Genomic DNA, 55,390 nt, shown 5'->3' on the forward strand with positions numbered 1-55,390 from the left:
GAAGGAGATCGGCGAACGCCTCGGCGTCTCCCAGATGCACGTCTCCCGGCTGATCTCGCGCCTGCTGACCCGCCTGCGCGAAGGCATGCTCACCACCCGGTGAGCGGCGGCCGTCAGGCCTCCAGCCGCTCCCGCAGCGTCGCCGCGAACTCCTCGGCACGCGCCAGCTTCGTCCGCAGCTCCGCCACTCGCCGGCGGGCGGCCTCCTCGAAGCGGCGCACCCGGCCGAGGAGTTCGTCGCGTTCGGCGGCCGAGGCGTCCCCGGCGTCGAGCCGGTCGGTGGCCGCCAGCAGCTCGCGCATCTCGTCCAGGGTGAAACCGAGCGGCTTCATGCGGCGGATCACCATCAGCCGGGACACGTCCGACTCGGTGTAGAGCCGGAACCCGCCCTGGGAACGGGCCGAGGGGACCACGAGGCCGGTCTCCTCGTAGTGCCGGATGGTGCGCAGGGAGAGCTCGGTGCGGGTGGCCACCTCACCGATCTGCATGTGCTTGCCGTTCACCCCTGCGCTCCTGGTGCTGCTCGTGGTCGCCGCCGCGTCCCCGGCGGCCAGACGATCCCTACTCTAACGTTAGGGTAGAGTTGCGCGGGCAGTGAGGGTCGGCCGAGGCCGTCCCCCGCTCGTGTGTGCGCAGGTCCACACCGGCCACTGCCGTGCCGGGGCCGGTGCCGTCCCCGGCGAAGACGTCCGGACCCCGCTGGTCCGCCGCCCTCGCACTCCTTCCGTGCGCCCCGTGCCGCCGCGGGGGTGTGCCCGAGCACGACAGGTAGCCGCTTCCTTGTCCTCTTCCGTACTGTCTCCCGCCGCGCGGCTGCGCGGTCTGCGCCCGGACTGGCTGCGCGACCCGAAGGTCTGGCGCACCGAGGTGCTGGCCGGCCTGGTCGTGGCGCTCGCACTGATCCCGGAGGCGATCTCGTTCTCCGTCATCGCCGGTGTCGACCCCGCGATCGGCCTGTTCGCGTCCTTCACCATGGCGGTCACCATCGCCGTGGTGGGCGGCCGGCGGGCGATGATCTCCGCCGCCACCGGTGCCGTGGCGCTGGTCATCGCCCCCCTGAACCGCGAGCACGGCCTCGGGTACCTCGTCGCCGCGGTGATGCTGGCGGGTGTCTTCCAGATCGTCCTGGGAGTGCTCGGCGTGGCGAAGCTGATGCGGTTCGTGCCGCGCTCGGTGATGGTCGGCTTCGTCAACTCCCTCGCCGTCCTCATCTTCATGGCGCAGGTCCCGGAGATGACCGGGGTGCCGTGGCCGGTGTATCCGCTGATCGGCGCCGGCCTGACGCTGATGGTGTTCTTCCCCAGGGTCATCAGGGTGATCCCGGCACCGCTGGTCTCCATCGTCGTCCTCACCGTCGTCACGGTCGCGGCCGGCATCGCGGTGCCCACCGTCGGCGACAAGGGCGAGCTGCCGTCCGCCCTGCCGGTGCCGGGTCTGCCCGACGTGCCCTTCACCCTCGACACCCTGACCACGGTCGCGCCCTACGCCTTCGCCATGGCCCTGGTCGGCCTGATGGAGTCGCTGATGACGGCCCAGCTGGTCGACGACATCACCGACACCCGCTCCTCCAAGACGCGGGAGTCCGTCGGGCAGGGCATCGCCAACATCGTCACCGGGTTCTTCGGCGGCATGGGCGGCTGCGCCATGATCGGCCAGACGATGATCAACGTGAAGGTGTCCGGTGCGCGGACCCGGCTGTCCACCTTCCTCGCCGGCTCGTTCCTGATGGTGCTGTGCATCGTCTTCGGCCCGGTGGTCTCCGACATTCCCATGGCGGCGCTGGTCGCCGTGATGGTCATGGTGTCGTTCACGACCTTCGACTGGCACTCCGTCGCACCGAAGACGCTACGGCGCATGCCCGCCGGTGAGATCACCGTCATGGTGGTCACCGTCGGGGTCGTGGTGGCCACGCACAATCTCGCCATCGGTGTCGTCACCGGCTCCGTGACCGCCATGGTCGTCTTCGCCAGGCGGGTCGCCCATCGGGCGGAGGTCACCTCCGTCACGGACCCCGACGGCTCGACGGCGGTCTACCGGGTCACGGGCGAGCTGTTCTTCGCCTCGTCCAACGACCTCGTCCACCGCTTCGACTACGCCGGCGACCCCGACCGGATCGTCGTCGACCTGTCCGCCGCGCACGTCTGGGACGCCTCGTCGGTCGCGGCCCTGGACGCGATCACCGGCAAGTACGCGCAGCGCGGCAAGACCGTGGAGATCACCGGGCTGAACGAGTCCAGCGCCCACCTCCACGGCAGGCTCAGCGGCGAGCTCACCGGCAGCCACTGAGCGCTCCGCGGGTTCGGCGGTCGCCGTGCCGGGGGTGGGGTACGGCGGTGGAGCGGCCGCGGGCCGGTGGGGGCTGGTCGCGCAGTTCCCCGCACCCCTGGGTGGGTTTCTGGGAGGCGGGCTTCAGGCTGCTGTGGGTTTTTTGCGGCGGCGTCCTGTGGTGGCCAGGGCCTCGACGAGTTCGCTGCGGGTCATCTTCGAGCGTCCGGGGACGTCCTGCTCGGTGGCCCGCCGGTAGAGCTCCGCCTTGCTCAGCTCGCGCAGCTCCGCCCGCTTCGGCGCCGCCCTGCCGGAGGGTGCGGACGCCTTCTTCCGTTCGGCCGGTGGGGGTGCCTCTCCCCCGCCCCCGGCGTCCTCGGCGGAGGCGGAGGCACGTGGCCGCTCGGCACCGCGCTTCGCGCGGTCCAGGCTGCCCTGGAGGACGTCCATGAGGTCGACCACGTCGGTGGCCGTGGGCGGCTCCTCGGCGAGGGCGACCTCCTTGCCCTCGGCCTTCGCCCGCACCAGGTCGCGCACCTTCTCCTGGTACGTGTCGTGGTAGCGGCCGGGCTCCCAGGGGCCGCTGAGCGCGTCGACCAGCTGCAGCGCCATGTCCAGCTCCTTGCCCCGGTCCACCCGGCCCGACGGCAGCTCGGGCAGTTCCTTGACCGGGTCGCGGACCTCGTCGGCCCAGTGCAGGGTCTGGAGCACCAGGACGTCGTTCTCCGCCCGCAGCGCGGTCAGGTACTGCTTGTTGCGCATCACGAAGGTGGCGACGCCCGCCTTGTTCGCCTCCGCCAGGGCGGTCCGGAGCAGCTGGTACACCTTGAGGTACTCCTTGCCGCGGGGGGCGACGTAGTAGGTGCGGTCGAACCAGACCGGCTCGATCTCGTCGAGGTCGACGAAGTCGGTGATGTCGACGGTCTGGGAGCGGCCCGGTGCGATCTCGTCCAGCTCGCCGGGCTCCACGACCACGTACTCGCCCTCGGCGAGCTCGTATCCCTTGACGATGTCGCCGGTGCCGACTTCCTCGCCCGTGCGCTGGTTGACCCGCCGGTTGCGGATCCGGTCGGAGGTGCCGCGCTGCAGCTGGTTGAAGTGCACCGTGTGGTCCTGCGTCGCCGAGAACAGCCCGACGGGCACGGTGACCAGCCCGAATGTGATCACGCCTGTCCAGATCGCCCGTGCCATGGCCGTCCGCTCCGTCCGTCCCGCCGCGCCGCCTGTGCCTTCCGCGCCTTCCACGCTGGCACCGCTCGCGCGGCGCCGCGCGCCGGGCGGGGCACCCAGGGCAACGGCGGACGGTGCGGGGCCGCTCGCGCGGACTGCCCGAACAGCCGGTAGCCCGCGCGGATTCACCGCCGCCGGTATTCCCTGGGTGGGGACGGCACCGTCCGCGCGTCGCGGCGGTCCGGCCCGTCGACGCCCCGAACGAGCCGAACGAAGGGTCACCGCCCATGAGCCACCACCTGAAGGCGATCACGCGTGAGGAGCATCTGCGCTTCGTCGCGGCCCGGCCGTCCGTGAGTCCTCTCCAGTGCCCCTCGTGGGGAGAGGTGAAGCCGGACTGGGAGGCGGAGAGCCTGGGCTGGTTCGACGACGGCGGGAACCTGGTCGGGGCCGCACTGGTACTGCTGCGCCCGCTGCCGAGGCTGCGGCGTCACCTGGCCTACCTTCCCGAGGGCCCGGTCATCGACTGGAACGCGGCGGAGCTGGACCGGTGGCTGGAGCCGATGCTCGCCCATCTGAAGCAGCGGGGCGCGTTCTCCGTGAAGATGGGCCCGCCGGTGGTGGCCCGGCGCTGGAGCGCCGAGACCGTCAAGGCGGCCATCGCCGACCCCGGGGCCCGGCGGCTGCGGGACGTGAAGGCCACCGTGGAGGAGCCCGGCGCCCGCGAGATCGCCGAGCGGCTGCGCCGGACGGGGTGGCGGCAGGCCGAGACCGGCGGCGAGGACGGCTTCGCCGCCGGGCAGCCGCGCCACGTGTGTCAGGTGCCGCTCGCGGGGCGGTCGCTGGAGCAGATCCGGAACGGCCTCAACCAGCAGTGGCGCCGCAACATCAAGAAGGCGGAGAAGGCCGGCGTCAAGGTCGTCCAGGGAGACCACGACGATCTGCGCGTCTTCCACGAGCTCTACGTCGAGACGGCCGAGCGGGACGGGTTCGTCCCGCGCCCGCTCGCCTACTTCCGGCGGATGTGGACCGCGCTGACCGCCGAGGACCCGGACCGGATGCGTCTCTACCTCGCCCACCACGACGGTGAGGTGCTCGCCGCGGCCACCATGCTGACGGTCGGCGACCACGTCTGGTACTCCTACGGCGCCTCCTCCGCCCGCCGGCGCGAGGTCCAGCCCAGCACCGCCCTCCAGTGGCGCATGATGTGCGACGCCCACGAACGCGGCGCACGGGTCTACGACTTCCGCGGCATCACCGACACCCTGGACGAGGACGACCACCTGCTGGGGCTGCTGCGGTTCAAGGTCGGTGCCGGCGGTGAGGCCGTCGAGTACCTCGGCGAGTGGGACCGCCCGCTCAACAGGGTGCTGCACAAGGCGTTCCAGCTGTACATGTCCCGGCGTTGACGGGCCGGGACCTCGGTCAGCCGGCCGGCTTCTCCCAGACCGAGACGTGCCGACGGCTCTCGTGGGTGAAGGGCGACCTGTCCCAGTCCTCCCACCGGTCCCGCAGCCGCAGTCCCGCGAGCCTCGCCATCAGGTCGAGCTCGGAGGGCCAGACGTAGCGGAACGGGACGGACGTGTGCTCGGCACGGCCGTCGACGAGGGTGACATAGTTCGAACTCATCGCCTGGGTCACGGTGTCGTACGTGTCGAACGCCCATTCGGTGTCGTCGATGCGGAACGGCACCGCGGTCTGCCCCGGCGGCAGCCGGCGCAGCTCCGGCACGCCCACCTCGATGACGAAGCTTCCCCCGGGTTCGAGGTGGCCGGCGGCATTGCGGAAGCAGTCGACCTGGGCGTCCTGCGTGGTCAGGTTGTTGATGGTGTTGAAGACGAGGTAGACCAGCGTGAACGTGCCCGGCACCCGGGTCGTCGCGAAGTCGCCGATGGTCGCCCCGACGGCGTCGCCGCCCGGCTTGGCACGCAGCCGGGCGGTCATGGCGCGGGACATGTCGATGCCGTGGACCGGAACGCCCCGTCGGGCCAGCGGCAGCGCGATCCTGCCGGTGCCGATGCCCAGTTCGAGCGCCCGTCCCTCCCCCGCCAGGCCGGCCAGCAGGTCGACCACCGGGTCCACCGCGTCCGGCCTCGACATGTCCGCCGCCGACTCGTCGTACCGTGCGGCGACGCTTTCCCCGAAGTACCCGTCCGTATCAGGCATGCCGGGACCGTACCTCCGGTCGGGCCGCGGGCGCCTGTGCTTTTCCGCCGCGCGTCAGGACGGCGTACAGGAGGGCGGAGACGGCCATGCCGACGGGAAGGGCGAGGTCGATGCCGCCGAGGGCCCGGGCGACGGGGCCGGTGTAGAGGGTGTTGACGCACAGGGCGGCGGCGACGACGCCTCCCACCAGGGCCAGGGCCCCGGCCGGGCGGACCCCGGCGGTGTACCAGAAGGGGCCGCCGGCCGACTCGTCCATCAGGGCGGGGCCGTCGTAGCGGTTGCGGCGCAGCAGGATGTCGGTGGCGTAGACGGCCGTGGCGGGGCCGAGGAGGACGACGGTGAGCTGGAGGACGTTGCTGACGGTGTCGAGGAAGTCGGAGACGAGGAGGCCGTAGAGGGTGAGGGAGACGGCGGCCGTGCCGTCCGCGAGGACGCTGCGGGTACGGGGGATGCGCAGGCCGACGGCCTGGAGGGCGAGACCCGCACTGTAGGCGGTCAGGGCGTTGATGGCGATGGTGCCGAGGACGAGGGCGAGCAGGAAGACCGGCTCGTACCAGCCGGGCAGGATCGTGCTCAGCCCGGCCTGCGGGTCGGTCATGTCGACCGCGGTCGCCGCGAAGGCGCCGAGGGAGCAGACGACGATGCTGGGGAGGATGCCGCCGAGTGCGGTCCAGCCGATGACCGACCTGGCGGACGTCGTACGGGGCAGGTAGCGGGAGAAGTCGGCGCTGGTGGTGTAGGAGAGCGGGCCGGAACCGACGAGGGTGACCCCGGCGATGAGCACCGTCCACAGATCGAAGCCGGTGAGCGGCTCGGCCGGCAGGTAGGAGAAGTCGGTGTCCCCGAACACGTAGAGGGCGACGACCGCGAACGCGGCGGTGAGCACGAGGGTGATCGGGAGGTACAGCTTCATGATCATGGCGTGGCCGTAGACGCCGATGGCCAGGGTGAGCGCGGCGATGACGACGACGACGGCGACCTTGACGCCGGTGCCGGCGGTGACGCCGGTCTTCTCCACGAGGGCGAAGGCGGCGGTCGCGGCGGCGGCCAGGTTGAGGGCGAAGTAGCAGACGGAGATCAGCCAGCCGACGACGGCGTTGTTCACGCGGTTGCCGCGCACCCCGTAGATCGCGCGTGTGATCACCTCGCTCGGTGCGCCGGCGGCCGGGCCCGATATCGACAGCAGACCGGTGAAGAACCAGAACAGGTTGCCCACGACGATGACCGCGAGGGCCTGCCACAGCGTCAGGCCCATGAGGATCAGGGCGCCGCCGATGACGAGGCTCAGATAGTTGACGTTCGCCGCGGCCCAGACGGAGAACAACTGCCGCGGATGGCCGTGGCGTTCGGCGTCGGGGATGTGGTCGATGCCGTGGGCCTCGACACGGCCGGCCCGTTCCGACCCGGGCACCCCCTCCTCCTGGCGTGGGACGGGGGTGCCGGACTGCGGGTCGGGAATCGTGGACGCCATAGGGCTCCTCCGGGTGCTGGTAACCCACCTGCTTGCTTGTTGGTCGCACACTCAATAGCATCGATTCCATGCCGTCAAGCGTTCCGAACAAGCGAATCCGCAAAACTCCTGCCGCCAGACGTGCGGAAATCGTTGCCGCGGCCTCCGCGGTCGCCCTGACCGAGGGGCTCGAGTGCATCACCCTGCGGCGGATCGCCGAGGAGCTCGACGTCCGCCCGGGACTGATCAGCCACTACTTCCCGGCGGTCGAGGATCTGGTGGCCGAGGCCTACGGCGACGCCGTCGGGGCCGAGCTGGAGGAACTCCTTCCGGCCGACCGGGCCGGCGCCACGGCGACGCGGCATCTGGCGCGCTTCTTCGCGCGGACGGGCGGGGAGGCGTTCGACGACATCAGCCGGCTCTGGCTCAACGCCCGGCACCTCAGCCGCTACCGGCCCACGCTGCGCGCCCGGGTCGCCGCGCAGGAGGCGGCCTGGCGGCACCGGCTCGAGACGCTGATCCGCGAGGGCGTCGGGCTGGGCGAGTTCCGCACCGAGGACCCGGCCGTGGCGGCCATCCAGATCCTGGTCGTCCTCGACGGCCTCGGCATGCTCGTCAACAGCGGCGACGCCGGCGACGACCCGCCCGCGGTGCTGCGCATGCCCGCCACCACGGCGGAACGCGAACTCGGCCTGCCCGTCGGCACGCTGGCACCCACCGACGCCAACTGACCCGCACTCAAGGAGTCTTCGTGCGCACCTCACTCATCCTGCTCTCGGCCCGTCTGCTGGACCCGGTCACCGGCGGGTTCCTGCCCCAGACCGCGCTGGCCGCCGCCGGCGGACGTATCACCGCGCTCGGCGACGACCGCGAGGTCCGCGCCCTCGCGGACGCCTCGACGACGGTCATCGACCTCCAGAGCGCCGTGGTGACACCCGGCCTGGTCGACGGGCACATCCACCCCGTCAGCGGCGCCGAGATGACCCACGGCCTCGACCTGTCGGGCTGCGACGACCTGGAGCAGGTCCGCGAGGTGCTGGCGGGCGCGGTGCGCGACCTCGCTCCCGGCGCCTGGCTCCAGGGCTGGGGCCTCGACCCCAACGTCTTCGCGGGGCGCCCCGTCGACGTGGCGCCCTTCGACGCCGTGCTCGACGGCGTGCCCGCGTTCCTGCTGCTGTTCGACGCGCACTCCGCGCTGGCCAGCCGGCGCGCGCTGGAACTCGCCGGGGTGGACGGGCCGCGCGCCTTCGCCCAGGCGACGGCCGAGGTGGTGTGCGACGCGGACGGCCGGCCCACCGGGCTGCTGCTCGAGGACGCGGCCTGCGACCTCGTGGAACGCCTGCTGCCCCGGCCCACGCGCGAGGAGCGCCGCGACCGGCTCGCCGACGCCCTGGGCGCCATGGCCGCCACCGGTCTGACCGGCGGCCACGTCATGGACGCCAACGGCGACAGCCTCGCGCTCTTCGCCGAGCTGGACGCGGCCGGACGGCTGCCGGTGCGCCTGCGGGTGGCGCCCTGGTGCCAGCCCGGCACGGACGCCGAGGGCGTGCGTGCGCTGATCGAGGGACAGGGCACCGGCGGCAGGCTCTGGCGGACCGCGGGCGTCAAGATCTTCATGGACGGGACCGTGGACAACGGCACCGCCTGGCTGGAGCAGCCGGACTGCCACGGCGAGTCCCGGGAGGCCTTCTGGCCGGACCCGCAGGAGTACACCCACATCGTCGGCGAGCTGCACCGGGCCGGCGTGCCCACGGCCACCCACGCCATCGGGGACGCGGCGGTACGTCACGTCCTCGACGCCGTGGAGAAGGCCGGGGCGGGCGGCGGACACGGGGTACGGCACCGGGTCGAGCACATCGAGACCGTGCCGGACGACACCGTGCGCCGGTTCGCCGAGCTCGGGGTGGTCGCCTCGATGCAGCCCACCCACTGCTGCGACTTCACCCGGGCCGACCACACGGACAACTGGTCGCGCCGCCTGGGCGAGGAGCGCGCCTCGCGCGCCTGGCGCTGCCGCGACCTGCACGACGCCGGTGCCGTCGTCGTCCTCGGCTCCGACTGGCCCATCGCCCCCTACCCACCGCTGGGCGTGATGGCGGGCGCCCGCCACCGCCGGCCCACCCGCGCCCTCGACCGGGACCCGCACGGCCCGGAGCAGGCGCTCACGGCGCTGGAGGCGCTGCGGGGCATGACCGTCAACGCGGCCTACGCGGCGGGCGAGGAACACGAGGCCGGCCGGATCGCCGTGGGTCACCGCGCCGACCTGACCGTCCTGGCCGCCGATCCGCTGACCGTCGCGGCCACCGAGCTGGCCGACGTGCCCGTGCTGCTGACCGTCCTGGACGGCGCCCCGACCCATCGGGCCGCCGGTCTCTGACACCGCCCGATGGTTGGATCCCGGTGCGGTGCGGGCAAGGGGCTGGTGTCCGGGAGAGGTGAGCGGGAGGTGGGCGGTTGTCACGGCTGCTGGTGGTGCAGAACGGCCGGAGCGGCGGGCCGGGCCGGTTCGGTGACTGGCTGACCGCGGAGGGGTCGGCGCTGGACGTGGTGCACGCCTACGCCGGGGCGCCGCTCCCCCGGCGCCTGGACCACTCGGGCGTCGTCGTCCTGGGCGGCGGCCACCTGCCCGACGACGACCTGGGCGCCCCCTGGCTCGCGCCCACGCGCGCGCTGGTCGCCGAGGCACTGGAGCGGGACACCCCCGTGTTCGGCATCTGTCTCGGCGGCCAGCTCCTCGCGCACGTCGCGGGTGGCACGGTGCGGGGGCGGCACGGCGAGCCGGAGTTCGGCAGCACGCCGCTGAGCCTGCGCCCCGAGGCCCGGGGCGACCCGCTGTTCGGGGAACTGCCGGACCGGGTGAGCGCGATCGAGCACCATGTGGACGCCGTGACCGCCCTGCCGCCGGGGGCGTGCTGGCTGATGGAGAGCGAGCGTTGCCCGTACCAGGCGTTCCGGATCGGCGACCGGGCCTGGGGTGTGCAGTTCCACCCGGAGGCGGACGCGGGCCGGGTGCGTGCGTGGGCCCCGGAGCGGATCCGGGCCCTGGGCCTGGACCCCGCGGAGCTGTCCCGCCGCGCGGAACACGACGACCCGGCGGCGACGCCGGTCTGGCACGAGGTCGCCCGTCGCTTCGCCGCCGTCGTCGGGGATTGAGCGGCGTCCTCGGCCACGGGACGGGGCCCGCGGGGACGACCGTCCGGGGGCGGACGCGGGCCGGGTGCGGGCGGCGACGAGGCGCCCGGGGCCCCGTCCGGGTCGCGGGGCGGCGGGGGCGGCCGTAGACAGGAGGGAGGAGCACGGGCAGCGAGCACATCGCACGCGGCGCCACGGACCGGACGCAGCCGGCCGCGGCGGTCGTGGACGTCCGAGTGGAGGCCGAGGACATGCAGCGCAAGGGCGGGCGCCGGCGGAGCGCCGGCGAGCAGGACGTGGAGGCGGTTCTCGACGAGCTGTACACCACGCCGCCGTCCGACTTCGTCTCCCGGCGCGAGGAACGGGCCGCCGCCGCGAGAACCGCCGGACACGCACAGGACGCCCGCCGCATCCGTGCCGCACGCCGGCCCACTCGCGCGGCCTGGGCGGCCAACCTCCTGCTGCGGTCCCGGCCCGAGGAGAGCCGGCGGTTCCTGGAACTGGGCCGGGAGCTGCGCGAGGCACATCGCACCCTGGACGCCTCCGGTCTCAAGGAGCTCTCCGCGCAGCGCCGGAGCATCGTCACCGCGCTGTCCCGGCAGGCGGCCCAGCTCGCCGGCGAAGCGGGGCACCGGCTGTCCGAGACGGCGCAGCGGGAGGTCGAGTCGACGCTGCGCGCGGTCCTCGCCGACCCTGACGCGGCCGGCCGATGGGCGGAGGGACGCCTGGAGAGCCCACTCACCCCGCCGTCGGAGTTTCCCGCCGGCCTCGCGGCCACCACCGCGGCGGATCCGGCACCGGCACGGCAGCCGTCCCGGCCGGCGGCGGAACGTGCCCCGGCCGGAACGCGGGCCGACGACGAGCTCGCCGAGCGGCGGCGCAGACGGCAAGAAGAACTCACCCGGGCCCGGGAGGCCGCCGAGGCCGCCGAGCGCCGTGCCGATGAGCGCCGTGCGGCACGCGCGGACGCCGAGGAGGCCCTGCGGCGGGCCCATGACGACCATGACCGGGCACGCCGGCAGGTGCTCACCGTCGAGCAGCAACTGCGGTACGCACGCGAAGAGTTGAAGCGCACCGAGCGCGAACGGCGAGAGGCACGGGAGCGGGACCGGGCGGCCGGTGACGCGCTGGCCGCGGCCGAGCGGGAGGCACGGGAGGCGGCGCGGCACATGGAGCAGTCGGCGGCCCGCGTCCGGTAGTCATGCCGGACCGTTCGCAGCGGGACATCGTGTCTCTGCGTCCCGAACACCCGCGCTACCGGCCGGCACCGGGCGACGCCCGAGTGCCACCGAAGGCGTTGATGTGCCGATGACGCGTACCACGACACAGGCATGACGTGGTATACCGAGCCGGGAGCAAACAGACGAACAACAGGCGCCGTCGTCCGTACCATTCGGGTGTCGACGAGTCGGCAGCAGTACCGAACACTCCGCTGCCCGGCGCCGATCGGGCATGGCCCTCATGTCCCCCGACTTAAGTCCCGCCGTCCTCCCGTGCCTTCACGGCCGCGAATCGAGGAGAGTCAACACCATGTCCGAGAGCACACCGCAGACCGCCACCGAACTCGCGTCGCAGTACAGCCTTCAGGTGGCGAGCGACCTGGAGCGCAACGTCAAGGAACAGGAGCGCATCAGCGGGGAGATCACCGACCTGCAGCAGCAACTGGCGGCGCTGCAGCACGACCACGCCCTGCTGGTGAACATGCAGCAGGCGCTCGGTGCCACCACACCACCGGCCCCGTCGGTGACCGACACGGCGCAGGTGCCCGCACCCCGTGACAGTGCCGCCGCCGAGACGGCCGCCGCGGGCAGGCGCACGCGGGGCGGGAAGGCCGGTACCGCGCCCAAGCGCGCCGGGGCCGCGAAGCCCACGACGAAGCCCGCCGCCAAGCCCGCCCCCAAGTCCGCCGCCAAGTCCGGTGCGAAGTCGCCCGCGAAGACGGGCGCCAGGACGGACACCAAGCCGGCCGCGAAGACGGTCAGGAAGGCGGCGGCGAAGAAGTCACCGGCGCCGTCCACCTCCTCCACGGCCGCCGTCCCGTCCTCGTCGCCCTCGTCGGCTTCGTCGTCCGCCAAGCCGGCCCAGCCCACGCTGGTCGAACTGGTTCGCAAGCACCTGAGCGAGCAGAAGGAGCCGCGCTCCGCCGCCGAGGTCACCACGGCGCTCGGTCAGGCCCACTCCGACCGCACCATCAAGACCACGGTCGTGCGCACCACGCTCGAAGGGCTCGTCGCCAGGAACCAGGCCCAGCGCACCAAGCAGGGCACCTCCGTCTACTACACCGCCTCCGAAGCACCGGAGCCGAAGCAGGACGACGCCGGGGCGCAGTCGGGGTCCGACCGCGCCGACGACTGACCCGGCTCCCCGGGAACCACGGCCGCGCCGGAGCACCGCACCGCCCGGGCGGGCCGGACGGCGCACCGCGCCCGCTCCGGCGGTGCTGCGGCGCGCGACCGGGGCGAAACGGGGTGAGGATCGGTGGATGGTCGTCGTCCTGCCGGTGCTCTTCGCTCTCGTCGCCGCGTTCAGCAACGCCCTGGCCACCGTGTTGCAGCGGCGGGCAGCGCTCAGCGTGCCCCAGTCCCAGGGGTTCCGTCCGGGCCTCGTCCTCGACCTGTTGCGGCGGCCGGTCTGGCTCGGCGGCATGCTGGCCGTCGTCGTCGCCGGGGTGGGGCAGGCGGCGGCCCTGGCGACGGGGCCGATGTCACTCGTCCAGCCGTTGTTCGTGCTGGAACTTCCGCTGGCGCTGCTGCTGGCCTCGATGATGACCGGCCACCGCCTCCCCGACGTCATGTGGCTCGCCGTGGGCGGCGTGGTCGTCGGCCTGGGGCTGGCGCTGGCGTCGGCCGCGCCGGGCGGCGGCAGCAACGACGTCTCCATGGACCGCTGGGTGCCCGCGCTCGGGGCCTGTGCCGGGGCGGCCTTCCTGCTGGCGGCGGCCGGGCTGAAGCGGCCCGTCGGCAAGGCCCGCGCCGGGTGCCTGGGCGCGGCCACCGCGGTCTGCTACGCCCTGACCGCCGGGTTGATGAAGGACTCCATGCGGGTCCTGGACACCGACGGCCTGGTCGGCTTCCTGACCGTGTGGCAGACGTACGCCTTCGCCGCGGCCGGTGTGTGCGCCGTGCTCCTGCTGGAGCACGCCATGCAGGGCGGTCCGCTGGTCGCCTCCCAGCCGGCCCTCACCCTCGGCGACGCGACGGTGAGCCTGCTGCTCGGCGTGGTCCTCTACCAGGAGGACATCCGCACCGACTGGTGGGTGCTGCCCCAGCTGGCGGGCGTCGCCCTGATCGTCGTCGGCGTCCTCACCCTGGCCCGTCGCGGGGTGGATCTGCGCACCGAACAGTGAGTGCCGGATCGGGCGGTCCCTTCGGGCCGAGGGCACGGGTGAGGTCTCGAGCCCGCGGATCACCGGCAGAACCCGTACGCCTGTTCCAGCCAACGGCGCAGCGCCACGTGGACACTGCCGGGGAGTTCGCTGAGCTGTGCGATGGCCGCACGGTCCCCGGCGGAGGGTGCGATGCCCGCCGCGGTCAGGAGGGCGAGCAGGTCCAGGCGGCGCAGGTCGACGGGGTCGATGCGACAGGGGACGCGTTCGGCCGGGTCGGGCGGCTGGAGCAGGAAGTCGCCGTCGGTCTCGCGGGTGCGCGAGCGCGTCGGGTCGGCGGCAGTCGGGGCAGTCATCGTGTGCATACCGCGGTCCTCCACTGGGTGGTCGCCGTTCTCGACGGCATGAGACATCCGGGCGGCGGTGTCGGTTGCGGGCCGCCGCGACGACCACACGGTGGATGCAATCGGCGCCTTATCGCACGAACCGCCTCGGGCCCGGGCACTGCTCCGTACGAGTGGTGCGCCGGTGGACACGGTCGTACGGTCGGTACGGGGAAGAGCGGAGACAGGCGACCCCGAGACGGCCGGGAGCAGACATGGGCAGGAACCCGATGAGGGCAGCGGTCACGATCTGTGCCGCCGCCGCGCTGGCACTACCCCTGGGCGCCGCTTCGGCCGCCCCGTCGGCGGAGCGGTCCGTGACACAGCAGGTCCAGGACCCGGTGCTCGTCGACTGCTCGATGCGGGGCGAGGTGCGGCCCGCGGCCTACGTGCTGGCCTGCGGGGACGGCAACAGCCGCCTGACCTCGCTGGACTGGACCCGCTGGGACGCCACCGCTGCCGTCGGGCGGGGGCTCAACGCGGTCAACGACTGCGATCCCTACTGCGCGGCCGGCACGTTCCGCTCGTACCCGGTGACCGTACGGCTCGACCAGCCGCAGGCCCGTGCCCAGGACCCGGGTGAGCAGCACTTCACGCGGATCACGCTGACCTACACCGATGGCAGGCCGGACGGGTCCCCGCGCGTGGTGACGTACCCCCTGCCGGGCTGACGGCAGGGGGGTGGCCGGGGAGCACGGGCCGGCGGGTCAGCCGTTCCAGGACCAGTCGGCGACCTCGGGCAGGTCGACGCCGTGTTCGCGGATCCAGTCGCGGTGGCGCAGCCGGGTGTCCTCCATGCGCTGCCGCACGGCCGCCGCGCGCACCGCGAGGCCCGGCACCCGGTCGATGACGTCCATGACCAGGCGGTAGCGGTCCAGGTCGTTGCCGAGGACCATGTCGAAGGGCGTGGTGGTGGTGCCGATCTCCTTGTAGCCGCGCACGTGCAGGTGCGCGTGGCCGGAGCGGCGGTAGGCGAGGCGGTGGATGAGCCACGGGTACCCGTGGTAGGCGAAGACGACGGGCTTGTCGGCGGTGAACAGGCCGTCGTACTCGAAGTCGCTCATGCCGTGCGGGTGTTCCCCGCTCGGCATGAGCCGGGCGATGTCGACGACGTTGACCACGCGCACCGCCAGGCCGGGCAGGTGGCGGCGGATGAGCTGAGCGGCCGCCAGCACCTCCTGCGTGGGGACGTCGCCCGCGCAGGCGAGCACCACATCGGGTTCGCGGGTGCCGTCCTCGGTGCCGGCCCACTCCCAGACGCCGGCGCCGCGGGCACAGTGGACGCGGGCCTGCTCCATGGTCAGCCAGTCGAAGCAGGGCTGCTTGCCGGCGACGATCACGTTGACGTAGTCGCGGCTGCGCAGGGCGTGGTCGGCGACGGAGAGCAGGGTGTTGGCGTCCGGCGGCAGGTAGACCCGTACGGCTTCGGGGCTCTTGTTGAGGATGTGGTCGACGAAGCCGGGGTCCTGGTGGGAGAAGCCGTTGTGGTCCTGGCGCCACACATGGGAGGTGAGCAGGTAGTTGAGGGACGCGATCGGGGCGCGCCAGGGCAGGCGGCGGGTGACGCGCAGCCACTTGACGTGCTGGTTGACCATCGAGTCGACGATGTGGACGAAGGCCTCGTAGCAGGAGAACAGCCCGTGCCGGCCGGTGAGGAGGTAGCCCTCCAGCCAGCCCTGGCAGGTGTGTTCGGACAGGATCTCCATCACCCGGCCGTGCCGGTCGAGGTCCTCGTCGACGGGCAGGGTCTGTTCCTGCCATGCCTTTCCGCTGGCGGTGTAGACGGCCTGCAGGCGGTTGGACGCGGTCTCGTCGGGGCCGACGAGGCGGAAGTCGCGCCGGCCGGCGGTGGCGGCCATGACGTCCGCCAGCAGGTCGCCGAGGACCCTGGTCGGCTCGTGCATGCTCGCGCCGGGCTTGTCGACGGCGACGGCGTACGTCTCCAGGGGCGGCAGGGGGAGTTCGCGCAGCAGCAGCCCGCCGTTGGCGTAGGGGGTGGCACCCAGCCGGCGCGGTCCCTCGGGGACGGCGGCCAGGACGGCGGGGCGCGGGGCTCCGGCGTCGTCGAACAGCTCCTCGGGACGGTAGGAGCGCAGCCACTGTTCCAGTTGACGCAGGTGCTCCGGGTTCGTGCGTACGGCGGCGAGCGGGACCTGGTGGGCGCGCCAGGTGTTCTCCACGGGCAGTCCGTCGACCTCGGCGGGGCCGGTCCAGCCCTTCGGGGTGCGCAGGACGATCATCGGCCAGCGGGGACGGTCGTCGGCGCCGTCCTCGCGGGCGGTGCGCTGGATGGCCGCGATGCGGTCGAGGCAGGTGTCCATGGCGTGGGCCATGGCCCTGTGGACGGCGGCGGGGTCGTCACCGGTGACGTGGACGGGGTCGTGGCCGTAGCCGCGCAGGAGGTCGTCCAGTTCGGCCTCGGGGAGGCGGGCCAGGACGGTCGGGTTGGCGATCTTGTAGCCGTTGAGGTGGAGGATCGGCAGGACGGCGCCGTCGTTGACCGGGTCGAGGAACTTGTTGGAGTGCCAGGACGTCGCCAGCGGGCCCGTCTCCGCCTCGCCGTCGCCGATCACGCAGGCGACCACCAGACCGGGGTGGTCGAAGGCGGCGCCGTAGGCGTGCGAGAGCGAGTAGCCGAGTTCGCCGCCCTCGTGGATGGAGCCGGGGGTCTCGGGGGCCACGTGGCTCGGCACGCCGCCGGGGAACGAGAACTGCTTGAAGAGCCGGGCCATGCCGTCCGCGTCGCGGGTGACGTCCGGATAGGTCTCGGTGTACGAGCCCTCCAGCCAGGAGTTGGCGAGGACGGCGGGCCCGCCGTGGCCGGGTCCCCAGATGCACAGGGCGTCCAGGCCGCGGGCCTTGATCACCCGGTTGAGGTGGGTGTGGACGAGGTTGAGGCCCGGTGAGGTGCCCCAGTGGCCGAGGAGGCGCGGCTTGACGTGTTCCGGGCGCAGCGGCTCGGTCAGCAACGGGTTCGCCATCAGGTAGATCTGACCGACGGAGAGGTAGTTCGCGGCGCGCCAGTGGGCGTCCAGGGTGGCGAGCTCCTCGTCCGGGAGCCCGGGGGGCGCCTGCTGCGTGTCGACGGACATCGGGGGTCCTTTCCGTGTCGGGACAGCGGTCGGGCCGGGGCGCGTGCGGTTCCGTGGCACGGGTGGTGCCCTGCACATCCCAACCCTGTGCGGACCGGGCGGGTACCCGACAGGACCGTTCGGGTCACGTCTGTTCCCGAACGGGTCGGTCGGCGTCGCGGGCCGGCGGTGTCCGGCGGGGCCCGGCGGACGGCCCCGGCTCCGGCGGCGGGCGCGGCGTTCGCGCGGGCCGTCCAGGGCGCGTCGGCGACACGCGGGGGGCGCCGCGGGAGACCCCGGGGTCCGGCGGTGAGGCTACGGCTGCCGGTGGCCCGGTCAGCGGAACGCCCGGCGCGCGGCACGCGGCGCACGCAGGGCGGGAGGGGTCAGGCCAGGGACAGGAAGAGCTTCTCCAGGCGGGCCCGCATCTGCGCGGAGTCGCGCACCTCGGGGTCGTCACTGGTCATGCACTGCTGCAGTCCCGTGGCGATGATCGAGAACCCGGCGCGGTCCAGGGCCCGGGAGACGGCGGCGAGCTGGGTGACCACGTCCTCGCAGTCGCGGCCCTCCTCGATCATCCTGATGACTCCGGCCAACTGTCCCTGGGCACGCCGCAGCCGGTTGAGCGCCGACTTCAGCTCCTCGGCCGACATGTCGAGTTCCACGCATCCTCCTCCGCATACCCCTCTGGGTATGGTACCGCGCGGGGAGAATTTTGCATGGCGTGCATCTTTGCATACCATGCAACTTATGTCGGAGAAGAGTGCCGCCGGTGGCGGTCTGCGGGAGCGCAAGAAGCGCGCCACGCGTGCCGCCCTCGCGGAGGCCGCGGTACGGCTCGCCGCCGAGCACGGGGCGGACAAGGTCACCGTCGAGGCGATCAGCGCCGCGGCCGGAGTGTCCGTGCGGACCTTCTTCAACTACTTCGACACCCGCGAGGACGCCTTCGTCGTCATCGACGCGGACGCGGGCGCGCGGATGCGGCGCGCCGTGCTCGACGCACCGGCCCGTCTCTCCCCGCTGGAGGCCCTGCGCGAGGCCATGGCCGCGGAACTCGCCGAGGCGGAGCAGCAGCACGAGCTGTGGCGGCTGCACGCCGAGGTGCTGCACGCCTCGCCGCACCTCCTGGCGCGCGGCGTCGGGGCGCACATGGCCGCGGAGGCCGACCTGGCCGATGCCATCGCCGCACGGCTGCGCGGCGCCCCCGGCGACGGGGAACGGCCCGCCGACCCCGGTCTCTACCCGCGACTGCTGGCCGCCGTGGCGACCGCCGCGGTGCGGACGAGTGTGGACCACTGGTCGGCCCACCAGCAGGAGGCGGCGTTCCTGGACGTGTTCCACGAGGTGTTCACCCTCCTCGCCGCCGGCCTTCCGGCACCCGGCGCGTAACCGCCGCGCCGGCACGATCGCGACACCCCACCCCACCATCACCCGAAAGAGTTGCCGTGACCGCACCTCAGGCGCCCGACGACGCGCCTCCCACCTCCATGACCCACCGGCAGATACTCCAGGCCATGTCCGGGCTGATGGCCGGTATGTTCGTCGCGATCCTGGCCGGCACCGTCGTCTCGAACGCGCTGCCCACGATCATCGCCGACCTGGGCGCCAGCCAGTCCTCCTACACCTGGGTCGTCACGGCGGAACTGCTGGCCATGACGGCGACGGTGCCCCTGTGGGGCAAGCTGTCCGACCTCTTCAACAAGAAGCTCCTGCTCCAGCTCTCGCTGAGCATGTTCGTCGTCGGCTCGCTGCTGGCCGGCTTCTCCCACGGCGTCGGCCTGCTGATCTTCAGCCGGGTCGTGCAGGGGATCGGCGCGGGCGGTCTGACGGCCCTCGCGCAGGTCGTGATGGCCTCCGTCATCCCACCGCGCCAGCTGGGCAAGTACGCCGGCATCTTCGGCGCCGTCTTCGCCGTGGGCACCGTGGCCGGGCCACTGGTCGGCGGTGTGCTGGTCGACACCTCGTGGCTGGGCTGGCGCTGGTGCTTCTTCATCGGCGTGCCCTTCGCGCTGCTCGCCATCGCCCTGCTGCAGCGCACGCTGCGGCTGCCGACCACGCGGCGCGAGGTGCGGATCGACTGGCTCGGCGCCTTCCTGATCGTCGCCGGTGTCTGCGCCCTGCTCATCTGGGTCTCGCTGGCCGGCAACGAGTTCGACTGGGCCTCCTGGCAGACCGGCGCCCTCGCGGGCGGTGGCGTGCTGCTGCTGATCGCCGCGGTCCTCGTCGAGGCCCGCACCGCCGAGCCGGTCATCCCGCTCGACATCTTCCGCAACCGCACGGTGACGCTGACGACCGTCGCCAGCCTCCTGGTCGGTGTCGCCATGTTCGGCGGGACCGTCTTCCTCTCCCAGTACTTCCAGGTCTCCCTGGGCAAGTCGCCGACCGTCGCGGGTCTGATGAGCCTGCCGATGATCCTCGGCCTGCTGGTGTCGTCCACCGTCGCCGGTCAGGTGATCAGCCGGACCGGCAAGTGGAAGCGGTACCTCGTGGCGGGCGCCGTCATCATGGCCGTCGGCCTGGCGCTGCTGTCCACGATCGACGCCAGGACGCACTTCGGTCTGCTGAGCGTCTACATGGCGGTCCTGGGCATCGGCGTCGGCATGCTGATGCAGAACCTGGTACTCGCCGCGCAGAACGACGTGCCCGCCGCGGACCTCGGTGCCGCGACCTCGGTGCTGTCCTTCTTCCGCAGCATGGGCGGCACCATCGGCGTCAGCGTCCTCGGTGCCATCCTCGCCAACCGGGTCACCAGTGAGATGACCAAGGGGCTCAGGGAGGCCGGCGTCACCGCGTCGGTCAGTGAGGGCTCGGGCGAGAGCAGTGTGCCGGACATGTCCACGCTGCCGGCCCCGATGCGGTCGATCGTCGAGCACGCCTACGGGGTCGCCACCGCGGACCTGTTCCTCATCGCCACGCCGTTCGCCCTGCTGGCGCTGATCGCCGTCGTGTTCCTGAAGGAGAAGCCGCTGAAGACGACCAGCGGCATGGAGCGTCTCGCCGAGGAGTCCGGCGAGGCCGCCGCCCCGGCCGGCAAGGGACCGGCGGCGCCGGTCGGCTGAGCCGCCGGCCGCACCGCGTGACGGAGCCGCTCGCCCACCGGGGCGGGCGGCTCCGCCGTGCGGTGTGCCGATCCGGTCGCCCCCGCGACACGGGCCGTCCCGTCTCCGAGCCCCGTACGGCGCTCGGAGCCACGCCCCGCGGGAGGCGGCTGTTAGTCTGGTGAAGACGTTGATCGCGTATCGAGAGGTCCCGGACATGGTGGGTGACGACGACATCTGCGGGTGATACCCCGCACCGACGGCCACGGGCAGGCGCACAGGACGCCGCCGCGGTGGCCGCTTTCGTCGTTCCCTTCTCCCCTGTCTGTCCGGGCGGGTGTGTCCCCTCCCCCGCCCCTCTCCTCAGCGAGGTATGCCATGTCCGACGCCTTCGTCGTCTGCTCGAACCTCTCCTTCTCGTGGCCCGACGACACCCCCGTCTTCGAGGACCTGTCGTTCACCGTGGGCCCGGGCCGCACCGGCCTGGTGGCCCCCAACGGCTCCGGCAAGAGCACCCTGCTCAGGCTGATCGCCGGGGAGCTGCGGCCCGGTGCCGGGTCCGTGTCCACCACCGGCACCGTCGGCTACCTGCCGCAGACCCTCCCCCTGACCGGTGATCTCACCGTGGCGGAGGTGCTGGGGGTCGCCGCCGTGATCCGCGCCATCGACGCCGTCGAGTCCGGTGACGTGGCCGAGGAACACTTCACGGTCATCGGCGACGACTGGGACGTCGAGGAGCGCACCCGTGCCCAGCTCGACCGCCTCGGTCTGGGCGACCTCACCCTGGACCGGACTCTGAGCACGCTCAGCGGCGGTCAGATCGTCTCCCTCGGGCTCGCCGGACAACTCCTGAAGCGGCCGGACGTGCTGCTGCTCGACGAGCCCACCAACAACCTCGACCTGGACGCCCGGCACAAGCTCTACGACGTGCTGTCGGACTACAAGGGCTGTCTGCTGCTGGTCAGCCACGACCGCGCCCTGCTGGACCGCATGGAGCGCATCGCCGAACTGGACCGCGGTGAACTGCGTTCCTACGGAGGCGATTTCACCGCCTACGAGGAGGCGGTACGGGCCGAGCAGGAGGTCGCCGAGAAGAACGTCCGCAACGCCGAGCAGGAACTGAAGCGGGAGAAGCGCGAGATGCAGCAGGCCCGGGAGCGGGCCGAGCGCCGTGCGAGCAACGCCGCCCGCAACCTCAAGAACGCCGGTCTGCCACGCATCTTCGCCGGCACCATGAAGCGGGGCGCTCAGGAGTCCGCGGGCCGGGCGGGCCAGACACACGCGAGCCGGGTCGGTGAGGCGAAGGCCCGGCTGGACGAGGCGGGGCGTTCGCTCCGCGACGACCAGCGCATCGTCCTCGACCTGCCGGACACGGACGTGCCCGCCGGACGCACCCTCTTCCTCGGGGAGGGGCTGCGCATCCGGCTCGGCGACCGTGAGGTGTTCGCCGGCCCGGGCGTCGACCTGACCGTCCGGGGCCCCGAGCGCATCGCGCTCACCGGCCCCAACGGCGCCGGCAAGAGCACGCTGCTGCGCCTGCTCAACGGCGACCTCGAACCCGGGGCGGGCACGGTCAAGCGGGCCGACGGGCGCGTCGCCTACCTCTCGCAGCGGCTCGACCTGCTGGACGGGGACCGCACGGTCGCCGAGAACTTCGCCGCGTACGCCCCCGGCCGGTCCGAGGCCGAGCGGATGAACCTGCTGGCCCGCTTCCTCTTCCGCGGCGCCCGCGCCCATCTGCCCGTCGGCGTGCTGTCCGGGGGCGAGCGGCTGCGGGCCACCCTCGCCTGCGTGCTGTGCGCGGAACCCGCCCCGCACCTGCTGCTCCTGGACGAGCCGACCAACAACCTCGACCTGGTCAGCGCGGAACAGTTGCGGAGCGCCCTGAACTCCTACCGGGGAGCCTTCGTGGTGGTCAGCCACGACGAGCGGTTCCTGAGCGAGATCGGGGTCGACCGGTGGCTGCGGATGGCCGACGGCACCTTGGCGGAGACGGCGGCTCCCGAGGTGTGAGGCGCCGCGCGGCGCCTGTTGCGGCCGGAGGGTGCCGGGCGGCAGGCTTCGGGGTGTGACCACTTTGCTGATCGTGCATCACACCCCGTCGCCGAACTGCCAGGCGCTGCTCGAAGCCGTCGTGTCCGGGGCGACCGCACCGGAGATCGAGGGTGTCCGGGTCGTCCGGCGGGCGGCGCTGGCGGCCACGGCCGTCGACGTCCTGGAGGCGGACGGATACCTGCTGGGCACCCCGGCCAACCTGGGCTACATGTCCGGCGCCCTGAAGCACTTCTTCGACCAGGTCTACTACCCGTGCCTGGACGAGACGCGGGGCCGGCCCTTCGGCTACTACGTGCACGGCGGCAACGACACCACCGGCGCGGTGCGCGCCGTGGAGTCGGTGACGACCGGCCTCGGCTGGCAGCGCGCCGCCCGGGCGGTGACGGTGACGGGCGAGCCCGCCAAGGCCGACCTGGAGGCCTGCTGGGAACTGGGCGCGACGCTCGCCGCCGGGCTGACGGAGTGACCCGCCGGGCGGCGGCGCCGGGCACGGGAGCGGGTCAGAGAGGCGTCGCGGCGCGCAGGACGACGAACATCGTGACCGCGGCGTTCGCGGACGACATCGCCGACACGGCCGTGCCGGCCGCCGCGCCCCACACCGCCAGCCCCACCGAGGTGAACACCGAGGGCCAGGTGCGGGACGCGGGGGCCGGGCCGAGCAGCGCCGCCACCCGGCGCGGCACCGGCCCCGGCGCGGCGAGACCGGCGAGCGTGGCGACCGGGGTGCCGCGGGAGACCAGGGCCGCCTTGCCGATGGCGGTCGCCACCGCGCGGCGGTCGCCGACCGTCCGTGCCGCCTCCTCGTCGGCCCAGCGCTCCGCCGTGTAGGCCACGGCCGTGCGCAGCGGCCGCAGGAAGGGGTTGGCCAGCGCGGCGAGCCGGACGGTGAGCAGGAACCGGTGGTGGCGGGCCGTCAGATGGGCCCGCTCATGGGCGAACAGCGCCCGCCGCTCGGCCGGTTCGAGACGGTCCAGCAGGGCGGTGGTCACCACGACCCGGTCCCTTCGCCCGCCGGGCAGCGCGTACGCGTAGGGCACCTCGTCCGGCAGGACGGCCACGGACGTGCCCGGCAACGGGGCCAGTGCGCGGTGGGCGCGGCGGCGCACCCGGCCGTGACGCCACAGGGCCCGGGCCGAGGCCACGACCACCGCGCACAGCGCCGGGATCGCCGCCTGGCCGGCGACCTCGTCGCAGGGCACCGCCGCCCGCACCTCCGGGTCCGACCAGCCGTCGGGCAGCGGGTTGCCCGGCAGCTGTGCGGTGCCGACCACCATCAGCAGGGCGAGGCACACCGTGCTGCACAGCGCCATCACCGCGGCCACGGCGGTGAGGAGCCTGGTCGCGGTCCGTGGATGCAGGTGCTGTTCGGCCAGGCGCGCGATCGGCCACGCGGTCAGCGGCAGGACGAGCGGAAGGAAGACGAAGACCCCCATGAGGCGTCAGTCTTCCCCCTCGGCCCGGACCGCGTCGCCCAGGAGGCCGCGCAGCAGGCGTTCGTCGGCCGGGTCGAGGCCGGTCACGAAGCTCGCCAGCACCGCCTCGCGGTCGCTCTCCGCGTCCAGCACCCCGCGCATCCGGCGGGCGGCCAGGCCCGCCGGGTCGGCGGGCGTCCAGGCGAAGGAGCGGCCCGCGCGCTCGCGGGTCACCGCGCCCTTGTCCAGCAGCCGGGTGAGGATCGTGACCACGGTGGTGTAGGCGAGGTCGCCGCCCAGGTGCTCCTGCACCCAGCCGGCCGTCACCGGGCCCTCCGCCTCACGCAGCACCGAGAGCACCAGTGCCTCCAGCTCGCCCTGCCCCCGCCGCCGGCGTCGGCTGTCCGTCACGCCCGCACTCCCTCGCACCGCCGTCCGTTTCCCGGTACGCCATCGTATAGACGCCGCCGAGGCCTCGACGACGGGTGCCGTTCGGTCCCGGTCGGCGTCGGGACCGAACGGCGCCGTCACGGGGGTGTCACCGGGTACGCCGCCTGGTACGGAGCAGCAGCAGGCACCCGGCGGCGAAGAGGACGCCTCCGGCCGCCGCGGGCCAGAGGCCGAGACTCGAGCCCGTCTCGGCGAGTCCGCCCCGGCTGCCCTGCGGCTCGCTCGCGGAGCCGGCGGCCTGCGCGGAGCCGACGGCCTGCGCGGCGCCGCCGCCGTTCGTCCCCCGCGCACCGGCGGGCGCGGTCGCGGCGCTGCTCGCGGCACCCGCGGCCTCGGCGGGCGTGGTGGCGGCCCGGGGTTCCGCGGTGCGGGTGGGCTCGGCGGTGCGAGTGGGCTCGGGCCGGTCCTGGTCCGTGGGCCGGTTCGAGGGATCGGGCCTCTCCCCGTCCTGGCCGCCGTTCGCGGGTGCCGGGGCGGTGCCGGTCCGCCCGGCCGCGGGCTCGTCGGTCCGGCCGCCGTCGTCGCCCGGCCGCTGCGGCGTTGTCTGGCCGTACCCGCCGTCGCCCGGGGTCTCGGAGTACTCGGGGTTCCCGGGGTTCCCGGGGTTCTCCGGGGTGGCGGCCGGCTCCTGCGGGGTCTCGCTCGGGCCCTGGCCGGGGTCGGGGGCCGTGTCCGGTCCGCAGGTCCGGCCGCTGTTGATGCAGTCGACCATGTCCCGCATCAGGTCCTCGTCGAAGACGTTGATGAAGTCGCTGTGATCGGTGACCGGCTTGTGCAGCTGCTCGGGGAAGGAGTCCACGGCGAACAGGGGCGTGGTCCGGCCGCCGTCGCCGAGGCTGGGTGCGTCCACGTCGTACACGATGCGCTGCACCAGCCGCGGGACGGGCCGGAAGCCGTCCGGGCAGCTGCCGTCGGCGGCGGCGAACGCCACGTGGGTGCGGTGGTTGGCGCTGTCGGTGTTGCGGCCGTCCCAGCAGCTCTGGAAGGTGAACGTGCGCACGACGTCGCTGCCGGCCGGGCAGAGCGGGTACTTGTCCTTCAGCTGCCGGTCCTCGAAGCCGGTGCAGCTCCAGGAGGCGTTGGCGTTGGTGTTGCCGTTGACGAACGCCTTCGCGTCGCCGGTGATGATGCGCAGCAGCCGCGGCATGTCCGTGACCTGGCCGCGCTCGTTGCCGACGAACGTCAGCGTCACCTCGGCCGGCGTGACGATCTCGCCGGCGTTGCCCTCGACACCCCCGCCCGGCGACTGGGCGTCCTGTTCCGCGGTGCCGTTCTGCAGGCGCAGCACGGGCCAGTAGTACGAGGACCTGTCGCCCTGGTCGGCGCAGCTGGTGCCGGCGGCGGCCAGGTCGTCGTCGGAGGCGAAGGCGGTGTTGCCCTGGTTGCCGACGTAGTCGTGGAAGTGGTGGGCGCCGTTGCCCACCCCGGGGGCGGCGATCACGTTGTCCGAGTTGAACAGGCCCTCGGCGTTGACGCCGCAGCTGGTGGCGAAGGTGCCGCGCGAGGCGTCCTTGCCCTGGCGCGGCTTCGCGACGCCGGGCGCGGTGGTGATGTCGGCGTAGTCGGCCGCGACGGGGCCGTTGCCGGCCTGGCCGCCGTTGCCCTGCTGCTGCCCGTCCCCGGGCTGCTCCCCGTCGCCGGCGTCGTCGGCCGCGCCGGTGCTCTCGCCGCCGCCCGCCCGGTCGCCGGCGCCGTCCCGCTGTCCGTCCCGCTGTCCGTCCGGGCTGACGCTCGGCGTGTCCTGCGTCGCGACCGTGGTGCGTCGCAGCGTGCATGCCGCGAGGGCCTCCAGCCCTTCGGGCCGGTCCCCCGCGCCGTCGACGGCGGTGACGACGCGCGCGATCGTCTCGGTCCGCTGCTTCTCCAACGGGTCGAGGATCGCGGCCTCGTCGACCTCGCCGTCGTCGGCGGCGCGTGCCGCTTCCTGGAGTTGCCGGTAGGCCGTGGCGATCTGCTCGTCCAGGCGGGCGAGTTCGCCGTCGACGTCCGGCCTGGCCGCGTCCGGGACGGTCGTCAGCCGCTCGCTCAGGTCGGGGCAGTCGACCGTGGCCGCGACGCCGGAACTGCCCAGGGGAACGGGGCTGTTCGCCGACTCGGTCGCGGAGGCGAACACGTTGGCGGCGACCAGGCCACCGCCGCCCAGTATCAGCGCGACCGCGGAGAAGGTCGCGCGCCGCGCCCCGGTCGGGCGTCTGCGCCTGTTGTGTCCCACAGCGTGCTCCTGTGTCGTGCGTCGTGGCGGTCCCGGGCGTGAAACGCCCCCGGCTCCATACGGAGTCGGGGGCGCCGGCGTTCAACCGCCTCGTGGATTCTCAGGAATCCCTCACCTCACGGGCGCAGGATCAGCCGGATCGGGTTGCCCTCCTTCTTCTCCAGCCGGGCGACCGCCTCGGCGGCCTCCGTCAGCGGCAGCACCCCGCTGATGGAGTCGGAGAAGTCCAGCCGTCCGCCCTGGACCAGCCGCAGCAACTGGGGCAGGGCCACCGGCATGTCGGAGCCGTAGTGACCGAGGATCCGCTGCTGGAGGTAGCTGAAGCGGGTGCCGTCCGTGACGCTGAGCGGCTTGTCGGTCAGGCCCACCAGCACCAGCCGGCCCTTGGGCGCGAGGACGGAGAGCGCCTGCTCGCGCACGGCGGGCACGCCCGCGAAGTCGAAGGCCGCGGCGAGCCCCGCCCCGCCGGTCACCGCCGTGACGGCCTGGCGCAGGCCCGGGTCGGCGGGGTCCAGGGCGAGGTCGGCCCCGGCGGCCAGCGCACGCTCGCGGGCCACCGGGTTCGGGTCGACGGCGACGACCGGACAGGCGCCGACCGCGCGCAGCAGCTGCACGGCGTGCACGCCGAGTCCGCCGACGCCCCACACGCCGACCGCCTCGGCCGCCCGGACGGCGCCGGTCTCGGTGATCGCGCCCCACGGGGTGGACACGGCGTCGGGGATGATCGCGCCCTGGTCGAAGGGGATGGCGTCGGGCAGCGGGACGAGGGCGGTCGCGGCGGACAGGGCGTACTCGGCCCAGCCGCCGTCGTAGTCGACGCCCCGGGTGTAGGTGACGCCGTCGCGGACCTCACCGGCGTACAGCACGACCCGCTGTCCCGGTGACCAGGCGGTCACGCCCTCGCCGGCCTCGGCGATCGTGCCGGACACCTCGTGGCCGAGGGTGACGGTGTCGCCGCGCAGGAGCAGCGGGGTGAGGGTGCCGTCGATCAGGTGGACGTCGGACAGGCACACCCCGGCCGCCTCGACCTTGACGAGGACCTCGCCCGGTCCGGGCTTCGGGCGGGGCACCTCCTCCAGCCGCAGGGTGCGGCTAGGGACGTGCAGGCGGGCGGCGAGCATCTGCGCCATGACAGGACCTCCTCGGTGCGGCGACCCCGGACGGGCCCCACCGGTCCATCGCAGGTCGACTTGCGTTAACCGTACACCCATCGCAAGTCGACCTGCATTAGTCTGGTGCGATGACCTCTGAGCCATCCGCCGCCCCGCCCCTGCGCCGCCGCGGGGAGCGGATGCGGCAGGCCGTGCTCGCCGCCGCGGTGGAACTGCTGTCGAGCCAGGGCCTGGCGGGGGCGACCGTGAGCGCCGTGGCGCGCGCGGCCGGGGTGCACGAGACCTCGGTCTACCGCCGCTGGGGCACCCGCGAGAACCTGATCCTGGACGCGTTGAACACGCAGCTGGACTCGGCGCTGCCGGTCCCGGACACCGGGTGCGTGCGGGACGATCTGCTCGGCTTCTTCTCCTCCCTGGCCGCTCTGCTCGGCACCGCACAGGGGCACGCCCTGCTCCGGATCGGCGTCGAGCACGACGACACCCTCGAGGACCGCCGCGGGCCCTACTGGAGCGACCGCCTCGACCGCGCCGTCGTGATGGTCCGGCGCGGCATCGAGCGCGGCGAGCTGGCGGCGGACACCGACCCGGGCCTGCTGATCGAGGCCGTGAGCGGCCCGCTGTTCGTCCGTGCCCTGCTCAGCGGGGCGCCGCTGGACGAGGCGCTCGTACGAAGGCTGGTGGACCTGGCGCTGGACGGGGCGCGGCCCCGTCCCGCGTGAGAGCGGGGCGAGGGGCGCGCGCCCCGGCCCTGTTAGGCGGCCCCGAGAGGGGAACCCGGGGCCCGTCGTGACCGTCGTGCGCCACCGCGCCCGTACCGAGGGAGTTCCGGGATGCAGTCACTGATCAAGGGCCTGGTCGCCGGCGCGGCGGGGACCGTCGCGCTGAACCTCACCACGTACGGCGACATGCTGCTGCGCGGCCGGGGGGCCAGCGACATGCCGGCCGAGGTCGCGGACCGGGTCGCCGACCGGGTCGGACTGGTGCTCGGCGACGAGGAGTCGAAGCCCAACCGCGAACAGGCCGTCGGTGCCCTGCTCGGCTACGTCACCGGCCTCGGGGTCGGCGCGGCCTACGGGGTGCTGCGCCACCGGCGCGGACCGCTGCCGGACTGGGTGGCCGGGCCGGTGCTCGGTGCCGCGGCGATGGTGGGCAGCGACGTACCGGCCGCGGCGCTCGGCGTGACCGACCCGAAGCAGTGGGACCGGACGTCGTGGGTGTCGGACATCGTGCCGCACGTCGTGTACGGCTTCACCACGGCGTCGGTGTACCAGGCACTGCACTGAAGGGACGAGCGGTGGATCCGGTGGAAGCAGCGCACACAGAGGACGTGGACAGCGGAAGGCCGCTCGCCCTCGTCACCGGGGCGTCCGGCGGCATCGGCTACGAACTGGCCGGCCTGTTCGCGGAACACGGTTACGACCTGGTGGTCAACGCCGAGGACGACCGGCTCGAACACGCCGCCCGGCGGCTGCGGGAGACGGGCGTGGAGGTACGGGCCGTCCGCGCGGACCTGCGGGACCCCGGCGGCGTCGACCGGCTGGTCGCGGCCACCGCCGGTCTCGTGGTGGACGTGGCGGCCCTCAACGCGGGCGTGGGACGGGGAGGCGCGTTCGTGGACACCGACCTCGCCGACGACCAGTCCGTGATCGACCTCAACGTGACCTCGACGGTGCGGCTCGCCAAACCCCTGCTGCGCGACATGGTGGCGCGCGGCGTGGGCCGGCTGATGTTCACGTCGTCCATCGCCTCGACGATGCCGGGTTCCTTCCAGTCGGTCTACAACGCGTCGAAGTCCTTCGTGCAGTCCTTCGCACAGGCGTTGCAGGAGGAGGTCAAGGGCACCGGCGTCACGGTCACCTCCTTCATGCCGGGACCGACGGACACGGACTTCTTCCGGCGGGCCGGCATGGAGGACACCAAGATCGGGACCATGGACAAGGACGATCCCGCGCAGGTCGCCCGGCAGGCGTTCGACGCCGTCATGAAGGGCCGCGGGAAGCTGGTCACCGGCTCGGCGAGGACCAAGGCACAGGGCGTGGCCGACAAGGTCCTGCCCGACCGCGTCAAGGCCGCCGTGCACCGCAGGATGGCCGAGCCGGGGACGGCGCCGGACGACGACACCCGGTAGAACGGCCGGCGGAGCCCTTGTCGGCGGCTCCGAGGCGGTGGAACGATGAGCCGGCACCGGCTCACCCCACCGGAGGGACCCACGTGACCGACGGACAGCAACGGCCGCGGGCCGCCGCCGTGTTCGACGCCCTGGGCGCCGACTACGAGAAGGCGTTCGCCGGGGCGCCGGCGCACCGGCGCTCGCTGGAGTGGCTGCTCGGGCGGCTCGCGCCGCACAGCCGGGTGCTGGACGTGGGCAGCGGGACCGGACGGCCCACGGCCGAGACCCTCGCGGGCGCCGGTCACCGGGTCGTGGGCGTCGACGTCTCGCCCGTCATGGTGGAACTGGCGGCCCGGCAGGTGCCCGACGCCTCCTTCCGGTGCGCCGACATCCGTGACGTCCCGCTCGCGGACGGCTCGTTCGACGCGGTCTGCGTCTACTTCGCGTTGCTCCAGCTGGACCGGCGGGAGCAGACGGACGTCGTACGGCGCCTCGCCCGGGCGCTGACCCCGGCGGGGCACATGGTCCTCGCCACCGTCCCGCTGGACGTGGAGGGCGTCGACGCCACCTTCATGGGGCAGCCCGTACGCGTGACCAGCTTCACCGCACCGGGCCTCGTGGCCGTGGCCGAGGGGGCGGGCCTGGAGGTCCTGGAGCAGGAGGAGCTGCTGTTCACCCCGGCCCACCCGGACGCCGGGCCCGAGCCGCACGTCTTCCTGCACTGCCGGCGCCCGGCCACGGCGACGCCCGGCGCCTGAGCCCCCGCGGCCGCCGGTACCTCCTCGCGCCGCACGCGGGCGGGCCGGGGCCCACGGGTGCCCGGATGGGGTAACTGGGGACGCGCGGACCGGCACCCGCGGTCAGAGTGGGCTGCATGACAGAACCTGGCGAGCGACGGCGCGGCACGACGTCCACGACCACGCGCGAGCGTGCCGTGCGGGGCGCGCGGAACGCCGCCCAGCGCGCCGCGGACGCCCTGTCCGAGCTGATCCGGCACCGCCTGGAGGGAGTCTCCGCGGTGTGCCGCAGCGACGACGACGGCTGGATCGTCAACGTGGACGTGCTGGAAGTGGCCCGCATCCCGGACACCACCAGTCTGCTCGCCACCTACGAGGTCGAGCTGGACGCCGCGGGCGACCTGGTGCGGTACCGCCGCATCGCCCGCTACCGGCGCGGTGCCCAGGACCAGTGACCGGGCCGCTGGGCCCGCCCCCGGAAGGACCACCGCATGATCGCCTATGACGACGAGATCGTCTGCGCGCCCCGCGCCGGCACGCTCTACGACGTCCTGGAGCTCATTCTCGACCGCGGCATGGTGATCGACGTCTTCGTGCGCGTGTCACTGGTCGGCATCGAGATCCTCAAGGTGGACGCCCGCATCGTGGTCGCGAGCGTCGACACGTACCTGCGGTTCGCGGAGGCCTGCAACCGCCTGGACCTGGAGCACGACGTGCGGTCCAAGACCGTTCCCGAGCTGTTCGGCGGGCCCGTCGCCAAGACCGTGGGCAGAGCGGCCGCCAAGCGGGGGACGCGCTCCCTGACCGACCGGGTGCGGGGCATGCTCGCGCCCGAGGAACCGGAGCCGGCGGCGGACGAGGAGGAGCTGGAGGAGCGCCCGGCCCGCCGCGCCGGCCCCGCCGCCCGCGAGCGCGAGGAGCGGGCCCAGCGCCCCCGGAGCCGTCCGGCCGGGCGCCCCCGCGGTGACGACGACCGCCCGCGCAGCCGCCCGCGCCGGCGCACGGGAACGGAGGAGGAATGACCGTGCCCGCCACAGCCCCCGCCACCACCGCCCCCGATGTCGCGGGCGCCGGGACCGCCGCTCTCTACGTCTACGGCATCACCCCCGCCGGGACCCGCACGCCCCGCTCCCCCGGCGTCGGCGGTGCCCCGGTGCGGCTGCTGACCGAGTCCGGCCTGTGTGCCGCGGTCTCGGCCACTCCCGCACGACTGCGCCCCAGACGACGCGACCTGATGGCCCATCAGGCGGTGCTGGACGAACTGGCCGCGCAGGGGCCCCTGCTGCCCATGCGGTTCGCGGTCCTCAGCCCCCGCCCCGACGTCCTCCTCTCCCAGCTGCGCGGTGACGCCGCGCACCTGGCACGGCAGCTCGACGGCGTCCGGGGATGCGTCGAACTGAACGTCAAGGGAACGGTCGTACCCGGCAGCTTCGCCGCTCTGGTCCGCCGGGACGACACGCTGCGGACCCTGGCCCTGCGCACCCGGCGGCACCCGGACTACGAGGCCAACGTCCGGCTCGGTGAGGCGATCGCCCGTGCCGTCCGCCGCGAGGCCCGGCGCACGGCACGGGAGGTCCTCGACCGGCTGGCCCCGCTCGCCGTGCGGACGGTGGGAGGCACGACCGACGACGAGCAGGTGCTGAGCGTGTCGTTCCTGCTGCGCGCCGCCGACGTGCCCCGGTTCCGGCAGGCGGTGGACGCGTGCGCCCGTGACCACGGGGACCGCCTGACGCTCAGTGTGACCGGTCCTCTCCCCTGCTACAGCTTCGTCGACCCTTCTCCCGAGCCGGCCGGACGGTGACGCGGTGGGCATCGTGAGCGGTCTCCTGCTGCTGCCCCTGGCCCCGGTGCGGGGCACGGCCTGGATCGCCGACCACCTGCTCCAGGAGGCCCGGCGCCAGGTCCACGACCCGCGCGCTGTCCACGCCCGTCTGGCCGCCCTCAACCGGGCCCTGGACGAGGGCGACGTCGACGAGGCGGTCTTCGAACGGGAGGAGGAGCGCCTGCTCGCCCTCCTCGACCGCCCGGTCCGGCCCACCGGCCGCACCACCACCTCGGATCCAGCGCACGGAAGGTACGTATGAACGACAGCAAGGCGGCCCTGGCGGCGGCCATGGCGGGCGGATATCTCCTCGGCCGCACGAAGAAGGCCAAACTGGCCTTCGCGGTCGGTTCCTACCTGGCGGGGCGGCGCCTGGGGCTCTCCCCGGGCCAGATGCTGTCCCAGCAGCTGGGCAGGCTCCAGCTGACACCCCAGTTCCAGGAGCTGACGGACCAGGTGCGCGGTGAGCTGCTGACCGCCGGACGCACGGCCGTCACCGCCGCGGCGAACCGCAGGCTCACCGGCTTCGCCGATACCCTCCGCGACCGCACCCACGCACTCGACGGCGCGGGCCGGCGGGACGACGGGGCGGAACCCGACGACCGGTACGACGAGTACGACGACGACCACGACGACCACGACGACTACGACGACGCGGCGGACGAGGCCGGCTACTTCGACGACGAGGAGCGCGAGGAGGACCGCGAGCCCGCGCCGCCGAGGAAGGCGGCGCGCAAGGCCTCCCCGCGCAAGGCCGCGCCCGGCGGAAAGCCACCGGCGAAGAAGGCCGCCGCCAAGAAGGCCGCCGCGAAGAAGGCCGTACCGTCGGGACGCCCGCGGGGAGGTGGCCGCGGATGAGCCCCGGTGGCAAGGGGGACGGCGGGTCGTCCCCCCTGAGCGACGTCAAGGACGCTCTCGGCGGCTATCTCTCCGCCGCCGGGAACAGCGTCGCGGGCAAGGCGGGTGAGCGGATCGGCGGCCTGACCGACCGTCTGACCGACTCCGCGAACGGCGGCAAGGACTCGGACGGGGGCGGCTCGAAGAAGAAGCGGGGCGGGTCCCGCGGCAGCGTCAAGGCGACGAACATCGTGGAGACCGTCGACATCGGCGTTCCCCTGCGCACCGTCTACGACCAGTGGACCCAGCTCCAGGACTTCAGCTCCTTCACCAAGGGCGTGCGCAGCGTCAGTCCCTCCGACGAGGTCACCTCCGACTGGAACGTCAAGGTCGGCCCCTCAAGCCGCAGTTGGAAGGCGACCGTGCAGGAGCAGGTCCCCGACGAGCGGATCGTCTGGACCTCCGAGGGGGCCAAGGGCAGCACACGCGGTGTGGTCAGCTTCCACGAGCTGGCACCCCGGCTGACCCGGGTCGTCGTGGTCGTCGAGTACTACCCGTCGGGCTTCTTCGAGAAGACCGGCAACCTCTGGCGCGCCCAGGGGCGCCGGCTGCGGCTGGACCTGAAGCACTTCGCCCGGCACGTGACCCTCGTGGACGCCGAGGAGGTGGAGGGCTGGCGCGGTGAGATCCGCGACAGCGAGGTCGTCCGGAGCCACGAGGAGGCGCTGGAGGACGAAAACGCCGAGGACGGCGGGGACGAGGACACCGGCGACGAGTACGACGAGGACGAGGCCGAGGACGCGTACGACGACGAGGAGGAGGACGAGGACGGCGACGAGGACGAGGACGAGTACGGGGACGAACCCGACGATGACGACGATGCCGACCGAGCGCGCCCGCGTCGCTGACCGCCCGGGGAGTACGCAGTGACAGACCTCGACCACGGTTACCCGGAGTGGGAGACGCAGCCCTGTGCCCCCGCCGCCGGCAGCCTCGCCGACCTGCTCGAACGGGTCCTCGACAAGGGCATCGTGATCGCCGGCGACATCAAGATCGACCTGCTCGACATCGAGCTGCTCACCATCCGCCTGCGCCTGTTCATCGCCTCGGTGGACACCGCGAAGAAGGCGGGCATCGACTGGTGGGAGACCGACCCGGCACTGTCGTCCCGGGCCGCTCGGGACGAACTCGCCGAGGAGAACGCGCGGTTGCGTTCCCAGCTCGCCGAACTGGTGGAGGCGGTCGAGGAGACGACGGGAGCCGTCCGGTGAACGGGCGTCCGGCCGGCCCCGCGGCCCCCTCCCTCGTCTGCGCGTTCGCCGTCACCCGCACTCCGCCGGACGCCGCCGCACTGGCCGCGACGACCGGGCACGAGGAGGGTGGCCCGCTGCGCGTGCTGCACACGGACGGCCTGTGCCTGGTCGTCCAGGACGTGCCCGCGGAGCTGTTCGACGACGCGGCACTGGCGGAGCGGCTGGGCCGGCCCGACGACCTGGAACGGTGCGCCCGCGCCCACCACCGGGGCGTCGAGGCCGCCGGCGGCCGGGGCCGGTCCGTCGTCCCGCTGCCGCTGGCGACCCTCTACCGCGGCGACCGGAGCGCGCGGCGGGCGGTCGCCTCCCGTGCGGTGGAACTGGGCGCGCTCCTCGACCGGCTGCGGGGCCGTACGGAATGGGCGGTGAAGGTGCACGCCGCCGAGCCCGCGCCGCAGGCCGCCTCCCGGAGCGGGGCCGGCACCGCCGCGGACGGACGTGCCTACCTCAGCCGGGCCAGTGCCCGGCAGCGCGACCGGCAGGACTCGCACGCGAAGGCCCTGGCGGAGGCGGAGGCCGTCGACGCGCGCCTGCGGCGGTACGCCGTCGCGGCCACCCGGCACCGCCCGCAGAACGAACGGCTGACGGGCCGGCGCTCCCCGCAGCTGCTCAACTGCGCCTACCTCGTGGACGACGCGCTGGGCCCCGCCTTCGCCCGGGCGCTGGCCGCGCTGACCGCGGACCGTCCGTACCCCGCCGTCGAGATCGGCGCCTCGGGCCCGTGGATCCCGTACTCCTTCGCCCGCCTGGACGACCAGGCACCGGACCGGACGGCCCTCCGGCGACACACGGAACAGGAGGTTCGCCCGTGACCGTCGCGGATCCCCGGGCGCCGGGCCCGGCGCCCGTGCCCTGGGGCGGGCCCGAGCCGTACGCGCCGGTCGGGGTGCCCCTGGTCGACCTCCTGGACCGCGTGCTGGCGACCGGCGTCGTCGTCAGCGGGGACCTGGTGCTGGCCATCGCCGACGTTCCTCTGGTGCGGATCTCGCTGCACGCCCTGCTGTCGTCGGTGAACGAACGCGTGCCCGCCCCGTGGCCGGACAGCGGGCCGCTGTGACCGCGCCCCGGGCACACGCCCTCGACCTGGACCCCGAGCGCGTCACCAACGACCTGGCCGCGCTGGTGCTGACCGTCGTCGAGCTGCTGCGGCAGCTCATGGAACGCCAGGCCGTGCGGCGCTTCGACGAGGGCACGCTGAGTGCGGAGCAGGAGGACCGGCTGGGCACCGCGCTCATGCTGCTGGACCGGCGCATGGACGAGCTGTGCGCGCAGCACGGCCTCGGCCGCGGCGACCTCAACCTCGACCTGGGCCCGCTGGGCCGGCTGCTCGCGGACCCGGAGCCGTAGCCCGTACCCCAAGGCGCACACACCCGGCACGAGCGATCGTTATGATGGCGCAGAATCGCTCAAACGAACATCTGCGGGTGGGGAGTCCAGATGCGGGAGCCGGTCGATCTCAGGCGCCAGCGGATCCTGGCGGCGGTCCAGGCGCGCGGTACCGCGCGGGTGCGCGACCTCGCCGACGAGTTGCAGGTCTCGGTGGTGACGGTCCGCCGCGACGTGGAGGAGCTGACGCGGGAGGGCAGGCTGCGCCGCGGGCACGGTGTCGTCCGCTCGACGCTGCCCGCCCCCGAGGTGCCGGCCCGCGACCTCGCCGACGGCGACCGGGTGGCCGTGGTCGTGCCCGAGCGGCACTCGTACCTGACCGAGACGCTGCACGGCGCCCGCACGGTGCTGGAGGAGGCGGGCGTGCGCCTCGCGCTGCACATCGCGCCCCAGGCCACCGGGGCCGAACGCCCGCTGGTCGAACGGGCCCTGGAGGACGGCGCCCGGGGGCTGCTGCTCGCGCCCCGGTGGGGCAGCCTGGCCGCCGAGGAGGCCGACCACGGGTGGCTGGCGGGCCTGGACGTGCCGACGGTGCTGATGGAGCGGCGGCCGCGGCGCGGCAGCGCACCGCACGTGCTGGACTCGGTGTGCTCGGACCACTGGTACGGCGCGCACCTGGCCGTGGAGCACCTGGTGGGGCTCGGTCACCGGCGCATCGTGTTCGCGACCCGGGACGACAGTCCGACGGCGCGCACCCTGCGGGCCGCGTTCGCGGAGATCGCCGGGGCGCATCCGCTGGTGGAGCACTGGGCGTGGGCGCTGAGCGCTCCCGGTGCGGGGCCGGAGGGGCCGTACTCGGCGGAGGAGACGGCAGAGCTGCCGGTGCTGCTGCGCGGGACGGGGGCGACGGCGGTCGTGCTGCACGGCGACGTGGACGCGCTGATGATCGTGCAGCGGCTGCCGGACGAGGCGGTGCGGGTGCCGGAGGACTGTTCGGTCGTGGCCTACGACGACGTGGTGGCCGGGCTCGCCACGCCGCCGCTGACGGCCGTGTCCCCGCCCCGGGCCGAGGTCGGCCGGGTGGCCGCCGAGCTGCTTCTGGAGCGGCTGCGGGGGCCCGGCGGACGGCCCGCACGGCGCGTCGAGCTGCTGCCGCGGCTGATGGTGCGCGGTTCGACGCTCCGAGCGGTCGACACAATGAGCGTTTGAACGTTTTATTTTCTTCTGATCGATCTATTGACCGTTTATGGCGGCCCGGTCCAGGATTCCCGTGTCCCCAACAGCCGTGCCCCAGCCGCGGGCACGCAGGAGCCGTGGGAGCCGCCATGCCCGGACGACCCAGTCGTCGCTCCGTGCTCGCCGCGTTGGCCGCCGTACCCCTGACAGGAGCCGCAAGCGCCTGCCAGGGGGGAAACGGCGCCTCGTCGGCCCGCACGGGCACCACCACGCGCATCACCTTCTGGTCCGCCCTGCGCGGCAGTCAGGAAGTGGTCGACGCCTTCAACCGCACGCACCGCACCGTCCAGGTGGAGTTCCAGCAGATCCCCTCCGGCGGGCAGGGCGGCTACGCGAAGCTGAGCAACGCCGCCCGGGCCGGCAATGCGCCGGACGTCGCCACCATCGAGTATCCGCAGGTGCCGGGGTACGCCATCGACGGAGTCGCCCGCGACATCACCGACCTGGTCGGCGACGGACTCCGCCGCAAGCTGCTGTCGCAGGCGCTCGGCCAGACCACCTTCGAGGGCCGGGTGTTCAGCGTGCCGCTGGACGTCGAGCCCATGGTGATGCACTACCGCGCCGACCTCTTCGACCGCTACGGGCTCCGGCCGGCGCGCACCTGGGACGAGTTCGCGGAGCAGGCCGCCACCGTGCACCGCGCGGCACCCGGGCGGCGGCTGGTGCTGTTCCCCACCGACGGGATGACCCAGTTCGCGGGGTACGCCTGGCAGGCGGGCGCCCGGTGGTTCGACACCTCCGACGGCGCCTGGAACGTCTCCCTCGCCGACGCGCCCTCCCGGCGGGTGGCGGACTACTGGCAGCGGCTCATCGACCGGGACGACGTCTTCATGAACGCCGTGGAGAGCAGGCAGTCCGACGCGCAGATCGGCAACGGGCTGGTCCTCACCCGGCTCAGCGGCGCCTGGGACGCGGGCGCCCAGATGAACGCGCGGCCCGGCCAGAAGGGGCAGTGGCGGATCGCCCCCCTGCCGCAGTGGGACACCGCCGGGCCCTCCGTCGGCATGCACGGCGGCTCCACCTTCGCCGTCACCAAGGACAGCCGCCATCCCGAGGCCGCCATGGAGTTCATCGAGTGGCAGGTCTCCCACCCGGACGCCCTGCGCGCCCGCCTGTCCAGCGGCACCAGCAGCCAGTACCCGGCCGCGCCCGGTCTGGTGACGGTGGGGCGCGAGGCCTTCGACCGGTCCTACTACGGCGGCCAGGACATCTACGGCCTGTTCGAGCAGGAGGCCCGGAAGATCGGCGACGGCTGGCTGTGGGGTCCGCGGATGAGCGCCACCCAGAAGGTCATGCAGGACTCCTTCGCCCGGGTCGGCGCCGGCCAGGGCTCCCTGGTCGAGTCCCTGCGCACGGCACAGGAGGGCACCATGCCCGACCTCAAGGCCCTCGGCCTGTCCACCACCCAGCGCAGCACCTGAGCCGACGAAAGGCAGGTGACACCCCCATGACCACGACCACTCAACCCCGGGTGCCGGCCGGCACCGCACGCGCCACCGGACCGGAGTCCTCCGCCGCGGGCCTGCGCGCCCGCCGGGCGGCCGGACGCCGCCGGCTGACCGCGTGCGGCGTCCTCATGACGCCCTTCTTCGCCCTGCTGGTCACCGTCTTCCTGATCCCCGTCGGCACGGCCGTCTACCTCAGCTTCTTCAGCGACGACCAGCCCGGCCTCGGCTTCGGTCCCGAGCGCACCGTCTTCGTCGGCCTGCGCAGCTACGCGGCCGTCCTGACCGACCCCACCTTCCTCGGCGGGCTCGGCACGGTCGCCCTGTACTGCCTGGTCTACATCCCCCTCATGGTCGTCGGCGCCCTCGCCCTCGCCCTGCTGCTCGACTCGGGGGTGGTGCGGCTGCGCGCCTTCGCCCAGCTCGGCCTGTTCCTGCCGCACGCCGTGCCGGGCATCATCGCGGCCCTGATCTGGCTGTACCTGTACACCCCGGGCATCAGCCCGGTGATCGACCTGTTCGCCCGCGCCGACATCACGATCGACTTCCTCGGCGTCCACACGGTGATCCCGTCCATCGTCAACATCGCGCTGTGGAGCAACCTCGGCTACAACATGGTGGTCTTCTACGCCGCCCTGCAGGCCGTGCCCCGCGAGGTGATCGAGGCGTCGGTGGTCGACGGCGCCGGGCCGGTGTGCACGGCGCTCCAGGTGAAGACGCCGCTGGTCCGCGCCTCGATCGTCATGGTCGCCATCTTCACCCTCATCTGGGCGCTCCAGCTCTTCACCGAGCCCATGCTGCTCAGCCAGTCCTCCCCCATGATCAGCTCCCGGTTCTCGCCGAGCATGTACATCTACGACGCGGCGTTCACCCGCAACAACTACAGCCTGGCGGCGGCCGCCTCGGTCGTCCTGCTCGTCTGCACCATCGCCCTGTCCTACGGCGTCACCCGCTTCACCAGCCGCGCCGACTCCGCCGAGGAGGCCCGATGAGCGCCACCGACAGCTCTCTGCTCCGCCCGGGGCTGCTGGGCCGTACGACGGTCAACGTGGTCGTCGCGGTCTCCGTCCTCTACACGCTGCTGCCCGTGCTGTGGCTGGTCCTCGCCGCCTCCAAGAGCCGGGACGCGCTGTTCAGCAGCGACCTGCTGTCCCTGAGCGACTTCTCCTTCCTGCGCAACTTCCGGGACCTGTTCGCCATGGACGGCGGGCTGTACGGCCGCTGGTACCTCAACAGCCTGCTGTACGCGGTCCTCGGCGCCGCGCTGGGCGCGCTGCTGAGCGTGGCCTGCGGCTACGCCTTCGACAAGTACCGCTTCCGGCACAAGGAGAAGCTGTTCGGCCTGGTGCTGGCGGCCGTCATGGTGCCGCAGACCGTCCTCGCGCTGCCGCTGTACCTGATGGCGTCCGCGGCCGGTCTGGTCAACACGTTCTGGGCGGTCTTCATCCCGGTGCTGTTCAACCCGTTCGGCGTCTACCTCGGCCGCATCTTCAGCCGGGGCTACGTTCCCGACGAGGTGCTGGAGGCGGCACGCGTGGACGGGGCGGGCGAGCTGACCACCTATGTGCGCGTGGCGCTGCGGATGCTCGGCCCCGGGCTGATCACCGTCTTCCTCTTCCAGCTCACCGCGATCTGGAACAACTTCTTCCTGCCCATGGTGATGCTGTCCGACCAGGACCTGTATCCCGTCAGCCTCGGCCTGTACCAGTGGAACAGTTCGGCGTCCGTCTCGCCGGAGTACTACCCGGTGGTCATCATGGGCTCGCTGCTGGCCGTACTGCCGCTCATCCTCGCCTTCGTCCTGCTCCAGCGCTTCTGGCGGAGCGGGCTGACCGCCGGAGCCGTCAAGTGACCGCGCACGCCCCCGACACCGCCGGCCGCGGATCCCGGCCCCGGGCCGTCGTGGCCATGTCCCCGGACGCCGCCGAGGCCGTCCTCGATCCCGAGTCGCTCGGCGCCTTCCGCCGGATCTGCGACCTCGCCCCGCCGCCCGTGCTGGACGACCTGTCCACACCGCGCGCCAGGTCGCTGCTGGCCGACGCCGACCTGCTGATCACCGGCTGGGGCTGTCCGCCGCTGGACGCCGGGGTGCTGCGGGCGGCGCCGCGGCTGCGGGCCGTGGTGCACACGGCGGGCAGCGTCCGCGGTCACGTCACCGACGCGTGCTGGGAGCGCGGGATCGAGGTCTCCTCGGCCGCCGCGGCCAACGCCGTGCCGGTGGCCGAGTACACCCTCGGCATGATCCTGCTGACCGGCAAGCGGGTGCTGGAACGGGCCCGCGACTACCGGCTGTCCCGCACCCGCGGCAACTGGCTGCGCACCCCGCGCGGCGTCGGCAACTACCGCCGCACGGTCGGCATCCTGTCGGCCTCGCTGATCGGCCGCCGGGTCGTCGAGCTGCTGCGCCCGCACGACGTCGAGGTCCTGCTGCACGACCCGTACGTCAGCGACGCGGACGCCGCCGCGCTCGGCGTCGAACGCGTCGGGCTGCCGGAGCTGTTCGCGCGCTGCGACACCGTCAGCGTGCACACACCGCTCCTGCCCGAGACCCGCGGCCTGGTCGGCCGGGCGCTCATCGACTCGATGCCGGCCGGGGGCGTGCTGATCAACACCTCGCGCGGCGCGGTCCTCGACCAGGAGGCGCTCACCGACGCCGTCCTCGCGGGGCGGATCCGGGCCGTGCTGGACGTCACCGACCCCGAGGTGCTGCCGCCGGACCACCCGCTGTGGGACTGCGAGAACGCCCTGATCACCCCTCACCTCGCCGGTTCCGAGGGCAACGAGTGGCGCCGCCTGGCCGATCTCGCCCTCGCCGAGACCGCCCGCTGGGCGTCCGGTGCCGGCTTCCTCCACCCCGTACGACGCGAAAGGCTGGCGTTCCTGGCATGAGCATCCCGTTCGAACTGCCCACCGAGGACCGTGCGCTGAGCCCCTTCACCGGGTACACCCGGGCCCACTGGGAGGCCGTCGCGGACGGGCTGCTGTGGGCGGCGTGGCGCTGGAGCACGCCCGGCTGCGCCCTCCTCGACCTGCCGGGGCGCCCCTCACGCTCGGGCGTGCGCTCCGACGGACTGGAGGGCTTCGCGCGGACGTTCCTCGCGGCGGCCTTCCGGGTCGCGGGAGCGGACGGCGACGATCCGCACGGCTGGCTGGACCGCTACGCGCGCGGTCTGGCCTCGGGCACCCGCACGCCCGGCCGCGACGACACCGAGTCCTGGCCGCTGATCCTCGACCACGAGGTGCAGGGCCAGCCGATGGTCGAGTCGGCGTCGGTGGCGCTCGGACTGAGGCTGACCGCGCCGTGGCTGTGGAAGAACCTCGACGCCGGGGTGCAGGACCGGGTGGAGGAGTGGCTGCGCGGGGCGCTGCGCCACGTCCCGGCGCCGAACAACTGGTACCTGTTCCCGTACACGGTCGCCGGGTTCCTGGAGTCGGTGGGCCGCGGCGACGCCGAGACGGCCGCGGCCCGGCAGCGGGCGCTGGAGCTGATGGAGGGCTGGTACCGGGGCGAGGGCTGGTACGCCGACGGCGACGGGCGCGCCTTCGACCACTACAACGGCTGGGCGCTGCACCTGTACCCGGTGCTCGACGCCCGTCTGGGCGGCGACGGCGGCCTCGCCGAGCGGTACGGCGACCGGTTGCGCGCGCACCTCGACGGGTTCGCGTCGATGTTCGGGGCGGACGGGGCGCCGCTGCACTTCGGCCGCTCGCTGGCGTACCGCTTCGCCGCCTCCTCGGCGGTGGGCCTCGGCGCGCTGACCGGGCACACGCCGCTCTCGCCGGGCACCTCGCGACGGCTGGTCAGCGGCAGCCTGCGGTACTTCCTGGAACGCGGGTCGCTGACCGACGACGGGCTGCTCAGCCTGGGCTGGCACGGGCCGCACGAGGCGACGCTGCAGCCGTACTCCGGCCCGGCGTCCCCGTACTGGGCGTCCAAGGCGTTCGTGTCGCTCCTCGCGCCCGCCGGTCATCCGCTGTGGACGGCCACCGAAGAGCCCGCGCCGGTGGAGCGGGCCGACCGGGTGCTGGCCCTGCCCGCGCCCGGGCTGCTGGTGCAGTCGACCCGCGGCGACGGGATCGTGCGGCTGCACAACCACGGCAGCGACCATGTCCGGCCGCACGAGGGCGAGTCGGCCGCCGAGGACGATCCGCACTACGGGCGGCAGGCGTACTCGACCCGCACCGGCCCGACGGCACCGGGCAACGTCGCGGACAACCACCTGTCGGTGGAGGTGAAGGGGAGGCGCAGTGTGCGCCGTCGGATCCATCCGCTCGGCGCGGGGCACGGCGACGACTGGGGCTGGGCGGCGTCCTGGCACCGGCCGGTCTTCGCCGGCGGTCCGCCGATGGTGCCGGGGCTGCGGGTGGAGAGCGTGACCGTGGCCCGGGGGCCCCACGAGCTGCGGGTGCACCGGGTGACCGGTGCCCCGGCCGGTGCCCGTCTCACGCTCACCGGGTGGGCCACCGGCCCCGACGAGCCGCTGGTCTCGGCGTTGCACGGCCTGCACGGCTGGAGTCCCGAGCCGGAGACGGTCCGCGCCCCGCAGGGCACCGCCTACGCGCCGTGGGCGGAGATGCCCCGGCTGTCCGGCGACGCGGGCGGCACCTCGCTGCACGTCTGCCTGGCCGCGCTCACCGGTGAACCGGGCCCCGGGCCACTGGCGGACGCCGTCACGGAGGTCGTGACCGACGGCACCGGTGTCGAGGTGGTCTGGGCGGACGGCGGCGCGCGCACGCGCGTCTCGTTCGAGCCGGTGCGGGTCACGCACGGCTGATCACGGGCGCACGAGGGAGGCCCCCGACCGGCACTGGCCGGCCGGGGGCCTCCCTCGTGCGCACGCCCCCGGTGGCGCGCCGTCCCCGGGCCGGTGACGCTGGTACGGCCACCGGCGAGAAGGAGTCCCCATGCGCAAGGCGTCGCGCGCCGGGCCCGGCCGGGTCCGTGCCCTGCGCCGCCCCGGCGGAGCCCGCCGGGGCGCGAGCCGCGCACCGTCCGGAACGGGTGGCGGCGACGACGCGCGTCGAGGGTGTCGGGGCGGTCGCCGTCCTCGCGGACCAAGTCCCCGCCTCCCGCCGCAATCACGCATGCCTTGAGTCCCGGTGGCTGGGTACGCGGTCACGGCCCACCACGGCAGTCGCTACTCGAAGACGACCGGTCGCGTGAAGCGGCCAGCCCAGAACGGAGAAAAGGCTGATGAGCGAGGCCAACCCCCTCAAGCGGGTAGCCCACAAGGTCACCGAGAGCCTGCAGGGAGAGGGCGGCGGCCCGGCGGACGGGGTGCCCGGCAAGCCCGGCCCCGAGTCGCCGCCGCTCGCCGAGCCCACCACTCCCCGTGAGCCGCTGCCCCCGAAGCCGGACCAGAGCGGCCCGGCCACGGTGTCGCCGACCGGACAGCCGACCGGTGCCGACCAGGCCCGGGTCGCCCAGTCCGGGAGCTATCTGACGAACGCACAGGGCACGCGGCTGTACGACACGGACCACTCGCTGAAGGCCGGGCCGCGCGGGCCGGTGCTGCTGCAGGACCACCATCTGCGCGAGAAGGTCATGCACTTCGACCACGAGCGCATCCCGGAGCGCGTGGTCCACGCCCGGGGCGCGGGCGCGCACGGTGTCTTCCAGAGCTACGGCACCGCGGCCTCGGTGACCAAGGCGGGCTTCCTCGCCGCCGACGTGGAGACGCCGGTGTTCACGCGGTTCTCCACGGTGGTCGGCTCCCGCGGCTCCGCGGACACCGTGCGGGACACCCGCGGCTTCGCGACGAAGTTCTACACCAGCGAGGGCGTCTTCGACCTCGTCGGCAACAACATCCCGGTCTTCTTCATCCAGGACGGCATCAAGTTCCCGGACGTCGTGCACGCGGCGAAGCCGCACCCCGACCGGGAGATCCCGCAGGCGCAGAGCGCGCACGACACGTTCTGGGACTTCGTCTCGCTGCACACCGAGGCGACCCACCACACCATCTTCTTCATGGGCGACCGCGGCATCCCGCGCTCCTACCGGATGATGGAGGGCTTCGGCGTCCACACCTTCCGGCTGGTCAACGCCGAGGGCGCCACGACGCTGGTGAAGTTCCACTGGAAGCCCAAGCTGGGTGTGCACTCCCTGGTGTGGGACGAGGCGCAGATCATCAACGGCGTCGACCCCGACTTCCACCGCCGCGACCTCGCCGACGCCATCGAGGCCGGCGCGTACCCGCAGTGGGAGCTGGGCATCCAGACCTTCCCCGACACCCCGGAGCAGACCTTCGAGGGCATCGACCTGCTCGACCCGACGAACCTCGTGCCCGAGGAGCTCGCCCCGGTGCAGCCGGTCGGGCTGCTGACCCTCAACCGCAATCCGTCCAACTTCTTCGCCGAGACGGAGCAGGTCGCCTTCCACGTCGGTCATCTGGTGCCGGGCATCGACATCACCGACGACCCCCTGCTCGCCGGACGGCTCTTCTCCTACCTGGACACGCAGATCACGCGTCTGGGCGGCCCCAACTTCCCGCAGCTGCCGATCAACCGGCCGCAGGCGCCGGTCAACGACATGCTGCGCGACGGCATGCACCAGACGGCGGTGCACCGGGGTGTGGCGCCCTACCGTCCCAACTCCCTGGACGGCGGATGCCCGTTCACCGCCGGCGCGGACATGAGCGCGTACATCGAGGCGCCGGTCCGGATCCCGGAGGCGTCGAAGGTGCGCCAGGCGCCGGAGTCGTTCGCGGACCACTTCAGCCAGCCGCGCCGGTTCTGGCTGAGCATGAGCCCGGTGGAGCGCGAGCACATCATCGGCGCCTACACCTTCGAGCTCGGCAAGTGCTACGAGCAGGCCATCAGGGAGCGCACGCTCCAGGTCCTGGCCAACATCGACCCCGAGCTGTGCGCGGGCGTCGCCGAGGGCCTCGGCCTGCCCGCCCCCGAGCCGACGGTGCCCCTGGCCGACGTCGAGCCCAGCCCGGCGCTGTCCCAGGTCGGCGGGACCTGGCCGACCGAGGGCCGCGTCGTCGGCATCGTGACCAGCGGGGCCGACCTGGAGGGTGTGACGGCCGTGCGGGAGGCGGTGCTGAGCGCCGGGATGGTGCCGCTGGTCGTGGCGCCGACGGGCGGCACGCTCGGCTCGGGCGATGCGGCGGTGACCGTCCAGCGCAGCTACGTCACCGCGCGGTCCGTGGAGTTCGACGCCGTCCTGGTGGCGGGGACGCCCGCGATGGGCGGCGACGCGTACACGCCGCGGGACTACAAGGCGGCGCCGGCGCCCACCGGGCCGGGGTCGATCGACCCGCGGGTGAGCCTGCTGCTGTCGGAGGCGTTCCGGCACGGCAAGGCGATCGGTGTCTGGGCCGGCGGCGAGGCCGCCCTCGACGCGTCGGGCGTGCCCGCCGACGCCGCGGGCGTGGTCGTCGCCGAGTCCGGCACCGCCGCGCTGGAGCAGGTCACGCGGCTGCTGGGCACCCACCGGGTGTGGGAACGCTTCACCACTCCCCGGGGCTGACCCGTACGCCCGGAGGGCCGGCCGCCGGTGTCGGCGGCCGGCCCTCCGGCATGGTCAGCGCAGGACGCGCAGCGCTCCGGGCAGCACCCTGGCCGTGACGGGGACGACGGCCTCCACCTCGCCGTCGGCGCCGTAGGGCACGGCCCGGTCGGCCTCGATCCGGATCTCCTTGCCGCGCAGGACGTGCACCTGGGGGCGGTGGACGTGGGCGCCGGAGGCGAGTTCGTTCATCAGGGCGAAGAAGAGCCGCCGCGGGGCGTGGTGGATCATCACCACCTCCAGCAGGCCGTCGTCCACCCGGGCGGCGGGGGCGATGAGGCGGTCGGAGCCGTAGTAGCCGGAGTTGGCGGCCACCACGGTGTAGCCGGTGAAGGTGTGCTCCTCTCCGTCGACGGTGACCCGGTAGCGCGGCGGGCGCCAGGTGGTGATCGCGCGCAGGGCGCCCGCGTAGTAGGAGGCGGTGCCGCGCAGCAGGCGCGCGTGGTTGGCGTGGCGGTTGGCGAGCGCGTCGACCCCCGCGTAGACACTGCCGAGCACGACGGTGCGGTCGTGGACGGCGGAGGTGACCTCGATGGTGTCGACGGGGCGCGGCTCACCGCGCAGCAGCAGCCCGGCGAGCGCTTCGGGCTCGGTGGGCAGGCGCAGCGCGCGGGCGAAGTCGTTGCCCCGGCCCGCCGGGACGAGGCCGAGTACGGCGCCGGTGCCGCTGAGGGCGCCGCCGATCCCGCCGGCCATCCCGTCCCCGCCGACGGCGAGCACGACCCGGCCCCGCTGTCCGGCCTCACGGGCGACGTCCCGGGCGTGCGCGAGGCTGCGGCTGTACTCGGTCTCCAGTTCGGCGCCGGCCTCCCGCAGCAGCCGCGCCACCCCGAGCAGGGCGGCGGCCGAGGTGGCGCCGCCCGCGGTGGGGTTGACGACGGCGGTGAACTGTCGCATCGATGTGCCTCCGGGCTGACGGGTGGTGCCGGACTGTTGTCCCACGGGACGGCCGGGGGCCGGCCGGCGGGGGCGTGTCGTTCGGGTCGCGGGGTGCCTGGGGGGTCGTCCGTATCTCGCCGGAGTCGCGGGGTCCGGCACGGGCCGGTTGCCCGGCACCGTTGCCCGGAGCCGGCCTGATCCGGACGACACCCGCTAGTCGCCGGGCAGGAGGACACCCGGGTTGAGCAGCCCGGCCGGGTCCAGGCGCCGCTTGACGGCTCGCAGGGCCTCGATGCCCAGGGGGCCCGCCTCCCGGACGTACCAGTCGCGGTGGTCGGTGCCGACCGCGTGGTGGTGGGTGATGGTGCCGCCGGCGGCGAGGATCGCCTCGTTGGCGGCTTGCTTGGCCCGCGTCCAGTGCGCCACGGCGTCGCCGCCCTGGGCGGAGACGACGGTGAAGTACAGGGAGGCGCCGTTCTCGTACACGTGCGAGATGTGGCACATGACCAGCGGCGGGGTGCCGGCCTCGGTGAGCGTCGTGGTGAGCGCGTCGCGGACGGCCGTGTACAGCCCGGGGATGCGGGACCAGTAGGCCGCGGTCTCCAGGGTCTCGGCCAGCGCCCCGGCGTCCAGCAGGGAGTCGCGCAGATAGGGCGCCGAGTACCGGCCGTGCGCCCACCGCTCCCCCGGTTCCGCGCCGGCGAACGTGCCGCCGCACTCGGCGAGAACGGCCGCCGCCGCTTCCCTGCGGTGCGCGGTGTCCCGTTCGGTGCCCTCGAAGCCGACGACGGCGAGGCATCCGGCGTCCTGTTCGGCGAGGGAGGCGCCGATGGCGTCGGGCTGGGCCAGGCCGATCAGGGTCTCGGTCTCGTCGGACAGCCTCAGCACCGTCGGACGCGGCCCGTCCTGGGCCAGCCGGCGCAGGGCGGCGGCGCCCTCGTCGAAGGAGGCGAAGCGCCAGCCCTCGTAGCGGCGGACGTCCGGCACAGGCCGGACGCGCACGGTCACGGAGGTGATGACGCCGAACGCGCCCTCCGAGCCCAGCACCAGCTGGCGCAGGTCGGGGCCGGCCGCCGAGCGGGGGGCGCGGCCCGTGTCGAGGGTGCCCTCGGGGGTGGCGAGGGTCAGGCCCAGCACCATGTCGTCGAAGCGGCCGTACCCGGCGGAGGCCTGACCGCTGGAACGGGTCGCGGCGAAGCCGCCGATGGTCGCCCACTCGTAGGACTGGGGGAAGTGGCCGAGCGTGTAGCCGTGTTCGGCGAGGAGGGCCTCGGCCTCGGGAGCGCGCAGGCCGGGTTGCAGCACGGCGGTGCGGGAGACCGGGTCGAGGTCGAGCAGGCGGTTCATGTGCCGCAGGTCCAGGGCGACGAAGGGGCCCGGCCGGCCGGGGGCGAGGCCGCCGACCACGGAGGTGCCGCCGCCGAACGGGACCAGCGCGAGGCCGTGTTCGGCACAGGCCCGCATGACCGCGAGCACCTCGTCGTGGCTGCCGGGCAGGACGACGGCGGCGGGGGTGTCGCGGACGTCGCCCTGCCGCATGCGCAGCAGATCGGGAGTGGACTTGCCACGGGTGTGCCGGACGCGCGACTCGGCGTCCGTGCGCACGCTGTCGGCGCGGTCGCCGACGGCGGCGAGCAGCGCCTGGCGGGCCGGGTCGTCCAGTGCGGCGGGGAGACCGATCTCCTCCAGGCGGACGGACGCGCCGGCGCTCGCCTCGACGCCGAGCACATCGCGCAGCAGCCCGGTCACGGTGTCGGGCAGCGGCGTCGCCCGGGCGGGATCGCCCCAGCCGTTCCACAGCATGTCCATCGCCTGTCGTCCTCACCGTCGATGCGGGGATGCCGCCCGTGCGGCCTCACTGGCGTTACACTGTTACACATGACGCCCAATCGTCACAACCATGCGAGCCGGCCGAACTCCTCGGACAACGACACGGTGCTCGACGCCGTACGCGACTGCGTCCTGGCCGTCGGCGTCCGCCGCACGACCATGACCGACGTCGCCCGTCGCGCCGGCGTCTCCCGGATGACGCTCTACCGGCGGTGGCCGGACGTGCGGTCACTGGTCGGCGACCTGATGACCCGGGAGTGGATCGCCGTCGCCACGGGGGCCGTCCCCGCACCCCGGCCCGGGCTGGACACCCGCCCGCGCATCGTGGAGGGGATGGTGGCGGGGGTGGAGGCGTTCCGTGCCCACCCGCTCTTCCGCAAGATCGTCGACGTCGACCCCGAGCTGCTGCTGCCCTACGTCCTGGACCGGCGCGGGGCGAGCCAGGAGGCCCTCCTGGAGCTGCTGGCCGCCGCGCTGCGGGAGGGGCACGCCGACGGGTCGGTCCGCGCGGCGCCGCCCGAGCGGCAGGCACGGTCCGTGCTGCTGGTCGTGCAGTCCTTCGCCCTGTCCCTGCGGACCATGACCGACGAGGACGACCCCGACCTGACCGCCGCGGCCCTCCTCGCGGAGCTGCGGACCATCCTCGAGAGGACCCTCACGCCATGAGCCCCACCAGCAGCCCCGCCGCCGGTGCCGCCCTGTCCGCCGCACGGCGTTCGCGGGAACTGACGGGCACCGTCGGCGGCCCGGTCGTCGACGTCCTGGTCGTCGGCCTCGGCGCGACCGGCGCCGGGGTCGCCCTGGACGCGGCGGCCCGGGGCCTCGACGTCGTCGCCGTGGACGCCCACGACCTGGCCTTCGGCACCTCCCGGTGGAGCTCGAAGCTCGTCCACGGCGGGCTGCGCTACCTCGCCTCCGCCCAGCTCGACGTCGCCCACGAGAGCGCGGTGGAGCGGGGCGTGCTGATGGAGCGCACCGCCCCGCACCTGGTGCGCGCCCAGCCGTTCGTGCTGCCGCTGACGCCCCTGGTCTCGCGTTCCCAGGCCGCGCTGGCCTGGGCGGGGTTCCGGGCCGGCGACACGCTGCGGCTCGCGGCGCGCACGGCCCGGGCGACGCTCCCCGCGCCCCGCCGGCTGTCCGCCGTGGAGACCCGCCACCTCGCCCCGGCGCTGCGCTCCACCGGACTGCGCGGCGGGCTGCTGTCCTGGGACGGCCGGCTCACCGACGACGCCCGGCTGGTGACCGCCCTGGCCCGCACCGCCGCCGCGCGCGGCGCCCGGATCCTGACCCGGGTACGAGCCCTGGAGCTGACCGGGTCCGGCGCCCGGATACGCGACGAGGTCTCCGGCGAGACCGGCGAGATCCGTGCCCGCGCGGTGATCAACGCCTCCGGGGTGTGGGCCGGCGGCCTCGTGGACGGCATCCGGATCCGGCCCTCCCGCGGCACCCACCTGGTGCTGCGCTCGGACCGCATCGGTCCGCTGCCCGCGGGGCTGCACGTCCCGATCCCCGGGGAGACCAACCGCTTCGTCCTGGTCCTGCCCCAGGGGGACGGCCGGGTCTACGTCGGCCTGACCGACGAGCCCGTCGACGGCCCGGTCCCGGACGTTCCCGAGGTGCCGGAGACCGACATCGGCTTCCTGCTCGACGTGCTCGGCTCGGTACTGGACGTGCCCGTCCACCGCGAGGACGTGGTCGGCGCCTTCGCGGGCCTGCGTCCGCTGCTGGACACCACGCCGCAGGACCGGGCCGGGGCCGGGGCCCGCACCGCGGACATCTCCCGCCGGCACGCCGTGCTCACCTCGGCGGAGGGCGTGACCACCGTGGTGGGCGGCAAGCTTACGACGTACCGGCGCATGGCCGAGGACGCCGTGGACGCCGCCGTCGCCGCCCGCGGTCTCACGGCCGGGCCCTCCACCACCGCCGCGCTGCCGCTGGTCGGCGCCGCCGCGCCGCACGTCCTCGCCGCACTGCGGGCGCCGCGCCGTCTGGTGCGGCTCTACGGCACGGAGGCACCGGCCGTGCAGGCCCTCGCCGACCTCGACCCCCGGCTCGGGGAGCGCGTCGTGCCCGGCCACCCGGTGACCGGGGCCGAACTGGTGTGGGCGGTGCGTCACGAGGGCGCGCTCGACGAGGCCGACCTGCTCGACCGGCGCACCCGCATCGGCCTGGTACCCACGGACCGGGCCGCGGCGCTGGCCACGGTTCGCGCCCTCGTCGCCGAGGCGACGGCCGCACAGGGCTGACCCGGGCCCGGCCCGGACCACGCGTGTGCGGCCCCTGCCGCCGGAAGCCGGCGGGCGCGGAAGGACGTGACCGCCCGGGCCGCCCGGCCGGCGGCCCGACAGGACCGACCCGGGCCCCGGACGCGCGGGCTCACCGGAACCGCGGCGGCACGCACATCGCGGCACCGCAGGCCGGGCCGGACCCGCGGGCCGCGGGCCGCGGCTCGGAGCACAGGTGCGTGCCCCCGGCCGGAGAGGCCCGGCGGGCACCGAAGGACGTGACCGGCCGCCCTGGCGGGGCGGCCGGTGACGGGCGGGTCAGGTGCCGGGCCGGCCGTCCTGGACGGCCTTGCGGACCTTCGCCTCGAGCTTGTGCCGGGACTGGCCCTCCTCCTTGACGTAGTCCGTCATCGCGGTCTGCGCGTCCCGGTCCAGGTCGCGCCATGCCCGTACGGCGGTCTCGTACGTCTGCGACTGCCGCCGGGTCCACTCCTGCTGCGTTGGAGGCCCGTACGAGTCGCGCAGTTCCTCGACCCGGTGGTGTGCCTGGTCCGCCGCGCGACGCTTCTGCACGAGCTCTTCGAAAGTGTGAGCCACCACACCTCGACCGTAGTCAGAGGGCGGCCATCGCGCGCGTCGAGCCTCCGCGGACCGCCCGGAGGTCCCTTTCCGGTCTGCACAACGGGCACACACGAACCCCGAAGGGCCTTAACATCAACCCACCGACGACGGCTTGGCATATGCGAGAGGTGAGGGAAGCGTGGCGGACATCGAGGGAGCGGCAGTACCCGAGCGGCTGCTGATCACCCGTACCACCACGGGCGGCGACGTCAGCGTCGTCACCCTCGCGGGAGAAGTCGATCTCGACGGCAGCAGTCAGCTCAGCGACGTCCTGCTGTCCTGTGTGCAGACGGCGCCGTGCACGGTGGTCGACTTCTCGGAGGTCGCCTTCCTGGACTCCAGCGGCATCAACGTGCTGATCACCGCCCACCAGGCCGCCGCGTCCCGTGGCGTCCTCTTCCGGCTGGCCGCGCCGCAGCAGGCCGTCCTGCGGGTCCTGCAGCTCGTCGGCGTGGACACGCTCATCCCCTGCTACCCCACCGTCGACCAGGCCCTGGCCGCCTGAGGGCGGCGGGCCCGTGCCGCCGGGGCGGGCGGGTCACCGCAGCGGCAGACGCGCGGAGACGGTCTTGCCGGTCGTGTGCGGCTTGGTGATGACCTCGTCGCACAGCCGCGTCACGATCTCCAGTCCGTGCCGGCCGACGCGCAGGGGGTCGCTCGGCAGGAAGGTGGGGAAGTCCTGCCCCGTGTCGGACACGGCGATCTCCACGCCGCCCTCCACCAGTGTCAGCTCCAGCCGGCACGGGCCGGGCGCGTGCCGGAGCGCGTTCGTCACCAGTTCGCTGGCGACCAGGCGGGCGGCGTCCAGGAAGGTGTCGGCCGTTCTCACGCCGGCGTCGGCGAGTCGCGCGACGAAGCCCTGGACGACGTCCCGGGAGGCCGGGATCATCGCCGATCCGCCCCTGAACTCCACCACGGTGGACACGGCAGGGGCGTCCGCGGCATCGGGGCTGTGCGCCGGAGTCATACAGAGCCTCACCGTCCGGTCCGGGCCGAGGAATGGAAGCGATGGCCGCGGTGACTCACGATACGCACCGAACCGGCCCAGCCCCTCACTTTGCCTCAACTTCCGCCGGACACACCGTGTTCCGGACGGGCGACGGGCACCGAAGGCCGCCGGAAACGGCGTTGACCGTCGTCCGCGGCGGTCGGTAATGTCGGCAGCGTGACTGCCGGGTCGGCCATGAGCCACACACGAGTGAGGGTCCCGGCCCCCGCGTGACCTCGCGGCGGGCCCGAGGCCCGCCTCCCGTCTCCACCACCTCGTTCCGGACGCCCCCACAGCGGGCGCCGCACCACCGAACCGAGACCGGAGACCTCCGACACCATGCCTGACGACCAGCAGCACCCGCACGCCCCTCAGTCGGCCGGCGCCGTGGAGCTGAACCACACCGCCGTCCTCGCCACGGACCGGCGGCTGTCCGCCGAGTTCCTCGCCGCGATCCTCGGGCTGGAGGTCGGCGCCCCGTTCGGCCCGTTCCTGCCCGTCGACCTCGGCAACGGCGTGACCCTCGACTACTACGAGCAGCGGGACGAGCCGATCCAGCCGCAGCACTACGCGTTCCTCGTGCCCGAGGAGCGGTTCGACGGCATGATCACCCGCCTGGACGCGGTCGGCGTCACCTACTACGCCGACCCCCGGCACACCGAACCCGGCCGCATCAACCGGCTGTTCGGTGGCCGGGGCGCGTACTTCGACGATCCGGACGGCCACAACCTGGAGATCATGACCCGGCCCTACGTCCGGCCCTGACGGCCCCGCGGGAGGCTCAGGAGGCGGTGCAGGGGCCGACGACCGGCGCGGCGGCGCTGCCGTTCTTCGCCACGGTGAACCCGAAGGTGGTCGACGCCCCGGCCGCCAGGGAGCCGTTCCAGCTCGGCCGCACCGTCATGACGTGGCCGCCGGCGTCCCAGGACGGCGAGCCGTTCCACGTGGCCGAGACCTGCTGCGGTGACGTCAGCGTGACCGTCGTCGACCACGAGGTGACCGGCTTGCTGCCGGCGGTGATGGTGACCTGGCCGTTGTAGCCGGTGTTCCAGTCCGCGGTCCGCGTGTAGGTGGCGGTGCAGCTCACCGTGCCGTCGCCTCCACCGTCTCCCCCGTCACCGCCGCCCGTGCCCCCGAGGGCGGCCAGGACCGCGTCGTACGCGGGCTTCTTGCCGTAGTCGCCGTCGAACAGCAGCGGGGTGCCGCCGCTGCGCCACGAGTACTTGTCGGTGACGCCCCAGACGGTGATGCCGGCGCAGCGGCTCACCGCGAGGCACGCCTCGGTCACCGTCCGGTAGCTGTTCGCCTGGGCGGTGCCGGAACCCTCGATGTCCAGCTCGGTGATCTGCACGTCGACACCGAGGTCGGCGAAGCGCTGGAGGTTGGCCCGGTAGTCGGACGGGACCGGGGAGGCGCTGTTGAAGTGGGACTGGAAGCCGACGCAGTCGATGGGCACGCCGCGCGACGTGAAGTCCTTGACCATCGCGTACACGGCATTGCTCTTCGCGTTGACGCCGTCGGTGTTGTAGTCGTTGTAGCAGAGCTTGGCGGCCGGGTCCGCGGCCCGCGCCGTGCGGAACGCCTCCTCGATGAAGCCGTCGCCCAGCTTGTCCTGGAAGGGTGAGCTGCGGCGGGCGCCGCTGCCGCCGTCCTGGAAGGCCTCGTTGACGACGTCCCAGCTGTGGATCCGTCCCTTGTAGTGGTCCATCACGCGGGTGATGTGGTTGTTCATCGCCGCGCGCAGGTCCGAGGCGCCCAGGCCGCCCACCCAGGAGGGCAGCTGGGAGTGCCAGACGAGGGTGTGGCCGCGGACGTCCATGCCCTGGCCCTCGGCGTGATTCACGATCTGGTCGGCGGCGCCGAAGGTGAAGGTGTTCCGGGTGGACTCGACGGCGTCCCACTTCATCTCGTTCTCGGGCGTCACCGAGGTGAACTCGCGGTCGAGGGTGGCCGCGTAGGCGGCCTCGCCGAGGTGGCCGGCGGCGACGGCGGTGCCGACGTAGCGGCCCTTGCCGGCCGCCGCGGAGCCGAGCGTGTCGGCGGCCTCGGCGGAGTGGGCCGCGGCGGTGAGCGCCGCCGCGGCGACGAGCCCGGCCGTGGCGGCTCTCCCCAGGCGCCGTAAAGACATGTACATGACATTCCTTCCTGTGTCGCGACAGTGCGGTGGGGGCTGAAGGTGCGCGGAGGAACGGGAACTACGAAAGTTTCGGACTTCTTTCCGAATGTCGCGGAGGAGGTTACGGACTCCCGTCCCCGGGGTCAACGCTCCTCACGACATGGCCGGATCCACCCGTCTTCAGGGCCAGAAGGCCCGGAGAACCGGAACACCTGGGGACGGGCCCGCGCCGGGCGTCCGCCGCCGATCGTGCGCCACCCGGACGGGCGCACCGGGCTGCCGGCCCTCCCGGGCGGGCAGTGCCGGGCGCGGGCCCGCCAGCCACGCCCGCTGACCGAGTCCCGGCTCGTTTCCGAGGCCGTCCTCGCGCAGCACACCGACGGACAGGGGGAACGGTCCGGCACACCGACGTCGACGACGGCTCACCGCGCTCCGGGTGGTCCTGGCCGAGGCGCTGCCTCCGCGGCGGGTCCCGGTGGCCGCGCGCTCGCGGGGGTGGCCGACCGGCTCACCGCGGCGGCACGGCACGCCACCGACCGCCCCGACGGCACCGTCCTCCTGCTCGCACCGCGCCGGCCCGGCCACGGGCCCGCCCTCCGGGACGCCGCCGTCCCCGCGGGTGCCCCTCGCCTCACGCGGCCCGGCAGTGTAGACATGGGCACATGGTCCGACTGATGGGTCGATCGGGAGAGCGGTCACCCCGTCGTCCCATCGGTTCGCTCGCCCGGCAGCGCGACGCGGACCGGTCACGGCGGGCAGCGGCCGCGGGGCGGCGGGGTCGAGTCACGGCTCTGCGGTCGGCGCTGTCCGGACGCAGCGTCGCCGGACAGGTCTTCGTGCTGAACGTGGTGATCGTGCTGCTGCTCGTGGTGGTGGCGGCGGTCTCGCTCGTGCTCCAGGTGCAGCACGACACCACCGTGGAGGCCCGCAACCGGTCGGTCGCGGTGGCCTCGTCGTTCGCGAACTCCCCCGGCATCGTCGAGGCGCTGCGCAGCCCCGACCCCACCGCGGTGCTCCAGCCGCGGGCCGAGGCGGCACGCGAGGCGACGGGCGTGGACTTCGTCGTCGTCCTGAACACCGACGGGATCCGCTACACCCATCCGGTCCCCGACCGCATCGGCAAGAAGTTCGTCGGGAACATCGCCCCCGCG

At 73.7% G+C, this 55,390-nt stretch carries 56 protein-coding genes (1 of these 56 cut by a window edge); 40 read left to right on the forward strand and 16 right to left on the reverse strand.

All coding sequences use genetic code 11. From position 1 onward, the window contains the following. The coding region (locus tag ACGF3H_RS05880; protein ID WP_362499789.1) for a sigma factor-like helix-turn-helix DNA-binding protein at window positions 1-103 on the forward strand (103 nt) is incomplete at its 5' end. 10 nt (window positions 104-113) lie between these two features. Here ACGF3H_RS05880 and ACGF3H_RS05885 read toward each other — a convergent pair. Next, complete coding sequence (locus tag ACGF3H_RS05885) at window positions 114-503, reverse strand: MerR family transcriptional regulator (RefSeq protein ID WP_362499733.1); 390 nt, start codon at window positions 501-503, stop codon at window positions 114-116. 277 nt (window positions 504-780) lie between these two features. Here ACGF3H_RS05885 and ACGF3H_RS05890 point away from each other — a divergent pair, with 277 nt between their 5' ends. After that, complete coding sequence (locus tag ACGF3H_RS05890; RefSeq protein ID WP_362499734.1) at window positions 781-2,286, forward strand: SulP family inorganic anion transporter; 1,506 nt, start codon at window positions 781-783, stop codon at window positions 2,284-2,286. 123 nt (window positions 2,287-2,409) lie between these two features. Here the strand turns inward: ACGF3H_RS05890 and ACGF3H_RS05895 are convergent, their stop codons facing one another. Continuing rightward, window positions 2,410-3,456 carry a Ku protein gene (locus ACGF3H_RS05895; protein ID WP_362499735.1) on the reverse strand — a complete coding sequence of 349 codons (1,047 nt, stop codon included), beginning with the start codon at window positions 3,454-3,456 and terminating at the stop codon, window positions 2,410-2,412. 266 nt (window positions 3,457-3,722) lie between these two features. Between ACGF3H_RS05895 and ACGF3H_RS05900 the strand changes: the two genes are divergently transcribed. Beyond that, window positions 3,723-4,844 (forward strand): peptidoglycan bridge formation glycyltransferase FemA/FemB family protein, encoded by a 1,122-nt coding sequence (locus ACGF3H_RS05900; protein ID WP_362499736.1) that lies wholly within the window; start codon window positions 3,723-3,725, stop codon window positions 4,842-4,844. Between the two features lie 16 nt (window positions 4,845-4,860). On the opposite strand, the gene ACGF3H_RS05905 is transcribed toward ACGF3H_RS05900, so the two are convergent. Both ACGF3H_RS05905 and ACGF3H_RS05910 read right to left on the reverse strand, forming a co-directional pair. After that, window positions 4,861-5,601, reverse strand: coding sequence for a class I SAM-dependent methyltransferase (locus ACGF3H_RS05905; protein WP_362499737.1), 741 nt, complete (start codon window positions 5,599-5,601; stop codon window positions 4,861-4,863). Further along, window positions 5,594-7,072 (reverse strand): cytosine permease, encoded by a 1,479-nt coding sequence (locus tag ACGF3H_RS05910; protein WP_362499738.1) that lies wholly within the window; start codon window positions 7,070-7,072, stop codon window positions 5,594-5,596. Before ACGF3H_RS05910 ends, ACGF3H_RS05905 begins: the two co-directional genes overlap by 8 nt. 68 nt (window positions 7,073-7,140) lie before the next feature. On the opposite strand from ACGF3H_RS05910, the gene ACGF3H_RS05915 reads away from it, so the two are divergent. From ACGF3H_RS05915 to ACGF3H_RS05940, 6 genes are all read left to right on the forward strand, one after another. After that, window positions 7,141-7,782, forward strand: coding sequence for a TetR family transcriptional regulator C-terminal domain-containing protein (locus tag ACGF3H_RS05915; RefSeq protein WP_362499739.1), 642 nt, complete (start codon window positions 7,141-7,143; stop codon window positions 7,780-7,782). Between the two features lie 20 nt (window positions 7,783-7,802). After that, window positions 7,803-9,428: an amidohydrolase gene (locus ACGF3H_RS05920; RefSeq protein WP_362499740.1), complete on the forward strand. Its 1,626-nt coding sequence runs from the start codon at window positions 7,803-7,805 to the stop codon at window positions 9,426-9,428. A gap of 77 nt (window positions 9,429-9,505) precedes the next feature. Next, window positions 9,506-10,204 (forward strand): type 1 glutamine amidotransferase, encoded by a 699-nt coding sequence (locus ACGF3H_RS05925; protein WP_362499741.1) that lies wholly within the window; start codon window positions 9,506-9,508, stop codon window positions 10,202-10,204. 230 nt (window positions 10,205-10,434) lie between these two features. Beyond that, window positions 10,435-11,382, forward strand: coding sequence for a hypothetical protein (locus ACGF3H_RS05930; protein WP_362499790.1), 948 nt, complete (start codon window positions 10,435-10,437; stop codon window positions 11,380-11,382). A gap of 331 nt (window positions 11,383-11,713) precedes the next feature. Next, window positions 11,714-12,538, forward strand: coding sequence for a hypothetical protein (locus ACGF3H_RS05935; RefSeq protein WP_362499742.1), 825 nt, complete (start codon window positions 11,714-11,716; stop codon window positions 12,536-12,538). Between the two features lie 127 nt (window positions 12,539-12,665). Continuing rightward, complete coding sequence (locus tag ACGF3H_RS05940) at window positions 12,666-13,529, forward strand: DMT family transporter (RefSeq protein WP_362499743.1); 864 nt, start codon at window positions 12,666-12,668, stop codon at window positions 13,527-13,529. A gap of 59 nt (window positions 13,530-13,588) precedes the next feature. Here ACGF3H_RS05940 and ACGF3H_RS05945 read toward each other — a convergent pair whose 3' ends face one another. Beyond that, window positions 13,589-13,864, reverse strand: coding sequence for a hypothetical protein (locus ACGF3H_RS05945; RefSeq protein WP_393816460.1), 276 nt, complete (start codon window positions 13,862-13,864; stop codon window positions 13,589-13,591). Window positions 13,865-14,106: 242 nt separating this feature from the next. On the opposite strand from ACGF3H_RS05945, the gene ACGF3H_RS05950 reads away from it, so the two are divergent. Beyond that, window positions 14,107-14,562: a hypothetical protein gene (locus ACGF3H_RS05950; protein ID WP_362499745.1), complete on the forward strand. Its 456-nt coding sequence runs from the start codon at window positions 14,107-14,109 to the stop codon at window positions 14,560-14,562. A 36-nt stretch (window positions 14,563-14,598) separates the two neighbouring features. Here the strand turns inward: ACGF3H_RS05950 and ACGF3H_RS05955 are convergent, their stop codons facing one another. Then, a complete protein-coding gene (locus ACGF3H_RS05955) occupies window positions 14,599-16,983 on the reverse strand; it encodes a phosphoketolase family protein (RefSeq protein WP_362499746.1) in 2,385 nt (794 codons plus the stop codon). A 365-nt stretch (window positions 16,984-17,348) separates the two neighbouring features. Further along, a complete protein-coding gene (locus ACGF3H_RS05960) occupies window positions 17,349-17,627 on the reverse strand; it encodes a metal-sensitive transcriptional regulator (RefSeq protein ID WP_362499747.1) in 279 nt (92 codons plus the stop codon). Between the two features lie 76 nt (window positions 17,628-17,703). Here ACGF3H_RS05960 and ACGF3H_RS05965 point away from each other — a divergent pair, with 76 nt between their 5' ends. The 4 genes from ACGF3H_RS05965 to ACGF3H_RS05980 all read left to right on the forward strand — a co-directional run bounded on the left by ACGF3H_RS05965 (window position 17,704) and on the right by ACGF3H_RS05980 (window position 22,521). After that, entirely contained in the window at window positions 17,704-18,351 is a 648-nt protein-coding gene (locus ACGF3H_RS05965) for a helix-turn-helix domain-containing protein (protein ID WP_362499748.1), read from the forward strand. 98 nt (window positions 18,352-18,449) lie between these two features. Next, a complete protein-coding gene (locus tag ACGF3H_RS05970; RefSeq protein WP_362499791.1) occupies window positions 18,450-20,021 on the forward strand; it encodes an MDR family MFS transporter in 1,572 nt (523 codons plus the stop codon). Between the two features lie 357 nt (window positions 20,022-20,378). Further along, window positions 20,379-22,013: a ribosomal protection-like ABC-F family protein gene (gene abc-f, locus ACGF3H_RS05975; RefSeq protein WP_362499749.1), complete on the forward strand. Its 1,635-nt coding sequence runs from the start codon at window positions 20,379-20,381 to the stop codon at window positions 22,011-22,013. Between the two features lie 55 nt (window positions 22,014-22,068). Next, a complete protein-coding gene (locus tag ACGF3H_RS05980; RefSeq protein ID WP_362499750.1) occupies window positions 22,069-22,521 on the forward strand; it encodes an NAD(P)H-dependent oxidoreductase in 453 nt (150 codons plus the stop codon). A gap of 34 nt (window positions 22,522-22,555) precedes the next feature. On the opposite strand, the gene ACGF3H_RS05985 is transcribed toward ACGF3H_RS05980, so the two are convergent. The 4 genes from ACGF3H_RS05985 to ACGF3H_RS06000 all read right to left on the reverse strand — a co-directional run bounded on the left by ACGF3H_RS05985 (window position 22,556) and on the right by ACGF3H_RS06000 (window position 27,259). Further along, the gene (locus ACGF3H_RS05985; RefSeq protein ID WP_362499751.1) at window positions 22,556-23,488 is read right to left on the reverse strand and encodes a M56 family metallopeptidase; all 933 of its coding nucleotides are present in this window, start codon (window positions 23,486-23,488) and stop codon (window positions 22,556-22,558) included. 6 nt (window positions 23,489-23,494) lie between these two features. Continuing rightward, window positions 23,495-23,878 (reverse strand): BlaI/MecI/CopY family transcriptional regulator, encoded by a 384-nt coding sequence (locus ACGF3H_RS05990; protein WP_362499752.1) that lies wholly within the window; start codon window positions 23,876-23,878, stop codon window positions 23,495-23,497. A 127-nt stretch (window positions 23,879-24,005) separates the two neighbouring features. Further along, a complete protein-coding gene (locus ACGF3H_RS05995; protein ID WP_362499753.1) occupies window positions 24,006-26,129 on the reverse strand; it encodes a DUF1996 domain-containing protein in 2,124 nt (707 codons plus the stop codon). Window positions 26,130-26,245: 116 nt separating this feature from the next. Continuing rightward, the gene (locus ACGF3H_RS06000; protein ID WP_362499754.1) at window positions 26,246-27,259 is read right to left on the reverse strand and encodes a zinc-binding dehydrogenase; all 1,014 of its coding nucleotides are present in this window, start codon (window positions 27,257-27,259) and stop codon (window positions 26,246-26,248) included. 110 nt (window positions 27,260-27,369) lie between these two features. Here ACGF3H_RS06000 and ACGF3H_RS06005 point away from each other — a divergent pair, with 110 nt between their 5' ends. The 21 genes from ACGF3H_RS06005 (at window position 27,370) to ACGF3H_RS06105 (ending at window position 45,541) form a co-directional block, all read left to right on the forward strand. Beyond that, window positions 27,370-27,960 carry a TetR/AcrR family transcriptional regulator gene (locus tag ACGF3H_RS06005; protein WP_362499755.1) on the forward strand — a complete coding sequence of 197 codons (591 nt, stop codon included), beginning with the start codon at window positions 27,370-27,372 and terminating at the stop codon, window positions 27,958-27,960. A gap of 111 nt (window positions 27,961-28,071) precedes the next feature. After that, window positions 28,072-28,524 carry a hypothetical protein gene (locus tag ACGF3H_RS06010; RefSeq protein ID WP_393588666.1) on the forward strand — a complete coding sequence of 151 codons (453 nt, stop codon included), beginning with the start codon at window positions 28,072-28,074 and terminating at the stop codon, window positions 28,522-28,524. A 44-nt stretch (window positions 28,525-28,568) separates the two neighbouring features. Then, window positions 28,569-29,369 (forward strand): SDR family NAD(P)-dependent oxidoreductase, encoded by an 801-nt coding sequence (locus tag ACGF3H_RS06015; protein ID WP_362499757.1) that lies wholly within the window; start codon window positions 28,569-28,571, stop codon window positions 29,367-29,369. Between the two features lie 83 nt (window positions 29,370-29,452). Beyond that, complete coding sequence (locus ACGF3H_RS06020) at window positions 29,453-30,109, forward strand: class I SAM-dependent methyltransferase (RefSeq protein ID WP_362499758.1); 657 nt, start codon at window positions 29,453-29,455, stop codon at window positions 30,107-30,109. Between the two features lie 116 nt (window positions 30,110-30,225). Continuing rightward, window positions 30,226-30,543 (forward strand): gas vesicle protein, encoded by a 318-nt coding sequence (locus tag ACGF3H_RS06025; protein ID WP_362499759.1) that lies wholly within the window; start codon window positions 30,226-30,228, stop codon window positions 30,541-30,543. A gap of 36 nt (window positions 30,544-30,579) precedes the next feature. Continuing rightward, entirely contained in the window at window positions 30,580-31,110 is a 531-nt protein-coding gene (gene gvpJ / locus ACGF3H_RS06030; RefSeq protein WP_362499760.1) for a gas vesicle protein GvpJ, read from the forward strand. After that, window positions 31,107-31,889: a GvpL/GvpF family gas vesicle protein gene (locus ACGF3H_RS06035; RefSeq protein WP_362499761.1), complete on the forward strand. Its 783-nt coding sequence runs from the start codon at window positions 31,107-31,109 to the stop codon at window positions 31,887-31,889. Before gvpJ ends, ACGF3H_RS06035 begins: the two co-directional genes overlap by 4 nt. 4 nt (window positions 31,890-31,893) lie before the next feature. After that, window positions 31,894-32,172, forward strand: coding sequence for a gas vesicle protein GvpG (locus ACGF3H_RS06040; protein ID WP_362499762.1), 279 nt, complete (start codon window positions 31,894-31,896; stop codon window positions 32,170-32,172). Continuing rightward, window positions 32,169-32,768, forward strand: a complete 600-nt coding sequence (locus ACGF3H_RS06045) for a hypothetical protein (protein WP_362499763.1) — start codon at window positions 32,169-32,171, stop codon at window positions 32,766-32,768. Before ACGF3H_RS06040 ends, ACGF3H_RS06045 begins: the two co-directional genes overlap by 4 nt. Continuing rightward, a complete protein-coding gene (locus ACGF3H_RS06050) occupies window positions 32,765-33,655 on the forward strand; it encodes an SRPBCC family protein (protein WP_362499764.1) in 891 nt (296 codons plus the stop codon). The genes ACGF3H_RS06045 and ACGF3H_RS06050 overlap by 4 nt, the downstream gene beginning before the upstream one ends. An 18-nt stretch (window positions 33,656-33,673) precedes the next feature. Continuing rightward, a complete protein-coding gene (locus tag ACGF3H_RS06055; RefSeq protein WP_362499765.1) occupies window positions 33,674-34,018 on the forward strand; it encodes a gas vesicle protein in 345 nt (114 codons plus the stop codon). Further along, the gene (locus ACGF3H_RS06060) at window positions 34,015-34,872 is read left to right on the forward strand and encodes a GvpL/GvpF family gas vesicle protein (protein ID WP_362499766.1); all 858 of its coding nucleotides are present in this window, start codon (window positions 34,015-34,017) and stop codon (window positions 34,870-34,872) included. Before ACGF3H_RS06055 ends, ACGF3H_RS06060 begins: the two co-directional genes overlap by 4 nt. Before the next feature lie 35 nt (window positions 34,873-34,907). Further along, window positions 34,908-35,117, forward strand: coding sequence for a gas vesicle protein (locus tag ACGF3H_RS06065; RefSeq protein WP_055421623.1), 210 nt, complete (start codon window positions 34,908-34,910; stop codon window positions 35,115-35,117). After that, window positions 35,114-35,407 carry a gas vesicle protein K gene (locus ACGF3H_RS06070; protein ID WP_362499767.1) on the forward strand — a complete coding sequence of 98 codons (294 nt, stop codon included), beginning with the start codon at window positions 35,114-35,116 and terminating at the stop codon, window positions 35,405-35,407. Before ACGF3H_RS06065 ends, ACGF3H_RS06070 begins: the two co-directional genes overlap by 4 nt. 90 nt (window positions 35,408-35,497) lie before the next feature. Then, on the forward strand, window positions 35,498-36,595 hold the full coding sequence (locus tag ACGF3H_RS06075; RefSeq protein ID WP_362499768.1) for a substrate-binding domain-containing protein: 1,098 nt from the start codon (window positions 35,498-35,500) through the stop codon (window positions 36,593-36,595). A 116-nt stretch (window positions 36,596-36,711) separates the two neighbouring features. Continuing rightward, on the forward strand, window positions 36,712-38,043 hold the full coding sequence (locus ACGF3H_RS06080) for a sugar ABC transporter substrate-binding protein (RefSeq protein ID WP_362499769.1): 1,332 nt from the start codon (window positions 36,712-36,714) through the stop codon (window positions 38,041-38,043). 26 nt (window positions 38,044-38,069) lie between these two features. Beyond that, window positions 38,070-39,059: a sugar ABC transporter permease gene (locus ACGF3H_RS06085; RefSeq protein WP_362499770.1), complete on the forward strand. Its 990-nt coding sequence runs from the start codon at window positions 38,070-38,072 to the stop codon at window positions 39,057-39,059. Further along, window positions 39,056-39,919: a carbohydrate ABC transporter permease gene (locus ACGF3H_RS06090; protein ID WP_362499771.1), complete on the forward strand. Its 864-nt coding sequence runs from the start codon at window positions 39,056-39,058 to the stop codon at window positions 39,917-39,919. Before ACGF3H_RS06085 ends, ACGF3H_RS06090 begins: the two co-directional genes overlap by 4 nt. A 56-nt stretch (window positions 39,920-39,975) precedes the next feature. Beyond that, on the forward strand, window positions 39,976-40,956 hold the full coding sequence (locus ACGF3H_RS06095) for a hydroxyacid dehydrogenase (protein WP_393588684.1): 981 nt from the start codon (window positions 39,976-39,978) through the stop codon (window positions 40,954-40,956). Then, entirely contained in the window at window positions 40,953-42,842 is a 1,890-nt protein-coding gene (locus ACGF3H_RS06100) for a DUF2264 domain-containing protein (RefSeq protein WP_362499773.1), read from the forward strand. Before ACGF3H_RS06095 ends, ACGF3H_RS06100 begins: the two co-directional genes overlap by 4 nt. Before the next feature lie 419 nt (window positions 42,843-43,261). Then, the gene (locus tag ACGF3H_RS06105) at window positions 43,262-45,541 is read left to right on the forward strand and encodes a catalase (protein ID WP_362499774.1); all 2,280 of its coding nucleotides are present in this window, start codon (window positions 43,262-43,264) and stop codon (window positions 45,539-45,541) included. 54 nt (window positions 45,542-45,595) lie between these two features. On the opposite strand, the gene ACGF3H_RS06110 is transcribed toward ACGF3H_RS06105, so the two are convergent. Continuing rightward, complete coding sequence (locus ACGF3H_RS06110; RefSeq protein WP_362499775.1) at window positions 45,596-46,477, reverse strand: YegS/Rv2252/BmrU family lipid kinase; 882 nt, start codon at window positions 46,475-46,477, stop codon at window positions 45,596-45,598. 195 nt (window positions 46,478-46,672) lie between these two features. After that, window positions 46,673-48,268: an FAD-binding oxidoreductase gene (locus ACGF3H_RS06115; RefSeq protein WP_362499776.1), complete on the reverse strand. Its 1,596-nt coding sequence runs from the start codon at window positions 48,266-48,268 to the stop codon at window positions 46,673-46,675. 69 nt (window positions 48,269-48,337) lie between these two features. Here ACGF3H_RS06115 and ACGF3H_RS06120 point away from each other — a divergent pair, with 69 nt between their 5' ends. Both ACGF3H_RS06120 and ACGF3H_RS06125 read left to right on the forward strand, forming a co-directional pair. Beyond that, entirely contained in the window at window positions 48,338-48,955 is a 618-nt protein-coding gene (locus ACGF3H_RS06120; protein WP_362499777.1) for a TetR/AcrR family transcriptional regulator, read from the forward strand. Further along, window positions 48,952-50,535 (forward strand): glycerol-3-phosphate dehydrogenase/oxidase, encoded by a 1,584-nt coding sequence (locus ACGF3H_RS06125; RefSeq protein WP_362499778.1) that lies wholly within the window; start codon window positions 48,952-48,954, stop codon window positions 50,533-50,535. The genes ACGF3H_RS06120 and ACGF3H_RS06125 overlap by 4 nt, the downstream gene beginning before the upstream one ends. 297 nt (window positions 50,536-50,832) lie before the next feature. On the opposite strand, the gene ACGF3H_RS06130 is transcribed toward ACGF3H_RS06125, so the two are convergent. Continuing rightward, on the reverse strand, window positions 50,833-51,111 hold the full coding sequence (locus ACGF3H_RS06130) for a hypothetical protein (RefSeq protein WP_362499792.1): 279 nt from the start codon (window positions 51,109-51,111) through the stop codon (window positions 50,833-50,835). 163 nt (window positions 51,112-51,274) lie between these two features. Between ACGF3H_RS06130 and ACGF3H_RS06135 the strand changes: the two genes are divergently transcribed. Next, the gene (locus ACGF3H_RS06135) at window positions 51,275-51,640 is read left to right on the forward strand and encodes an STAS domain-containing protein (RefSeq protein WP_362499779.1); all 366 of its coding nucleotides are present in this window, start codon (window positions 51,275-51,277) and stop codon (window positions 51,638-51,640) included. 33 nt (window positions 51,641-51,673) lie between these two features. On the opposite strand, the gene ACGF3H_RS06140 is transcribed toward ACGF3H_RS06135, so the two are convergent. Next, the gene (locus tag ACGF3H_RS06140; protein ID WP_393816461.1) at window positions 51,674-52,102 is read right to left on the reverse strand and encodes an ATP-binding protein; all 429 of its coding nucleotides are present in this window, start codon (window positions 52,100-52,102) and stop codon (window positions 51,674-51,676) included. A 360-nt stretch (window positions 52,103-52,462) separates the two neighbouring features. On the opposite strand from ACGF3H_RS06140, the gene ACGF3H_RS06145 reads away from it, so the two are divergent. Beyond that, window positions 52,463-52,888, forward strand: a complete 426-nt coding sequence (locus ACGF3H_RS06145; RefSeq protein ID WP_362499781.1) for a VOC family protein — start codon at window positions 52,463-52,465, stop codon at window positions 52,886-52,888. A gap of 16 nt (window positions 52,889-52,904) precedes the next feature. On the opposite strand, the gene ACGF3H_RS06150 is transcribed toward ACGF3H_RS06145, so the two are convergent. Continuing rightward, entirely contained in the window at window positions 52,905-54,257 is a 1,353-nt protein-coding gene (locus tag ACGF3H_RS06150; protein WP_362499782.1) for an endo-1,4-beta-xylanase, read from the reverse strand. Window positions 54,258-54,901: 644 nt separating this feature from the next. Between ACGF3H_RS06150 and ACGF3H_RS06155 the strand changes: the two genes are divergently transcribed. Then, window positions 54,902-55,390, forward strand: the 5' portion of a protein-coding gene (locus tag ACGF3H_RS06155) for a SpoIIE family protein phosphatase (RefSeq protein WP_362499783.1). Its footprint extends 2,262 nt past the window's final position; 489 of the gene's 2,751 nt are visible here — the first part of the coding sequence; its start codon is at window positions 54,902-54,904; the stop codon falls past the right edge of the window.

This window comes from Streptomyces sp. NPDC048185 (assembly GCF_043202495.1).
Taxonomy (GTDB): Bacteria; Actinomycetota; Actinomycetes; order Streptomycetales; family Streptomycetaceae; genus Streptomyces.

What these genes read in the sequence shown, in the direction of transcription:
- ACGF3H_RS05895 (WP_362499735.1), bottom strand. Translation starts at nt 3,456, where the DNA reads ATGGCACGGGCGATCTGGACAGGCGTGATCACATTCGGGCTGGTCACC.
- ACGF3H_RS05900 (WP_362499736.1), top strand. Translation starts at nt 3,723, where the DNA reads ATGAGCCACCACCTGAAGGCGATCACGCGTGAGGAGCATCTGCGCTTC.
- ACGF3H_RS05905 (WP_362499737.1), bottom strand. Translation starts at nt 5,601, where the DNA reads ATGCCTGATACGGACGGGTACTTCGGGGAAAGCGTCGCCGCACGGTAC.
- ACGF3H_RS05910 (WP_362499738.1), bottom strand. Translation starts at nt 7,072, where the DNA reads ATGGCGTCCACGATTCCCGACCCGCAGTCCGGCACCCCCGTCCCACGC.
- ACGF3H_RS05915 (WP_362499739.1), top strand. Translation starts at nt 7,141, where the DNA reads ATGCCGTCAAGCGTTCCGAACAAGCGAATCCGCAAAACTCCTGCCGCC.
- ACGF3H_RS05930 (WP_362499790.1), top strand. Translation starts at nt 10,435, where the DNA reads ATGCAGCGCAAGGGCGGGCGCCGGCGGAGCGCCGGCGAGCAGGACGTG.
- ACGF3H_RS05935 (WP_362499742.1), top strand. Translation starts at nt 11,714, where the DNA reads ATGTCCGAGAGCACACCGCAGACCGCCACCGAACTCGCGTCGCAGTAC.
- ACGF3H_RS05940 (WP_362499743.1), top strand. Translation starts at nt 12,666, where the DNA reads ATGGTCGTCGTCCTGCCGGTGCTCTTCGCTCTCGTCGCCGCGTTCAGC.
- ACGF3H_RS05945 (WP_393816460.1), bottom strand. Translation starts at nt 13,864, where the DNA reads ATGACTGCCCCGACTGCCGCCGACCCGACGCGCTCGCGCACCCGCGAG.
- ACGF3H_RS05950 (WP_362499745.1), top strand. Translation starts at nt 14,107, where the DNA reads ATGGGCAGGAACCCGATGAGGGCAGCGGTCACGATCTGTGCCGCCGCC.
- ACGF3H_RS05955 (WP_362499746.1), bottom strand. Translation starts at nt 16,983, where the DNA reads ATGTCCGTCGACACGCAGCAGGCGCCCCCCGGGCTCCCGGACGAGGAG.
- ACGF3H_RS05965 (WP_362499748.1), top strand. Translation starts at nt 17,704, where the DNA reads ATGCAACTTATGTCGGAGAAGAGTGCCGCCGGTGGCGGTCTGCGGGAG.
- ACGF3H_RS05970 (WP_362499791.1), top strand. Translation starts at nt 18,450, where the DNA reads ATGACCCACCGGCAGATACTCCAGGCCATGTCCGGGCTGATGGCCGGT.
- abc-f (WP_362499749.1), top strand. Translation starts at nt 20,379, where the DNA reads ATGTCCGACGCCTTCGTCGTCTGCTCGAACCTCTCCTTCTCGTGGCCC.
- ACGF3H_RS05985 (WP_362499751.1), bottom strand. Translation starts at nt 23,488, where the DNA reads ATGGGGGTCTTCGTCTTCCTTCCGCTCGTCCTGCCGCTGACCGCGTGG.
- ACGF3H_RS06000 (WP_362499754.1), bottom strand. Translation starts at nt 27,259, where the DNA reads ATGGCGCAGATGCTCGCCGCCCGCCTGCACGTCCCTAGCCGCACCCTG.
- ACGF3H_RS06005 (WP_362499755.1), top strand. Translation starts at nt 27,370, where the DNA reads ATGACCTCTGAGCCATCCGCCGCCCCGCCCCTGCGCCGCCGCGGGGAG.
- ACGF3H_RS06010 (WP_393588666.1), top strand. Translation starts at nt 28,072, where the DNA reads ATGCAGTCACTGATCAAGGGCCTGGTCGCCGGCGCGGCGGGGACCGTC.
- ACGF3H_RS06025 (WP_362499759.1), top strand. Translation starts at nt 30,226, where the DNA reads ATGACAGAACCTGGCGAGCGACGGCGCGGCACGACGTCCACGACCACG.
- gvpJ (WP_362499760.1), top strand. Translation starts at nt 30,580, where the DNA reads ATGATCGCCTATGACGACGAGATCGTCTGCGCGCCCCGCGCCGGCACG.
- ACGF3H_RS06035 (WP_362499761.1), top strand. Translation starts at nt 31,107, where the DNA reads ATGACCGTGCCCGCCACAGCCCCCGCCACCACCGCCCCCGATGTCGCG.
- ACGF3H_RS06045 (WP_362499763.1), top strand. Translation starts at nt 32,169, where the DNA reads ATGAACGACAGCAAGGCGGCCCTGGCGGCGGCCATGGCGGGCGGATAT.
- ACGF3H_RS06050 (WP_362499764.1), top strand. Translation starts at nt 32,765, where the DNA reads ATGAGCCCCGGTGGCAAGGGGGACGGCGGGTCGTCCCCCCTGAGCGAC.
- ACGF3H_RS06075 (WP_362499768.1), top strand. Translation starts at nt 35,498, where the DNA reads ATGCGGGAGCCGGTCGATCTCAGGCGCCAGCGGATCCTGGCGGCGGTC.
- ACGF3H_RS06080 (WP_362499769.1), top strand. Translation starts at nt 36,712, where the DNA reads ATGCCCGGACGACCCAGTCGTCGCTCCGTGCTCGCCGCGTTGGCCGCC.
- ACGF3H_RS06085 (WP_362499770.1), top strand. Translation starts at nt 38,070, where the DNA reads ATGACCACGACCACTCAACCCCGGGTGCCGGCCGGCACCGCACGCGCC.
- ACGF3H_RS06090 (WP_362499771.1), top strand. Translation starts at nt 39,056, where the DNA reads ATGAGCGCCACCGACAGCTCTCTGCTCCGCCCGGGGCTGCTGGGCCGT.
- ACGF3H_RS06095 (WP_393588684.1), top strand. Translation starts at nt 39,976, where the DNA reads ATGTCCCCGGACGCCGCCGAGGCCGTCCTCGATCCCGAGTCGCTCGGC.
- ACGF3H_RS06100 (WP_362499773.1), top strand. Translation starts at nt 40,953, where the DNA reads ATGAGCATCCCGTTCGAACTGCCCACCGAGGACCGTGCGCTGAGCCCC.
- ACGF3H_RS06105 (WP_362499774.1), top strand. Translation starts at nt 43,262, where the DNA reads ATGAGCGAGGCCAACCCCCTCAAGCGGGTAGCCCACAAGGTCACCGAG.
- ACGF3H_RS06110 (WP_362499775.1), bottom strand. Translation starts at nt 46,477, where the DNA reads ATGCGACAGTTCACCGCCGTCGTCAACCCCACCGCGGGCGGCGCCACC.
- ACGF3H_RS06115 (WP_362499776.1), bottom strand. Translation starts at nt 48,268, where the DNA reads ATGGACATGCTGTGGAACGGCTGGGGCGATCCCGCCCGGGCGACGCCG.
- ACGF3H_RS06120 (WP_362499777.1), top strand. Translation starts at nt 48,338, where the DNA reads ATGACGCCCAATCGTCACAACCATGCGAGCCGGCCGAACTCCTCGGAC.
- ACGF3H_RS06125 (WP_362499778.1), top strand. Translation starts at nt 48,952, where the DNA reads ATGAGCCCCACCAGCAGCCCCGCCGCCGGTGCCGCCCTGTCCGCCGCA.
- ACGF3H_RS06140 (WP_393816461.1), bottom strand. Translation starts at nt 52,102, where the DNA reads ATGACTCCGGCGCACAGCCCCGATGCCGCGGACGCCCCTGCCGTGTCC.
- ACGF3H_RS06145 (WP_362499781.1), top strand. Translation starts at nt 52,463, where the DNA reads ATGCCTGACGACCAGCAGCACCCGCACGCCCCTCAGTCGGCCGGCGCC.
- ACGF3H_RS06150 (WP_362499782.1), bottom strand. Translation starts at nt 54,257, where the DNA reads ATGTACATGTCTTTACGGCGCCTGGGGAGAGCCGCCACGGCCGGGCTC.